54 protein-coding genes and 1 tRNA gene (2 of these 55 only partly in view) are annotated in these 57,252 nt (G+C 68.9%); 17 read left to right on the top strand and 38 right to left on the bottom strand.

The genetic code is table 11. The features are described 5' to 3' along the window. Positions 1-155, top strand: partial view of a PQQ-dependent sugar dehydrogenase gene (locus HQ325_RS19350; RefSeq protein ID WP_222631836.1) — the 3' portion only. It extends 988 nt beyond the left edge of the window; only the last 155 of its 1,143 coding nucleotides appear in the window; its start codon lies beyond the left edge, outside the window; it ends in the stop codon at positions 153-155. Positions 156-260: 105 nt separating this feature from the next. On the opposite strand, the gene gatB is transcribed toward HQ325_RS19350, so the two are convergent. The 4 genes from gatB to gatC form a co-directional block, all read right to left on the bottom strand. Next, positions 261-1,778 carry an Asp-tRNA(Asn)/Glu-tRNA(Gln) amidotransferase subunit GatB gene (gene gatB, locus HQ325_RS19345; protein WP_222631834.1) on the bottom strand — a complete coding sequence of 506 codons (1,518 nt, stop codon included), beginning with the start codon at positions 1,776-1,778 and terminating at the stop codon, positions 261-263. Between the two features lie 44 nt (positions 1,779-1,822). After that, positions 1,823-2,854, bottom strand: a complete 1,032-nt coding sequence (locus HQ325_RS19340) for an ATP-dependent 6-phosphofructokinase (RefSeq protein WP_027507019.1) — start codon at positions 2,852-2,854, stop codon at positions 1,823-1,825. A gap of 97 nt (positions 2,855-2,951) precedes the next feature. Continuing rightward, positions 2,952-4,448 (bottom strand): Asp-tRNA(Asn)/Glu-tRNA(Gln) amidotransferase subunit GatA, encoded by a 1,497-nt coding sequence (gene gatA / locus HQ325_RS19335; protein WP_037187049.1) that lies wholly within the window; start codon positions 4,446-4,448, stop codon positions 2,952-2,954. Continuing rightward, complete coding sequence (gene gatC / locus HQ325_RS19330) at positions 4,448-4,744, bottom strand: Asp-tRNA(Asn)/Glu-tRNA(Gln) amidotransferase subunit GatC (RefSeq protein ID WP_027507021.1); 297 nt, start codon at positions 4,742-4,744, stop codon at positions 4,448-4,450. Before gatC ends, gatA begins: the two co-directional genes overlap by 1 nt. Positions 4,745-4,917: 173 nt before the next feature. Between gatC and HQ325_RS19325 the strand changes: the two genes are divergently transcribed. Continuing rightward, positions 4,918-5,568, top strand: coding sequence for an amino acid-binding protein (locus HQ325_RS19325; protein ID WP_222631832.1), 651 nt, complete (start codon positions 4,918-4,920; stop codon positions 5,566-5,568). On the opposite strand, the gene ligA is transcribed toward HQ325_RS19325, so the two are convergent. The 8 genes from ligA to HQ325_RS19285 form a co-directional block, all read right to left on the bottom strand. After that, positions 5,512-7,662, bottom strand: coding sequence for an NAD-dependent DNA ligase LigA (ligA, locus tag HQ325_RS19320; RefSeq protein WP_222632601.1), 2,151 nt, complete (start codon positions 7,660-7,662; stop codon positions 5,512-5,514). The genes HQ325_RS19325 and ligA overlap by 57 nt on opposite strands. Before the next feature lie 62 nt (positions 7,663-7,724). Beyond that, positions 7,725-8,750, bottom strand: a complete 1,026-nt coding sequence (locus HQ325_RS19315) for a methionine synthase (protein WP_222631830.1) — start codon at positions 8,748-8,750, stop codon at positions 7,725-7,727. Next, positions 8,747-9,856 carry a tRNA 2-thiouridine(34) synthase MnmA gene (gene mnmA, locus HQ325_RS19310; RefSeq protein WP_222631828.1) on the bottom strand — a complete coding sequence of 370 codons (1,110 nt, stop codon included), beginning with the start codon at positions 9,854-9,856 and terminating at the stop codon, positions 8,747-8,749. Before mnmA ends, HQ325_RS19315 begins: the two co-directional genes overlap by 4 nt. Before the next feature lie 30 nt (positions 9,857-9,886). Next, entirely contained in the window at positions 9,887-11,095 is a 1,209-nt protein-coding gene (locus tag HQ325_RS19305) for a cysteine desulfurase family protein (RefSeq protein WP_222631826.1), read from the bottom strand. Positions 11,096-11,165: 70 nt separating this feature from the next. Then, entirely contained in the window at positions 11,166-12,077 is a 912-nt protein-coding gene (locus HQ325_RS19300; protein WP_222631825.1) for a lysophospholipid acyltransferase family protein, read from the bottom strand. Beyond that, positions 12,074-12,913, bottom strand: coding sequence for a GNAT family N-acetyltransferase (locus HQ325_RS19295; protein WP_222631823.1), 840 nt, complete (start codon positions 12,911-12,913; stop codon positions 12,074-12,076). The genes HQ325_RS19300 and HQ325_RS19295 overlap by 4 nt, the downstream gene beginning before the upstream one ends. 124 nt (positions 12,914-13,037) lie before the next feature. Continuing rightward, positions 13,038-13,994 (bottom strand): electron transfer flavoprotein subunit alpha/FixB family protein, encoded by a 957-nt coding sequence (locus HQ325_RS19290; RefSeq protein WP_027507028.1) that lies wholly within the window; start codon positions 13,992-13,994, stop codon positions 13,038-13,040. Positions 13,995-14,044: 50 nt separating this feature from the next. Then, entirely contained in the window at positions 14,045-14,845 is an 801-nt protein-coding gene (locus tag HQ325_RS19285) for an electron transfer flavoprotein subunit beta/FixA family protein (RefSeq protein WP_222631821.1), read from the bottom strand. Between the two features lie 256 nt (positions 14,846-15,101). Between HQ325_RS19285 and HQ325_RS19280 the strand changes: the two genes are divergently transcribed. The 3 genes from HQ325_RS19280 to HQ325_RS19270 are packed head-to-tail and all read left to right on the top strand — an operon-like array spanning position 15,102 to position 18,669. Then, positions 15,102-15,887: a bifunctional 2-polyprenyl-6-hydroxyphenol methylase/3-demethylubiquinol 3-O-methyltransferase UbiG gene (locus HQ325_RS19280; RefSeq protein WP_222631819.1), complete on the top strand. Its 786-nt coding sequence runs from the start codon at positions 15,102-15,104 to the stop codon at positions 15,885-15,887. A gap of 29 nt (positions 15,888-15,916) precedes the next feature. Next, entirely contained in the window at positions 15,917-17,425 is a 1,509-nt protein-coding gene (locus HQ325_RS19275) for a glycoside hydrolase family 57 protein (protein ID WP_222632599.1), read from the top strand. Further along, positions 17,422-18,669: a glycosyltransferase family 4 protein gene (locus tag HQ325_RS19270; protein ID WP_222631817.1), complete on the top strand. Its 1,248-nt coding sequence runs from the start codon at positions 17,422-17,424 to the stop codon at positions 18,667-18,669. Before HQ325_RS19275 ends, HQ325_RS19270 begins: the two co-directional genes overlap by 4 nt. Before the next feature lies 1 nt (position 18,670). Here the strand turns inward: HQ325_RS19270 and HQ325_RS19265 are convergent, their stop codons facing one another. Beyond that, a complete protein-coding gene (locus tag HQ325_RS19265) occupies positions 18,671-19,414 on the bottom strand; it encodes an acyltransferase (protein ID WP_222631815.1) in 744 nt (247 codons plus the stop codon). A 157-nt stretch (positions 19,415-19,571) separates the two neighbouring features. Here HQ325_RS19265 and HQ325_RS19260 point away from each other — a divergent pair, with 157 nt between their 5' ends. Next, a complete protein-coding gene (locus HQ325_RS19260; protein WP_222631813.1) occupies positions 19,572-20,894 on the top strand; it encodes a PQQ-binding-like beta-propeller repeat protein in 1,323 nt (440 codons plus the stop codon). On the opposite strand, the gene HQ325_RS19255 is transcribed toward HQ325_RS19260, so the two are convergent. Genes HQ325_RS19255 through HQ325_RS19235 form a run of 5 tightly spaced genes read right to left on the bottom strand, consistent with a single transcriptional unit; the run spans position 20,879 to position 25,559 of the window. Then, positions 20,879-22,066: a class I SAM-dependent methyltransferase gene (locus HQ325_RS19255; RefSeq protein ID WP_222631811.1), complete on the bottom strand. Its 1,188-nt coding sequence runs from the start codon at positions 22,064-22,066 to the stop codon at positions 20,879-20,881. The two genes, HQ325_RS19260 and HQ325_RS19255, sit on opposite strands and share 16 nt — an antisense overlap. A gap of 7 nt (positions 22,067-22,073) precedes the next feature. After that, entirely contained in the window at positions 22,074-23,084 is a 1,011-nt protein-coding gene (locus tag HQ325_RS19250) for a class I SAM-dependent methyltransferase (RefSeq protein WP_222631809.1), read from the bottom strand. Positions 23,085-23,117: 33 nt separating this feature from the next. Beyond that, complete coding sequence (locus HQ325_RS19245) at positions 23,118-23,897, bottom strand: enoyl-CoA hydratase/isomerase family protein (RefSeq protein ID WP_056446209.1); 780 nt, start codon at positions 23,895-23,897, stop codon at positions 23,118-23,120. 10 nt (positions 23,898-23,907) lie between these two features. Continuing rightward, on the bottom strand, positions 23,908-24,726 hold the full coding sequence (locus HQ325_RS19240) for an NUDIX hydrolase (RefSeq protein WP_222631807.1): 819 nt from the start codon (positions 24,724-24,726) through the stop codon (positions 23,908-23,910). Continuing rightward, on the bottom strand, positions 24,723-25,559 hold the full coding sequence (locus HQ325_RS19235) for an ABC transporter ATP-binding protein (protein ID WP_027507055.1): 837 nt from the start codon (positions 25,557-25,559) through the stop codon (positions 24,723-24,725). The genes HQ325_RS19240 and HQ325_RS19235 overlap by 4 nt, the downstream gene beginning before the upstream one ends. Before the next feature lie 43 nt (positions 25,560-25,602). Between HQ325_RS19235 and glgX the strand changes: the two genes are divergently transcribed. After that, positions 25,603-27,768, top strand: a complete 2,166-nt coding sequence (gene glgX, locus HQ325_RS19230) for a glycogen debranching protein GlgX (protein ID WP_222631805.1) — start codon at positions 25,603-25,605, stop codon at positions 27,766-27,768. Between the two features lies 1 nt (position 27,769). Here glgX and HQ325_RS19225 read toward each other — a convergent pair whose 3' ends face one another. The 3 genes from HQ325_RS19225 to ctaD form a co-directional block, all read right to left on the bottom strand. Continuing rightward, positions 27,770-28,558 carry a peptidyl-tRNA hydrolase gene (locus HQ325_RS19225; protein ID WP_374107244.1) on the bottom strand — a complete coding sequence of 263 codons (789 nt, stop codon included), beginning with the start codon at positions 28,556-28,558 and terminating at the stop codon, positions 27,770-27,772. Continuing rightward, complete coding sequence (gene serB / locus HQ325_RS19220; protein ID WP_222631803.1) at positions 28,555-29,805, bottom strand: phosphoserine phosphatase SerB; 1,251 nt, start codon at positions 29,803-29,805, stop codon at positions 28,555-28,557. The genes HQ325_RS19225 and serB overlap by 4 nt, the downstream gene beginning before the upstream one ends. An 81-nt stretch (positions 29,806-29,886) precedes the next feature. Then, positions 29,887-31,674 (bottom strand): cytochrome c oxidase subunit I, encoded by a 1,788-nt coding sequence (gene ctaD, locus HQ325_RS19215; protein ID WP_027507042.1) that lies wholly within the window; start codon positions 31,672-31,674, stop codon positions 29,887-29,889. A 244-nt stretch (positions 31,675-31,918) separates the two neighbouring features. Here ctaD and HQ325_RS19210 point away from each other — a divergent pair, with 244 nt between their 5' ends. Beyond that, positions 31,919-32,989 carry an ABC transporter substrate-binding protein gene (locus tag HQ325_RS19210; protein WP_222631802.1) on the top strand — a complete coding sequence of 357 codons (1,071 nt, stop codon included), beginning with the start codon at positions 31,919-31,921 and terminating at the stop codon, positions 32,987-32,989. A gap of 24 nt (positions 32,990-33,013) precedes the next feature. Beyond that, entirely contained in the window at positions 33,014-33,487 is a 474-nt protein-coding gene (locus HQ325_RS19205; protein ID WP_222631801.1) for an NUDIX domain-containing protein, read from the top strand. Positions 33,488-33,717: 230 nt separating this feature from the next. On the opposite strand, the gene nrdF is transcribed toward HQ325_RS19205, so the two are convergent. From nrdF to HQ325_RS19175, 6 genes are all read right to left on the bottom strand, one after another. After that, a complete protein-coding gene (gene nrdF / locus HQ325_RS19200; protein WP_056445506.1) occupies positions 33,718-34,683 on the bottom strand; it encodes a class 1b ribonucleoside-diphosphate reductase subunit beta in 966 nt (321 codons plus the stop codon). Between the two features lie 177 nt (positions 34,684-34,860). Beyond that, positions 34,861-35,901, bottom strand: a complete 1,041-nt coding sequence (locus HQ325_RS19195; RefSeq protein ID WP_222631800.1) for a type IV toxin-antitoxin system AbiEi family antitoxin domain-containing protein — start codon at positions 35,899-35,901, stop codon at positions 34,861-34,863. Between the two features lie 89 nt (positions 35,902-35,990). Then, entirely contained in the window at positions 35,991-38,153 is a 2,163-nt protein-coding gene (gene nrdE / locus HQ325_RS19190; RefSeq protein ID WP_222631799.1) for a class 1b ribonucleoside-diphosphate reductase subunit alpha, read from the bottom strand. Between the two features lie 45 nt (positions 38,154-38,198). Further along, on the bottom strand, positions 38,199-38,636 hold the full coding sequence (gene nrdI, locus HQ325_RS19185) for a class Ib ribonucleoside-diphosphate reductase assembly flavoprotein NrdI (protein ID WP_222631798.1): 438 nt from the start codon (positions 38,634-38,636) through the stop codon (positions 38,199-38,201). 135 nt (positions 38,637-38,771) lie between these two features. After that, on the bottom strand, positions 38,772-39,014 hold the full coding sequence (locus HQ325_RS19180) for a redoxin NrdH (RefSeq protein ID WP_222631797.1): 243 nt from the start codon (positions 39,012-39,014) through the stop codon (positions 38,772-38,774). 356 nt (positions 39,015-39,370) lie between these two features. Continuing rightward, positions 39,371-39,931 (bottom strand): NAD(P)H-dependent oxidoreductase, encoded by a 561-nt coding sequence (locus tag HQ325_RS19175; protein WP_222631795.1) that lies wholly within the window; start codon positions 39,929-39,931, stop codon positions 39,371-39,373. An 87-nt stretch (positions 39,932-40,018) separates the two neighbouring features. Between HQ325_RS19175 and HQ325_RS19170 the strand changes: the two genes are divergently transcribed. Then, entirely contained in the window at positions 40,019-40,615 is a 597-nt protein-coding gene (locus HQ325_RS19170) for a TetR/AcrR family transcriptional regulator (RefSeq protein ID WP_222631793.1), read from the top strand. 2 nt (positions 40,616-40,617) lie between these two features. Here HQ325_RS19170 and HQ325_RS19165 read toward each other — a convergent pair whose 3' ends face one another. The 3 genes from HQ325_RS19165 to moaA are packed head-to-tail and all read right to left on the bottom strand — an operon-like array spanning position 40,618 to position 42,714. Then, positions 40,618-41,373 carry a fructosamine kinase family protein gene (locus HQ325_RS19165; protein ID WP_222631791.1) on the bottom strand — a complete coding sequence of 252 codons (756 nt, stop codon included), beginning with the start codon at positions 41,371-41,373 and terminating at the stop codon, positions 40,618-40,620. A gap of 2 nt (positions 41,374-41,375) precedes the next feature. Next, complete coding sequence (locus tag HQ325_RS19160; RefSeq protein ID WP_308014667.1) at positions 41,376-41,633, bottom strand: MoaD/ThiS family protein; 258 nt, start codon at positions 41,631-41,633, stop codon at positions 41,376-41,378. After that, positions 41,626-42,714: a GTP 3',8-cyclase MoaA gene (moaA, locus tag HQ325_RS19155; RefSeq protein WP_222631790.1), complete on the bottom strand. Its 1,089-nt coding sequence runs from the start codon at positions 42,712-42,714 to the stop codon at positions 41,626-41,628. Before moaA ends, HQ325_RS19160 begins: the two co-directional genes overlap by 8 nt. Positions 42,715-42,803: 89 nt before the next feature. Here moaA and glp point away from each other — a divergent pair, with 89 nt between their 5' ends. The 3 genes from glp (at position 42,804) to HQ325_RS19140 (ending at position 45,438) form a co-directional block, all read left to right on the top strand. After that, positions 42,804-44,009, top strand: a complete 1,206-nt coding sequence (glp, locus tag HQ325_RS19150; protein ID WP_222631789.1) for a gephyrin-like molybdotransferase Glp — start codon at positions 42,804-42,806, stop codon at positions 44,007-44,009. A 77-nt stretch (positions 44,010-44,086) separates the two neighbouring features. Beyond that, positions 44,087-45,028 (top strand): bifunctional molybdenum cofactor biosynthesis protein MoaC/MoaB, encoded by a 942-nt coding sequence (moaCB, locus tag HQ325_RS19145; RefSeq protein ID WP_222632594.1) that lies wholly within the window; start codon positions 44,087-44,089, stop codon positions 45,026-45,028. After that, a complete protein-coding gene (locus tag HQ325_RS19140; protein ID WP_222631788.1) occupies positions 45,025-45,438 on the top strand; it encodes a molybdenum cofactor biosynthesis protein MoaE in 414 nt (137 codons plus the stop codon). Before moaCB ends, HQ325_RS19140 begins: the two co-directional genes overlap by 4 nt. Here the strand turns inward: HQ325_RS19140 and HQ325_RS19135 are convergent. Further along, positions 45,435-46,442 carry a GTP-binding protein gene (locus HQ325_RS19135; RefSeq protein WP_222631787.1) on the bottom strand — a complete coding sequence of 336 codons (1,008 nt, stop codon included), beginning with the start codon at positions 46,440-46,442 and terminating at the stop codon, positions 45,435-45,437. The two genes, HQ325_RS19140 and HQ325_RS19135, sit on opposite strands and share 4 nt — an antisense overlap. A 347-nt stretch (positions 46,443-46,789) precedes the next feature. On the opposite strand from HQ325_RS19135, the gene HQ325_RS19130 reads away from it, so the two are divergent. After that, entirely contained in the window at positions 46,790-47,134 is a 345-nt protein-coding gene (locus HQ325_RS19130; RefSeq protein WP_222631786.1) for an Lsr2 family protein, read from the top strand. A gap of 67 nt (positions 47,135-47,201) precedes the next feature. On the opposite strand, the gene HQ325_RS19125 is transcribed toward HQ325_RS19130, so the two are convergent. Next, a tRNA-Ala gene (locus tag HQ325_RS19125) sits at positions 47,202-47,274 on the bottom strand. A 93-nt stretch (positions 47,275-47,367) separates the two neighbouring features. Then, a complete protein-coding gene (locus HQ325_RS19120; protein WP_222631785.1) occupies positions 47,368-48,126 on the bottom strand; it encodes a thioredoxin domain-containing protein in 759 nt (252 codons plus the stop codon). 141 nt (positions 48,127-48,267) lie between these two features. On the opposite strand from HQ325_RS19120, the gene HQ325_RS19115 reads away from it, so the two are divergent. Next, on the top strand, positions 48,268-48,990 hold the full coding sequence (locus HQ325_RS19115; protein ID WP_308014768.1) for a VIT1/CCC1 transporter family protein: 723 nt from the start codon (positions 48,268-48,270) through the stop codon (positions 48,988-48,990). On the opposite strand, the gene HQ325_RS19110 is transcribed toward HQ325_RS19115, so the two are convergent. The 3 genes from HQ325_RS19110 to HQ325_RS19100 form a co-directional block, all read right to left on the bottom strand. Then, a complete protein-coding gene (locus HQ325_RS19110; RefSeq protein ID WP_308014668.1) occupies positions 48,931-50,256 on the bottom strand; it encodes an MFS transporter in 1,326 nt (441 codons plus the stop codon). The genes HQ325_RS19115 and HQ325_RS19110 overlap by 60 nt on opposite strands. After that, entirely contained in the window at positions 50,253-51,893 is a 1,641-nt protein-coding gene (gene pgm / locus HQ325_RS19105; RefSeq protein WP_308014669.1) for a phosphoglucomutase (alpha-D-glucose-1,6-bisphosphate-dependent), read from the bottom strand. Before pgm ends, HQ325_RS19110 begins: the two co-directional genes overlap by 4 nt. Positions 51,894-52,003: 110 nt before the next feature. After that, positions 52,004-52,678 (bottom strand): LON peptidase substrate-binding domain-containing protein, encoded by a 675-nt coding sequence (locus HQ325_RS19100; RefSeq protein WP_222631784.1) that lies wholly within the window; start codon positions 52,676-52,678, stop codon positions 52,004-52,006. A 114-nt stretch (positions 52,679-52,792) separates the two neighbouring features. Here HQ325_RS19100 and treZ point away from each other — a divergent pair, with 114 nt between their 5' ends. After that, positions 52,793-54,571: a malto-oligosyltrehalose trehalohydrolase gene (treZ, locus tag HQ325_RS19095; protein WP_222631783.1), complete on the top strand. Its 1,779-nt coding sequence runs from the start codon at positions 52,793-52,795 to the stop codon at positions 54,569-54,571. On the opposite strand, the gene HQ325_RS19090 is transcribed toward treZ, so the two are convergent. Beyond that, positions 54,547-56,136, bottom strand: coding sequence for an MFS transporter (locus tag HQ325_RS19090; RefSeq protein ID WP_308014670.1), 1,590 nt, complete (start codon positions 56,134-56,136; stop codon positions 54,547-54,549). The two genes, treZ and HQ325_RS19090, sit on opposite strands and share 25 nt — an antisense overlap. Before the next feature lie 89 nt (positions 56,137-56,225). Between HQ325_RS19090 and HQ325_RS19085 the strand changes: the two genes are divergently transcribed. After that, positions 56,226-56,774 (top strand): TetR/AcrR family transcriptional regulator, encoded by a 549-nt coding sequence (locus HQ325_RS19085; protein WP_222631782.1) that lies wholly within the window; start codon positions 56,226-56,228, stop codon positions 56,772-56,774. A 4-nt stretch (positions 56,775-56,778) separates the two neighbouring features. On the opposite strand, the gene ilvA is transcribed toward HQ325_RS19085, so the two are convergent. Beyond that, positions 56,779-57,252 carry the end of a threonine ammonia-lyase IlvA gene (gene ilvA / locus HQ325_RS19080; RefSeq protein WP_222631781.1) on the bottom strand. The gene runs 858 nt beyond the window's last position, so 474 of the gene's 1,332 nt are visible here — the last part of the coding sequence; its start codon lies beyond the right edge, outside the window; the stop codon is at positions 56,779-56,781.

Below are 57,252 nucleotides of genomic sequence, written 5' to 3'. Positions count from 1 at the left end.
CACAGGACCGCTACGGCCGGCTGCGCGGCGCGTCGCTCGGCGCTCAGGGCCAGGTGTGGGTGACCACCGTGAACAAGGACGGTGGCCAGCCCGTTCCGACCGACGACCGGGTGGTCATCGTTCCGGTGCCGGCCGGCGGCGGCGGGAGCGACTAGCGGGAAGGCCGGAGGCCGGTCGGTCGGCGGGAAGGCCGGAGGCCGGTCGGTCGGCGGGAAGGCCGGAGGCCGGTCGGTCGGCGGGAAGGCCGGAGGCCGGTCGTTCTAGCTGCAGGCGGCGATGACGAGTTCCTTGACTCGCGCGGGGTCGGCCTGGCCCTTGGTCGCCTTCATGACGGCACCGACGATGGCACCGGCGGCCTGCACCTTGCCGCCGCGGATCTTCTCCGCGACGGAGGGGTTGGCCGCGAGCGCCTCGGACACGGCTGTCTCGAGCGCCGAATCGTCTTGCACGACAGCGAGTCCGCGTGCCTCGACGACAGCGTCGGGGTCACCCTCACCGTCGAGGACGCCGTCGACCACCTTGCGGGCGTTGGCGTTGGTGAGTGTGCGGTCGGCGACCAGCGCGGCGACGCGGGCCACCTGCACCGGGGTGATCGCCAGGTCCGCGAGGTCGACGCCGCGGGTGTTGGCCTGCTGCGACAGGTACGCCACCCACCAGCTGCGGGCGGCGTCGGGTGTCGCACCGGCGTCGACCGTCGCGGTGATGAGGCCGAGCGCATCGGCGTTGACGACGTCGCGCATGACGAGATCGGACCAGCCCCACTCCTTCTGGATGCGCCCGCGGGTGATCCACGGCGCCTCGGGAATGGTCGCGCGCAGTTCCTCGACCCAGGCGGCGTCCGGGGCGACCGGCTCGAGATCGGGCTCGGGGAAGTAGCGGTAGTCCTCCGCGGTCTCCTTCTTACGACCGGGTGCCGTGCTGCCGTCGGCCTCCTGGAAGTGCCGCGTCTCCTGGACGATCTCGCCGCCGTCGGCGAGAACTGCTGCCTGACGGCGCATCTCGTAGCGGACGGCGACCTCGACGCTCTTGAGCGAGTTGACGTTCTTGGTCTCGGTCCGGGTGCCGAACTCGGTGGCGCCCTTCTCCATCAGCGAGACATTGGCGTCGCACCGCAGCGAGCCCTGATCCATCCGCACGTCGGACACGCCGAGCTCGCGGATCAGTTCCCGCAGCGCGGTGACGTAGGCGCGGGCCACCTCGGGCGCGCGGTCGCCGGCGCCCTCGATGGTCTTGGTGACGATCTCGACGAGAGGCACACCGGCCCGGTTGTAGTCCAGCAGTGAGTGACTCGCTCCGTCGATGCGACCGGTGGCGCCGCCGACGTGCAACGACTTGCCGGTGTCCTCCTCCATGTGGGCGCGCTCGATGTCGACCCGCCACGTGGACCCGTCGTCGAGCACCACGTCGAGGTAGCCCTCGGTGGCGATCGGCTCGTCGTACTGCGAGATCTGGTAGTTCTTCGGCTGGTCCGGGTAGAAGTAGTTCTTCCGCGCGAACCGACCCCACGGCGTGATGGAGCAGTTCAGCGCGAGGCCGATCCGGATGGCGGACTCGACGGCAGCCGCGTTGACCACCGGCAGCGCACCCGGCAGGCCGAGGCACACCGGGCACACCTGGGTGTTGGGCTCGGCACCGAACTCGGTGGGGCACCCACAGAACATCTTGGTGGCGGTACCGAGCTCGACGTGCACCTCCATGCCCAGCACGGGGTCGTACCGGGAGATCACCTCGTCGTAGTCCATCAGGCTCGTCGAGTGCGATGAGGTGGCAGCAGTCATGGTGCCGAGTTTACTGCGGACCGGTGGGCCGAACCCCCTCGGTGTCAGCCGAAGAAGGCGGCCGCGTCCAGGTAGCGACTCTCGGGAACCCGCTTGAGCTGGCGGACGGCCTCCTCGAGGTCCACCAGGCCGATCTCGGCGCCCTGGAGGGAGACCATCTTGCCCTTCTCCCCCGCGTGCACGGCGTCGACGGCGTTGACGCCGAAACGGGTGGCGAGGACGCGGTCGTACGGCGTGGGCTTGCCGCCGCGCTGCACGTGGCCCAGCACCGTGGTGCGGACCTCCTTGTTGATGCGGCGTTCGATCTCGACGCCCAATTGCTGTGCGACACCGGTGAACCGGACGTGGCCGAACTCGTCGATTCCTCCGTCGCGGATCTCCATCGACCCCTCCTTGGGCGTCGCTCCCTCGGCGACGACGCAGATGAAGTGGGAGTCCCCGCGCTGAAACCGCTTCTTCACCAGATCGCACACCTCCTGGACGTCGAAGGGCTGCTCGGGGATCAGTGTCATGTGCGCGCCGGACGCGAGGCCCGAATGCAGCGCGATCCAGCCGGCGTGCCGCCCCATCACCTCGACGAGCATGACGCGCTGGTGCGACTCGGCGGTGCTGTGCAGCCGGTCGATCGCGTCGGTGGCGATGGTGAGGGCGGTGTCGAAACCGAACGTGACGTCGGTGCAGTCGATGTCGTTGTCGATGGTCTTGGGAACCCCGATGACCGGCACGCCCTCCTGGGACAGCCAGTGTCCGGCGGTCAACGTGCCCTCACCCCCGATGGGGATGAGCACGTCGATGCCGTTGTCGTCCATCGTCTGCTTGATCTGGTCGAGCCCCGCCCGCAGCTTCTCGGGATTGACGCGTGCGGTCCCCAGGATGGTGCCGCCCTTGGTGAGCAGTCGATCGTTGCGATCGTCGTTGCGCAGCTGGATACGACGGTCCTCGAGCAGGCCGCGCCACCCGTCGAGGAAGCCGACCACGGAAGATCCGTAGCGGGCGTCGGCCGTGCGTACGACGGCCCTGATGACCGCGTTGAGTCCCGGGCAGTCGCCGCCGCCGGTCAGTACTCCGATACGCATGGGTCGGTGCCTCTCGTTCGCGGGTGTCGACGCGGGGTCGCCGCGCACGATGCTCGTCACCATCTTGCTACCTCCGGCGCGCGGAGGCACGGTCGGATCAGATCGCGGACGGCTGGGGAAACTCTCCCCGTGCGGCTTCGTACGCCGCACCGACCCGGTAGAGGCGATCGTCCGCCATCGCCGGAGCCATGATCTGCAGCCCGACCGGGAGACCGTCCGCAAGACCGGACGGCACCGACATGGCCGGGTGACCGGCCAGGTTGGTCGGCAGAGTGCAGAGGTCGTACAGGTACATGGCGATGGGGTCGTCGACCTTCTCGCCCAGCGCGAACGCCGTCGACGGCGTTGTGGGCGACACCAGGACGTCCACCTTCTCGTAGGCACGATCGAAGTCGCGAGCGATGAGCGTCCGGATTTTCAGAGCCTGGCCGTAGTACGCGTCGTAGTAGCCCGCGGACAGCGCGTACGTCCCGATCATGATGCGCCGCTTGACCTCCGGGCCGAACCCGGCGGCACGCGACATCGCCATGACCTGATCGGCACTGTGCGTTCCGTCGTCACCGACCCGCAGCCCGTAGCGCATGGCATCGAAGCGAGCGAGGTTGGACGACACCTCCGACGGGAGGATGAGGTAGTACGCGGCGAGGGCATGATCGAAGTTGGGGCACGACACCTCCACCACCTCGGCGCCCAGCGAGGTGAGCACCTCGACGGCGGCATCGAAGGAGGAGATGACCCCGGGCTGATAAGCGTCCGAGTGCAGTTCCTTGACGACGCCGACGCGCACACCGGTCAGATCCCCGCCCGCGCCGCGGCGCGCGGCCGCGACGACGTCCGGCACCGCCGCGTCGACCGACGTCGAGTCGCGGGGGTCGTGTCCGGCGATGACCTGGTGCAGCAGCGCGGTGTCGAGCACCGTTCGCCCGCAGGGACCGCCCTGATCCAGGGAGGAGGCGCAGGCGATGAGCCCGTACCGGGACACGCCGCCGTACGTCGGCTTGCACCCGACGGTGCCTGTGACGGCGGCCGGTTGCCGGATCGAGCCACCGGTATCGGTGCCGATGGCCAACGGTGCCTGGAACGACGCGAGCGCCGCGGCCGAACCGCCGCCCGATCCACCCGGCACCCGAGTGGTGTCCCACGGGTTCAGGGTGGGTCCGTACGCACTGTTCTCGGTGGACGAGCCCATCGCGAACTCGTCCATGTTGGTCTTGCCCAGCAACGGAATTCCTGCGGCACGCAGCCGCGCGGTGACCGTGGCGTCGTACGGCGAGACCCATCCCTCGAGGATCTTCGAGCCGGCAGTGGTGGGCATGTCCGTGGTGGTGAACACGTCCTTCAGCGCCAACGGGACGCCGGCCAACTCCGACGCAGGCGTCTCACCCGCGTCCAACGCGTCGTCGACGCGCTGGGCGGCGGCGATCGCCTCGTCCCCCGCGACGTGCAGGAAGGCGTGCAGCGTTCCGTCGACCTCGGCGATGCGATCGAGGTGGGCGCGAGTGACCTCCACGGCGGAGACCTCGCGGGTACGGATCTTCGCGGCCAGGTCGGACGCGGTGGACCGGATCAGATCGGTCTGCTCGGCGGCGGTCATCACTCTTCTCCCAGGATGCGCGGCACCGCGAAGCGGCTCTGTTCGGACGCGGGCGCCTCGGCCAGGGCGCTGTCCGGGCCGAGGCCCGGGACGATGACGTCAGGTCGGGTGACGTTGGTCACAGCAAGCGGACTCGCGGTGGCGTCGACGTCCGAGACGTCGACCTCCGACACCGCCTTCACGTGGCCCAGAATGGCGTCGAGCTGACCGGCGAACGCATCGAGTTCGTGCTCCTCGAGCGCGAGCCGGGACAGTCGTGCGAGGTGGGCGACCTCGTCGCGGGATATGGCAGACACGTCCGTCAGGCCCCCTTCGATTCGTAACGCATGCCGAGCAGCCTAGTTCGTGGCGAGCACCTCACCGTCACGGCCTCGCGTCGCGCCGAGAGGCGACGCGCGCGGCCGTCCTCCGCCTTCCTGCGGGCCGCGTGCGACTCGATGGAGACGGCGTCGAGTGCGAGGATGTCGGCGTGTCGTATCTCCTGCGGGTCCGGTTGCCCGACCGTCCGGGCAGTCTCGGGTCGCTCGCCGTCGCCCTGGGCTCGGTGGGGGCCGACATCCTGTCCCTCGACGTCATCGAACGCGGAGCCGGATTCGCGGTGGACGATCTGGTGGTGGACGTCGCGCCGGGCGCGCTCCCCGACACGCTCATCACCGCTGCCGAGAAACTCGCCGACGTCCGCGTGGACTCGATCCGTCCCTACGCCGGCATCCTCGACACACACCGCGAACTCGAGCTCATCGATCGCGTGGCCACGGCCCACGACGACCGTCTGCAGGTGCTCGTGGACGGTGCGCCGCGAGTGCTGCGTGTCGGGTGGAGCACCGTGGTGGGCATGTCGAATCACGGTCCGGCCGTCATCGTCGGCAGCTCCGGGGCGCCCGAGTCGCGGGCCGACGACATGCCGTGGATGCCCCTCGAGAAGCCGGCCGTCCTCGACCCGACCGGAGCATGGGTTCCGCAGTCGTGGAAGGACATGGACACCACACTGGCCGCGGCGCCGCTCGGATCGTCGGGCACCGTGCTGGTGCTGGGACGACCCGGCGGACCGGACTTCCGACCGTCAGAGATCGCCCGGCTCGGCTACCTGGCCGGCATCGTCGCCACCGTCCTCGGCTGAGTCTGCCCCGGCGACCAGCGCGCGGGCCGCGTCGGGCCCCTCGCCGAGCAGCGTGCGGAACCCGTCCTCGTCGAGCACGGGAACACCCAGTTCGAGCGCCTTGTCGTGCTTCGATCCGGGCGCGTCGCCGACGACCACGAACGCCGTCTTCTTCGACACCGACGAGGCCGCCTTTCCGCCGCGGGCCAGGATCGCCTCCTTCGCGTCGTCACGAGTGAACGTGGCGAGCGATCCGGTGACGACGATCGACAGACCGTCGAGCGTGCGCTCGATGCTCTCGTCGCGCTCGTCCTCCATGCGCACGCCCGCTGCCGACCACTTCTCCACGATGGCACGGTGCCAGCCGACGTCGAACCACTCGACGACTGCGCGGGCGATGGTGGGGCCCACCCCGTCGGCGGCGGCCAGTTCCTCCTCCGTCGCCGCCCGGATGGCCTCGAGCGACCCGAAGCGAGCGGCGAGGGCGCGGGCGGCGGAAGGACCGACGTGGCGAATGGAGAGCGCGACCAGAACACGCCACAGCGGCTTGATCTTCGCGCGTTCGAGGTTGTCGAGCAGACGACGACCATTGGCGGACAGGTGACCAGCTTTGGTCCGGAAGATCTCCGTCTTGGTGAGATCGTCCTCGGTGAGAATGAAGAGGTCACCCTCGTTCTGGATGACGTCAGCTTTGAGAAGCGCCGTCGCCGCTTCGTACCCGAGCGCCTCGATGTCGAACACGTTGCGCCCTGCGATGAAGAAGACCCGCTCACGCCTCTGGGCGGGGCACCATTCCGAATTGGGGCAGCGGATGTCAGCATCCGCTTCCTTGGTCGGTGCGAGTTCGGTTCCGCACTCGGGGCAGTGCGTCGGCATGACGAATTCCCGCTCGTCCCCGGTGCGTGCGTCGACCACCGGACCGAGCACCTCCGGGATCACCTCGCCCGCCTTGCGGATGACCACGGTGTCACCGATCAACACACCCTTGCGCACGACCTCGGACGCGTTGTGCAAGGTCGCACGCGACACCGTCGACCCCGCCACGAGCACCGGCTCCATGAACGCGAACGGTGTCACTCGCCCGGTGCGCCCGACACTCACCTCGATGTTGACCAATGTCGTGGTGGCCTCCTCCGGCGGATACTTGAAGGCGATGGCCCACCGCGGCGCTCGGGACGTGGAACCGAGTCGGCGGTGCAACGCCATCTCGTCGACCTTCACCACGAGGCCGTCGATCTCGTGCTCGACCGAGTGCCGGTTCTCGCCCCAGTACTCCATGCGTTCGACCACCGCGTCGACGCCCTGCACCAGTGCGGTGTGAGTCGAGACCGGCAGACCCCAGGCGGCCAGCGCTTCGTACGCGACGGACTGGGCGGCGGGGGCGAAGCCCTCCATCCGGCCGAACCCGTGACAGATCATGCCGAGCCGCCGCCGCGAGGTGACCGCGGGGTTCTTCTGCCGCAGCGACCCCGCGGCGGAGTTGCGCGGGTTGGCGAACGGCGGCTTGCCCTGCTCGACGAGAGAGGCGTTGAGCGCCTGGAAGTCCTCGAGCCGGAAGAACACCTCGCCCCGCACCTCGAGCAGCGTCGGGACCGGGAACTCGTCCGACGGGGTCAGCACCTCGGGGATGTCGTCGATGGTGCGCGCGTTGAGTGTCACGTCCTCCCCGGTGCGTCCGTCACCGCGGGTGGCGGCGCGCACCAGTCGGCCGTTCTCGTACACGAGATTGAGCGCGACGCCGTCGATCTTGACCTCGCAGAGGTAGTGCAGGTTCTCCCCCGCCTCGGCCTCGACCCTGCGCGCCCAGGCACGCAGCTCGTCCGCGTCGAACACGTTGTCCAGGGACAGCATTCGCTCGAGGTGGTCGACCGCCGTGAAATCCGTCTCGAAGCCGCCACCGACGAGCTGCGTCGGCGAGTCGGGCGTCCGGAGATCCGGATGCTCCTCCTCCATCGCCTGCAGGCGCTTCAACAGGTCGTCGAACTGCCCGTCCGAGATGATCGGCGCGTCCCGGACGTAGTACCGGAACTGGTGACCACGGACCTCCTCGGCCAGCGCGTCCCACTCCTGCTTCTGCTCGGGTGAGGCCGGGACCAGGTCCGGCGGTGTCTCGATCTCGTCCACGATCGCAGACTATCGGAGCGCTCCGACACCGTTCCCGGTGACGAAGGCCGGTGTCACAGCGCGTCGGGATCTTCGGTGAAGGCAGCGCGGACGTCGCGCAGCACCGTCAGAGCGTGCCGGGCCCACGGCAGGCTCGCGCCGGACAACCCACACGTGGGCGAGACGGCGACCCGCTCCGCGAGGTACCGCCGCGGGAAGCCCAGACGGTCCATCAGTTCCACTGCGGGCGCCGCACTCTCGCGCCACGCCGGGTACCTCTCCGGGTCTGTTCCCGGCACCACCCCCAGGACGGCGACACCGCCGCTCTCCAGGTAATCGCCGACGGCGTCGTACCGCGACGTGGACAGCAGGGACAGATCGAACGAGACGCCGTGCACCCCGCTGCGTCCGAAGACCTCGAACGGGACGTCGGCGGAGCACGTGTGCACGATCACGGGTCGGTTCACCCGCTGCACCACCGAGCCCAGCAGGTCGGCCACCTCCGGCGCCGGCACCGCGGCGATCTGCTCGAGGCTCGTCACGCCCTGCAGGCGACCGGCCAGCACGGCCGCGATGCGAGGTTCGTCGAACTGGACGACCACCTCGGCGCCGAGCCGCCTCGCGACCTCGTCGGCGTGCGCGGCCACTCCCTCGGCCAACGACCCGGCGATGTCGCGCACCGCACCGCGGTCGGTCAAGGCGCGGTGACCGAACGCCAGCTCGATGTCCGCGGCCATCGTCAGCGGGCCCGCGGCCTGCACCTTGACGGCGCGGCCGGATCCGCGCAGCCCGGCCAGTTCCCACTGCTCCTCGAGAACGTCGAGGTCCTCCGTCAGGAAGTCGCGGGCCCGGCGGCTCGTCGTACTCGGCCGTCGGCTCACGCGGTATCCGCTGGTGGCCGCATCGATCTCGATGTCGACCAGCAGCACGCCGGTGCGCCCGATCATGTCGGCGCCGAGACCTCGCGCCGGGAGTTCCACGACGTGCGGCAGGTCGGGGAGCTCGCCGATCACCGTCGTGACGGCGTTCGCGATGTCCGTTCCCGGCCACGAGCCGATACCCGTCGCCACGCCTGCCAGAGCGGCAGCAAGATCCGTCACGGGCGAGCGGACGCGGTGAGTGGCGACTCGGCGGAGGTTCCCGCGATGGTGCCGCTGCCGACCACGATGTCGCCTGCCGGGTCGGGGCGGTACAGCACGGCCGCCTGACCACGGGCGACTCCGGTGAGCGGGGACCGCAGACCGATGCGCAGGGTGTCGCCGTCGACACGAGCGACGGCGTCCGCGAGTCCGCCGTGTGCCCGGACCTGGACGACGCAGTCCACGTCACCCTCGGGCGCCGTGCCGGACGTCCAGACGGGTGTGCTCGCATCGATGCCGTACACGTCGAGGCGGCTCGCCGAGCCGACCCGAACGGTCCCGGTCTCGGGCTCGATGGAGGTGACGTACCGCGGCTTGCCGTCGGCGGCCGGTCCCTCGACGCCCAGGCCCTTGCGCTGGCCGACGGTGAACCCGTGCACACCGTCGTGCTCGGCGAGCACCGCGCCGGAGTCCGCGTCGACCACCGATCCGGGGCGCACGCCGATGCGGGCGCCGAGGAACGCCCGGGTGTCGCCGGACGGGATGAAGCAGATGTCGTGACTGTCGGGCTTGTCCGCGACGGCGAGACCGCGGCGGGCGGCCTCGTCACGCACCTCCGCCTTCGGGGTGTCCCCGATCGGGAACAGGGCACGGGACAGCTGGCGCGCGGTGAGGACGCCCAGCACGTACGACTGGTCCTTGTCGGCATCGACCGCACGACGCAGCACGCCGTCCTCGAGCCGGGCGTAGTGGCCGGTGGCGACCGCGTCGAAACCGAGCGCCTCGGCCCGATCGGCGAGCGCCGCGAACTTGATCTTCTCGTTGCAGCGCAGGCACGGGTTCGGGGTCTCGCCTGCGGCGTAGGACGCGACGAAGTCGTCGATCACGTCCTCCTTGAACCGATCCGCGAAATCCCAGACATAGAACGGGATCCCGAGCACGTCCGCGGCGCGGCGCGCGTCCCCGGCGTCCTCCTTGGAGCAGCACCCGCGCGACCCGGTGCGCAGAGCGCCGGGAGCGGTGGACAGCGCCAGGTGCACCCCGACCACCTCGTGGCCGGCATCGACGGCACGCGCCGCCGCCACGGCGGAATCGACGCCGCCGCTCATCGCTGCCAGAACTCTCATGTCACCACTCTTCTCGTCTCGACGTTCTCGTCATCTCGAACTGGACGCCATGCCGGCGGCCCGCGCACGTTCGACGACGCGCGGCAGGACCTCGAGCAGTGCGTCGACATCGGCGTCGGTGCTGGTGTGGCCCAAGGAGAACCGCAGTGATCCGCGGGCATCGGCCGCGTCGACGCCCATCGCCAGCAGCACATGACTCGCCCGCGCGACACCCGCCGTGCACGCGGATCCCGTGGAGCACTCGATCCCGGAGGCGTCGAGCAACATCAACAGTGAATCGCCCTCGCATCCGGGAAACGTGACGTGCACGTTGCCGGGGAGTCTGTCCGCGCCGCGGGCACCGTTGACCGACGCGCCGGGCACCGCGTCGAGGACACCCTCGATGACGCGCTCGCGCAACGCCACGAGCCGCGCCTCGGTGTCGGCCCGTCCGGCGACGGCGACGTCGAGGGCGGCCGCCATGCCCACCGCACCTGCCGTGTCGGGCGTCCCGGACCGGACGTCGCGTTCCTGACCGCCTCCGTGCAGCAGTGATTCGCAGGGCACCGAGCGGCCGAGCAGCAGCGCGCCGACGCCCTGGGGTCCGCCGAACTTGTGTGCCGCGATGGACAGCGCGGAGAGACCACTGGACGCGAAGTCGAGCTCACGGACACCGGCCACCTGGACCGCGTCGCTGTGCATGGGCACATCGAACTCGGCCGCGATGGCAGCGAGTTCGCGGATCGCCATGATGGTGCCCACCTCGTTGTTCGCCCACATGATCGACACGACGGCGACCTCGTCGGCGTGCAGCTCGAGTTCTCGGCGCAGCGTCGACGGGAGGACGCGGCCGTCGGCCTCGACCGGCAACCAGGACACCGCGGCGCCCTCGTGACGTTCCAGCCACTCCACGGCATCGAGCACGGCGTGATGCTCGACCGAGCTGGTGATCACGCGGACGCGACGAGGATCACGCGCTCGGCGTGCCCAGAAGATGCCCTTGACCGCCAGATTGTCGCTCTCGGTGCCGCCGGAGGTGAAGATGACCTCGGACGGACGAGCGCCCAGCGCCGCGGCGATGGACTCCCGCGACTCCTCGATGCGGCGGCGGGCCGTGCGCCCCGATCCGTGCAGGGACGACGCGTTTCCCACGGTCCGATGGATCTCCGTCATCGCCTCGATCGCCGCGGGGACCATCGGAGTGGTCGCGGCATGATCGAGGTACACCGGCGTTCCGGGCACACGTGGGGGCTGTGGCATGACGTGGTCCAGGATAACCGGTCGCGGACCCCGCCTCTCCCCCGCGCGAGCACGCCCGTACTGCCGTGCGTCAGCTCGCCCGCACGACGGTTCCGGCGTACTCACCGGGGCGGACCGGCTGGGCGAGCCGATCCCGGCGCGGCAGTCGCGTGCGGGTGACGCGCAGGGGCGGAATTGCCGTCTCGTCCTGGTGTCGGCGCACGGCCAACTCCGCGCTGCGCGCCAGCAGTCGACGATCGTCGATGGGCGCGATGTCCTCACACACCCGCACGGCGGCACGGACGCCCTTCAGCCGCAGGATCCTCGACATCGACTCGCCGATGGTCTCGTCGCCCACGAAGGCGGTGGCCGTCGTCGGACGGTGGTCGACGTCGCGGTAGGTGACCGCGATCGGCCGCACCACCGCACCAGCGTCGATGGCCGCCTGGAACAGGGCGGGACGGAACGATCCGTAGGCGGTTCCGCACCAGGTGGTGCCCTCGGGGAAGACGACCACCGTGGCTCCCGATCGCAAGGCCTCGGTCACCTCGTCGACGGTGCCGGGCAGTGAGCGGAGCCGCTCACGGGCGATGGGGACGACCCGCACGATGCGTGCGAGCAGACCCAGGACGGGCCAGTCCACGAGGTCCGCGCGGGCGACGAAGCGGCACGGGAAACAGGCTGCCAGCACCAGGACGTCCGTCCAGGACACGTGATTGGCGACGACGAGCGTTCCGACGCCGGTGGGCTCGGCAGTGCGGTCGCCGTCCAGAGCCACCCGGACACCGAGCGCGCCGAGGAGTCCCCTGGCTCCGGCACGTGCGGCGGCGCGTCGACCGCCCGCCGGCAACACCCGGCCCGCCAGCAGGAGCGGGACCACGGCGAGCAGCACCGCCACCAGGACGCAGCGCACCACCACGCGTGCGGTGCCCACGGTCGCCGAGACCGCCGGATGGCACCCCGTCCCGCACGGGCTGGCGGGCATCCAGGCGTGTGTCGTCACGCGTGCGACTCCGCGGTCGCCGCGGCCGAGCGGAGCCGGTCGAGATAGCGGACGTTGGCGTCCTTCATGTGCAGGAGGGTGACGAAGTCCGCGACGCCGAAATCGGGATCGTGGGCCGGCTCCCCGCAGATCGAGGCGCCCATGCGCAGATAGCCGCGCATCAGGGCCGGCACCGAGGTGCGGGCGGGCGCCGTCATGTCGGCGAGGGCGACACCGCCGACGCGCACGGGGGTGCGGGGGTACGCGCGCACCTCGGAGCGGTGCCGCTTCTCGACGAGGTCGTACACGCCCTTGACGTGCGCACCGTCCGGTTCCCCGTCGCCGAGTGCCATGGGGACCGACACACAGCCCATCACCCGGTCGTAGCCACCGAGGTCGATGTACCGGAGGATCCCGGACCACATCAGCGCCAGCACCGAGCCGGATCGATGGCCCTCCAGGACGCACGCACGACCCATCTCGACCGTCCGCAACTCGTGTGCACGCAGTTCGCTGATGTCGAACTCCGTCGCCGTGTAGTACCCGCCGGCGTGCTCCGCACCGTCCGGGGTGAGCATGCGGTAGCAGCCGACACGGTCGCCGGTGCGGTTGTCGACGACGAGCAGGTGATCGCAGTGGTCGTCGAAGCGGTCGGCGTCGAGGCCGCCGTCGAAGGCGGTCGACTCGTACCCCGCTTCCGAGCCGAACACGGTGGCGCGCAACCGCTGCGCCGCGAGCACGTGTTCCGGGGTGGATCCGAGAACGAGTGAGTGGTGCTTGTCGGAGACGAGCACGTGCTCGTCGGCCGAGGACGGGGTGATGACGGTCGGTGCCGAGTCGCACACATCTGATGTCATGGCACATAGATCTATCGAGCCCACTCGACGGCACTCACAACACGACGTGACCGGAAGGTGCACGAACGACGAAAGCCCCGCTACCGACGAACGGTAGCGGGACTCTCGGGTACTGCTGAGGGGATCAGCCCTTGCGCTTCTTCACTGCCTCGGCGAGCTGAGGCGTGACGTCGAAGAGGTCGCCCACGACGCCGAAGTCCGCGATCTCGAAGATCGGTGCTTCCTCGTCCTTGTTGACGGCGACGATGGTCTTGGACGTCTGCATGCCGGCGCGGTGCTGGATCGCACCGGAGATGCCGAGCGCGACGTACAACTGGGGCGAGACGGTCTTGCCCGTCTGACCCACCTGGAACTGGCCCGGGTAGTAGCCCGAGTCGACGGCTGCGCGCGACGCGCCGACGGCCGCACCGAGCGAGTCGGCCAGGTCCTCGACGACGGAGAACTTGTCCGCGCTGCCGACACCGCGACCACCGGAGACGACGACCGACGCCTCGGTGAGCTCGGGGCGGTCGCCGCCGGCGACGGGCTCACGCGAGGTGACCTTGACGACGGCCTCCTCCTGCGCGGGAACCTCGACGTCGACACGCTCACCGGCACCGGCCTGCGGCTCCGCGTCGATGGCACCCGGGCGGAGCGAGATGACCGGGACGTCGCCGTTGGTCTTCGCCTCGACGGTGAACGCGCCACCGAAGATGGAGTACGTGGCGGACTTGTCGGCGTTGATCGCCACGACGTCCTGGTGCAGTCCGGCACCGAGGCGAGCGGCGAGACGACCCGCCACCTCCTTGCCCTCGATGCCACCGGACGTGAGGATCGCGGCGGGCGAGACCGACTCGGCCAGGGACGACAGCACGTCGACCTTGGGCGTGACGAGGAAGCCGTCGACGTCGGCGGACTCCGCGACATAGATCTTCGCGGCGCCGGCCTCGGTGAGTGCGGCGGCGATCGCGTCGGTGGTTCCCGGCGCTCCCGTGACCACCGCGGACGGCTCACCCAGAACGCGGGCGGCCGTGATGAGCTCGCTGGTGACCTTCTTCAGTGCCCCGTCTGCGTGCTCGACGAGTACGAGTACCTCTGCCATGGTGTTTCTCCTGTACTGCAGTGAGACGAATGTGTGCTGGTGACGGGGATCTAGATGATCTTCTGCGCGACGAGGTACTCGGCGACCTTGGTTCCGCCGTCGCCCTCGTCGTTCACGCGCTCACCAGCGGTCTTCGGCGGCTTCGGGGTCACCGTGGTGACGGTGGTGCCCGCGTTCGCGACGCCCACGGTCTCCGGATCGACGCCGATGTCGGCGAGGGTGAGGACCTGCACCGTCTTCTTCTTGGCGGCCATGATGCCCTTGAAGGACGGGAAGCGCGGCTCGTTGATCTTCTCGGTGACGCTGACGATCGCGGGGAGATCCGCCTCGAGGCCGAAGATGCCCTCGTCGGTCTCGCGCTCGCCGCTGACCTTGCCGTCGGCGACGACCAGCTTGCGCATCTGGGTCAGCTGCGGGATGCCGAGGTACTCGGCGATGATGGCGGGGACCGCGCCGATTCGGCCGTCGGTCGCCTCGTTGCCGGCGATGACCAGATCCGCGGCCTCACCGTTCTCGAACTCCACCTGGCCGAGTGCGGCAGCGAGAGCCCACGCGGTCTGGATGGCGTCGGAACCGTGCATGGCCGGATCGTTGACGTGCACAGCGCTGTCCGCGCCCATGGAGAGGGCCTTGCGGATGGCCTCGGTCGCGCGGTCGGGTCCTGCCGAGAGAACCTTGACCTCGCCGCCGTCGCGCTCCTTGATCAGGAGTGCCTCCTCCACGGCGCGCTCGTTGATCTCGTCGAGCACGGCGTCGGCCGCGTCGCGGTCGAGCGTGTGGTCGCCGTCCGAGAGCTTGCGCTCGGACCACGTGTCGGGAACCTGCTTGATCAGTACGACGATGTTCGTCATGGGTCTTCGTCGACCTCCTGTGTCCTGTCTCGGTGAATCAGGTCTTGATCTCGTAGCGCGGGGCCCGAAACGTATTCGGAGTTCACGCTGCGCGCGGTGGGCCGAAGCCCCGGAACCGACGTGTCACGGACGTTACCCCATTCGTGGTTACTGATGGGTAACTTACTCCTGTCGCGCCGATAAATCACCCCCCGGGGCCCCTCGGACCGCCGACCGGCGTCGCTCGACCGGGCAGGTGGGAACTACTGTCGCCCGGATGAACGACGCCGCGACCGACACGACCGTGTCGACCGAGACACCCCTCCCGCTCACCGGCGAGCGCACCGTGCCCGGCATCGCCGAGGAGAACTACTGGTTCCGTCGGCACGAGGTCGTGTACCGCCGTCTCGCACCGGCCTGCGCCGACCGAGTGGTGCTCGAGGCGGGCTCCGGCGAGGGCTACGGCGCCGACATGATCGCGCGGACGGCGACACGGGTGATCGGTCTCGACTACGACCGCAGCGCCGCCGAACACGTCGCTCGCCGGTACCCGTCGGTCGCCATGACCCGAGGCAACCTCGCGATGCTGCCGCTGCGCGGCGAGAGCGTCGACGTCGTCGTCAACTTCCAGGTGATCGAACATCTGTGGGACCAGGCCGAGTTCCTGCGGGAGTGCCTCCGGGTTCTGGTTCCCGGCGGCGTCCTCCTCGTCAGCACTCCCAACCGCATCACGTTCTCCCCCGGCCGCGACACCCCGCTGAACCCTTTCCACACCCGCGAGCTCGCAGCTGCCGAACTGCGGGAACTGCTGTCGGACAACGGATTCGAGATCGATTCGATGACCGGTGTGCATCACGGCGAGCGACTGCGCGAACTCGACGCGGCCCACGGCGGATCGTTCATCGACGCGCAGATCGACCGCGCGCTCGCCGGTGAGCCGTGGCCCGCGACCCTCGTCGCCGACGTCGCCGGCATCACCGTCGACGACTTCGACATCCACGCCGAGGCGATCGACGAGAGCCTGGATCTCGTCGCGGTTGCCCGGAAACCGTCCAGCACGTGACGATCGCGACCTCGGCCGACGAACCGGGCATGTTCGCGCTCGTCCTGCACTCCCATCTCCCGTGGCTCGCCCACCAGGGGCGGTGGCCCGTCGGGGAGGAGTGGCTCTACCAGTCGTGGGCCGATTCGTACCTGCCCGTGGTCCGCGAACTGCGGACCCTTGCCGACGAGGGCCGCACCGATCTGCTGACCCTCGGCGTCACCCCGGTACTCGCCGCCCAACTGGACGATCCGTACAGCCTCGACGGGATGCATCACTGGCTCGGCAACTGGCAGCTCCGCGCCGCCGAAGCCGCCGGCTCCCGTGACCCGGACCGCCGCGCGCTCGGCCACCGCGAACATCGTCGCTCGGCCTATGCGCTGACCGAGTTCGAGACGCGCTGGCGCCACGGCGGCGCCCCCCGACTGCGCGAACTGGCCGACTCCGGCGCCGTCGAACTACTCGGTGGGCCGTCGATGCACCCGTTCCAACCTCTGCTCGACCCACGACTGCGGACGTTCGCGCTCCGCGAGGGACGCGCCGACGCCGTACGCCGGTGGGGCCGCGGCACCGAGGGCATCTGGGCACCCGAGTGCGCCTTCACCGCAGGGATGGAACTCGACTACGCCGCCGCGGGCGTCGGACACTTCATGGTCGACGGCCCGGCTCTGCACGGGGACACGACGTGCGGCCGTCCGGTCGGCGACACCCACGTCGTCGCGTTCGGTCGCGATCTCCCGGTCAGCTATCGCGTGTGGTCACCGAAGTCCGGTTATCCCGGTCATTCCGCGTACCGCGACTTCCACACCTACGACCACGACACCGGGCTGAAGCCGTCCCGGGTCACCGGCAGAAGCGTCGCGGGCCCGGACAAGGCGCCGTACGACCCGGAGCGCGCCGCAGCCGCCGTCCGCACGCACGTCGAGGACTTCGTCGACGTGGTTCGCCGCCGGCTGCGCTCCGAACACGCGCGCACCGGGTCCCCGGCACTGGTGGTCGCCGCCTTCGACACCGAGCTCTTCGGACACTGGTGGCACGAGGGTCCGGCATGGTTGGCCGGCATCCTGCGCGCGCTGCCCGAGGCCGGCATCCGCGTCGGGACACTCGCGGGCGCGAAGCGGGACGGCTATGTCGGCGACCCCGTCGACCTCCCGGACACCTCCTGGGGCAGCGGGAAGGACTGGCGGGTGTGGGCGGGCGATCCCGTCCGCGACCTGGTCGATCTCAACGCCGAGGTCACCGCCACCGCGCTCGACGCCGTCGACGCGGCACCCACCGACGGTCTGCGGGACCGTGTCGCGGACCAGATCCTGCGCGAGACGATGCTCACCGTGTCGAGCGACTGGGCGTTCATGGTGAGCAAGGACTCGGCCGCGCAGTACGCCCGCGACCGCGCCCACAAGCACGCCCACGCGGTACGCGAGATAGCCGACGCACGCGTGCACGGGCACCACGCGCGAGCCGCTGATCTTGCGTCCGGATGGAACCAGGCGGACGATCTGTTCCCGGACCTCGATGCACGGCGTCTGCAGCCGGTGGGTCGGGAGGTGCGCACGTGAAGATTCTCATGATCTCGTGGGAGTACCCGCCGGTGGTGGTCGGTGGCCTCGGTCGCCACGTCCACCATCTCGCGGTGGAACTGGCCGCGGCCGGACACGAGGTGGTGGTCCTCTCTCGCCGCCCCACGGGTTCCGACGCGTCGACCCACCCCACCGTGAGCTCGGTCGCCGAGGGCGTGCTCGTCGTCGCCGTGGCCGAGGATCCGGCGCACTTCACCTTCGGGGTCGACATGCTGGAGTGGACGCTCGCCATGGGTCACGCGATGGTGCGCGCCGGTCTCGCGCTCTCCAAGCCCGGCGTCGGCGAGGGGTGGGTTCCCGATGTCGTCCACGCCCACGACTGGCTGGTGGCGCACCCGGCGGTCGCACTCGCCGAGTACTACGACGTTCCGCTGGTGTCGACGATCCACGCGACGGAGGCCGGACGCCACAGCGGCTGGGTCTCCGGCCGCGTGAACCGTCAGGTGCACTCGGTCGAATGGTGGTTGGCGCACGAATCCGATTCCGTCATCACCTGTTCCGCAGGCATGCAGGACGAGGTGCTCCGCCTCTTCGGACCGCTGCCGTCCCCGGTGCACGTGATCCGCAACGGCATCGACACCCGCACATGGACGTACCGGCCCCGCGCACCCCGCATCGGCGCGCCGTCACTGCTCTTCGTGGGGCGGCTGGAGTACGAGAAGGGCGTGCAGGATCTGATCTCGGCACTCCCCCGCATCCGACGGACGCACCCCGGCACCACGCTCACCGTCGTCGGCGACGGGACCCAGCTCGATCACCTCGTCGAACTGGCGCGTGTGCACCGGGTACGCCGAGCGGTGACGTTCGTCGGATCCCTCGGCCACGACGGCGTTCTCGGGCATCTGCACCGGGCGGACGCGCTGGTGCTGCCGAGTCGATACGAGCCTTTCGGCATCATCGCCCTCGAGGGCGCCGCGGCCGGAACGCCGCTCGTCGCCTCCACCGCGGGGGGTCTGGGCGAGGCCGTCGTCGACGGCGTCACCGGAATGTCCTTCGCCCCCGGCGATGTCGGCTCGCTGGCGACGGCGGTGCGGCGCACGCTCGACGACCCCGCCGCCGCGCGCAGCCGGAGCGATGCTGCCCGTGCGCGACTCACGTCCGACTTCGACTGGCACTCCGTCGCCCGCGAGACCGCCGCGGTCCACTCCACCGCGAAGCGCCGGGTGCGCTTCCCGCTGGGCAGGCCCGCGATCAGCGAACGCCCACTGCCCGAGCGGGACTGAGTCACTCGCTCCCGAGCGACTTCTTGCGGGCGATGTCCTCCAGGGCGGCGACGTACGCCGCGCGGTCCTCCGCGCCGGCCTCCCAGTCGGCGCGACGGTTCCGGACCACTCGTGCGGGTGCGCCGACCGCGATCCCGTAGTCGGGCACGTGTCCCTTGACCACGGCGTGCGCGCCCAGGACACAGCCACGACCGACGACGGTCTCCCGCAGCACGGTCACCTTGGCGGCGATCCACGTGTCGGGTCCGATCCGGACGGGCGACTTCACGATGCCCTGATCCTTGATCGGCATCGTGATGTCCTCGGTCCGATGATCGAAATCGCAGATGTAGCACCAGTCGGCGACCAGAGTGGACGATCCGATCTCGATGTCGAGATAGGTGTTGACGACGTTGTCCTTGCCGAACACCACCTTGTCTCCGATGCGCAGCGACCCTTCGTGACAACGGATGGCATTGCCGTCCCCGATGTGCACCCAGCGGCCGATCTCGAGTCGCGCCAGCTCGGGCGTCGCGTGGATCTCGACGTTCTTGCCGAGGAACACCATGCCGCGCAGCACCACGTGCGGGTTGGCGGCCTTGAAGCGCGCGAGGCGGTAGTACCGCACCAGGTACCAGGGCGTGTACGCCTTGTGGTCGATCACCCAGCGCAGCGACGCGACCGTGAGGAAGCGCGCCTGGTCGGGGTCACGTCGACGCGATCCTCGCCACCGGGTGCGCAACGGCGCGTTCCACATACTGGTCATGGGCGGCACATTACTGTCGGCGCCGCCGCAGGGAACCCGAGGGCCGACCGTAGGGGGTCAGGGGTCAGGGTGGCCAGGGGCCAGGGGGTCGGAACCGTGACGCATCGTTTCAGCCGTTAGTCTCGTGCGAGCCGATCACCCGACATCAGGAGAGTGCATGCACGACGAGAACCCGCGTACCTCGGTGCGCACTCGTCGAGCCGGTGCCGCCCTTCTCGCGGTCGGCGCCCTCGCTCTGGCGTCCTGTGGCAGCGACTCGGGGCCCATCGACATCCTGGGCGACGAGGGATGGCGCGGCGGTCTCGCCGACGCCCACAACTCCGCGTCGGTGACGACAGAAGGCTCACGATCGCTCTCGCTCGACTGGACCCGCCCGCTCGGGGCCCCGACGTACACCCGCCCCTCCGTCGCGCCCAACGGTCAGATCACGGTCACGATGACCGGGGACGCGGGTTGTGCGCTCGGATCGTTCCAGGGCGAGACCGGGCGCAAGCGGTTCTGCAATTCACTCGGGCCGTCGGGCATCTCGTCGACAGCGGTGTCGGACTCGGCGTCCAACCTCTACGCCGGCGATGACGGCGGCATGAGCTCGATCAATCAGAACGGCCAACTGCGCTGGCGCACACCGGTCTACGGGGTACCGCGTACCCCGCAGTTCCTGCCGGACGGCAACGTCCTCGTCGTCACCCAGTTCGGTCAGATCAACGTGCTGAGCAACCAGACCGGAAACGCGGTCGCACCCGTCCTCGACCTGATTCCGAACCCCACCCCGTTGGACGCGCCGAACACGACTCTGCGCCCCGCGGACGACGGTCTGCTGGCCTGCCTCGGCGGTGGGCCGGAGTGCGCTGTCGGTGCAGCCCCGGCCGTCGACCTGACGTCGTCGACCGTCTACCTCGTCCTGTGGCGCGACGGCGCCATCGCTCCCCAGCTCGTTGCGCTGTCCTACACCGGCGGCGACTCCCCCGGCCTCACCGAGGCGTGGTCGTCGCCCCTGCTTCCCGCCGCCGTGACGTCGAGCCCCGTGGTGTCACCCGACGGTGACCGTGTGTACCTCACGGACGTCGAGGGCACCGTCCGGGCGTACTCCACCGAGGACGGTTCCGAGATCTGGTCCTACTTCGTGGGCGACCGCGCAGCGGGCAGTGTGTCCGTCGGCGCGGACGGCACCATCGTCCCCGCGGGCGGCGCGGGCTCGCATCTGCGGGCGATCCGCGACGCCGGCGACCGCCCCGAGACCGTCTGGGAGCGGCCGGATCTCGTGACCCGCGGTTCGTCCGCTCTCACCAGTGGCAGTACGGGGTACACGGTCGCCGGGGGTGACGAACTCTCGCTCGTCACGTTCGACACGGCCACCGGGGAGACGGTCGACACCGACGCACTCCCCGGCGCCGAGGGCTACAGCCCCGGAGTCGTCGTCGGCTCGGACGGCGAGGTGGTCGTCCCGACCGCGCTGGGATCCCTCTACTCGTTCCGCTGAGGCCCGGTGCGCGGCCCGCACACGAAGGCCACCCCCGAGCGCCCGATCCGGGTGATCACGAGCCCCAGCGGCACGGTGCCCCGGAGATCGAGCCGGGGGCGCAGCAACGCAGGATCGACGTCGATGCCGCGGACGAGAATCTCGAGCGACCCGCATCCCAGCTCCGCGAGCCGCTTGCGCAACACCTTCTCGGTGAAGGGCAACCTGTCGAGGATCTCGAAACCCGTCGTCCCCTCCGGTATCGCGTCTCCCGTGAGGTGCGCGATGCGCAAATCCAGTTGCCACAGTCCGTGTCTCGCGGCGTAGTGGCGGACGAGACCGGCCCGCACGACGGCGCCGTCGGGATCGACGATGTACCTGCCCGGGGCGCGATCGTCGTCGATGGCGTCCGAGTCGGCGTCCGTCACCTCCCACGCGGAACCGTCCGACCGGAGCACCGTCGCACGGCGACGCACAGCGGGGTCCGCCACCTCCCCCAGCCAGAGGCACGCCTCGCGGACGGCGCCGTCGAGGGAGACCAGTTCGACCTCGGCCCGCGTGTGTCGGCTCGCGAGGTCGAGACGGTCGACGTCGAGACCTGGTGCGCACTTGACCACCAGATCGCGGCCGGCATAGGCGTCGAGGAGGTCCGGAAGCGGGGGCTCGAGGGCTGCGGGGTCGTGACGGCGGCGGCCGCCGGCGCGGCGGCCGGGGTCGGCGACGACTACGGTGCCGCGCGTGGTGGGGACCACCGCGTCGGCACGCAGCACGGTCACGTCGGGAACGTTGTGTCGTGCCATGGCCAACCGCACCGGATCGAGATCGCTGCCCACCACGATGTCCGCGACCGAGTGCAGGGTGTGCAGTTCGGTGCCGATCGAGCAGGTGACGTCGTGGATTCGACGTCCGCGCAGCCGCTCGGCCCGGTGCCGGGACACCTGTTCGGTGGTGGCCTGCTGCACCGCGTCGTCGGTGACCAACCACGTTCCCGCGAACGGCAGCTTGGTCGCGGCCTTGCGACGCAGGGTGACCGTCTCGATCAGCGCGGCGGCGCGGTCACCGAAGGCGCTGCGGATCCGGCCGATGTCCGAGACCAGCGTGGCCGGCGTCAGCGCACGGTCACCGACGGCGGCCAGCGCGTCGGACGCCCCGGCCAGGTACTCGACGTCGTCGAGGTCGAACGAGTATCCCACCGACGCGTCAGAGCGCGCCGGTGTCCGGCTTCGTGCCCGTGATCATCACGTTGTAGAAGTAGCCCCGGGGCACGACGTGATGCAGCACGTTCTCGTCGAGCCAGGACAGTGACTTCCAGCCGTTGAACGCGAACCTCGCCCAGCCCCAACCCAGCTTCTCCGCCGGCACCGCCGCCTCGAAGGTGCGGACCGGCCAGCCCAGCAGCGCTGCGGCGAACTCCTCGGTCTTGGCCTGCACATCGTCCGCACCCGCGGCGACGGCGATGTTCTCGAGCTCCGTCGGGTCGAAGGTGTGCAGATCGACGACGGCCTCGAGTGCCGCGGCACGGGACGACTCGTCCAGCTCCTGCTGCGGGCGACGCCAGTCCGCGAGGAACGGCAACCGCGTCGTGCGGGTGGTGGCCTCCCACGTGAGACGCCCCAGCCAGCGCGCGTAGAAGTTGCCGACCGTCGTGGGCTCGCCCGCGAACACGAACCGACCGCCGGGCTTGAGCACGCGCAATACCTCGCGCAGCGACTGCTCCACGTCCGGGATGTGGTGCAGCACTGCGTGACCCACGACGAGATCGAACGTGTCGTCCTCGTACGGGATGGTCTCGGCATCGGCGACGCGGCCGTCCACGTCGAGGCCCAGGTTCTCGGCGTTGCGCAGCGCGACCTTGACCATGCCCGGCGACAGGTCCGTGACCGACCCGGTCGCGGCGACGCCGCTCTGCATGAGGTTGAGCAGGAAGAAGCCGGTACCGCAGCCCAGTTCCAGCGCGCGACCGTACGGCAGGGTCTCGGATCCGGCGACCGCGTCGAAACGGCCGCGGGCGTAGTCGATGCAGCGCTGGTCGTAGGAGATCGACCACTTGTCGTCGTAGGTCTCCGCTTCCCAGTCGTGGTAAAGCACCTGGGCCAGCTTGGTGTCCGACCGTGCGGCCTGCACTTCCTCGGCACTCGCGTGCGGGCGCGGCGCCGGATCCGACGGTGCGGTCGAGGCGGCGGTGTCGGTGTGCGGTTCACGAGCGGTCATGGAAGGGAACCCTATCTGAACGAGTGCGGGAGGCTAGTTGCCGGTGAAGTCGGCCTTGCCCGGGCCGTTCTCGAGGAACGACGCCATGCCGATCGCGCGGTCCTCGGTACCGAACAGCGAGGCGAAGACGTGCGCCTCGATCTTCAGGCCAGTCGCGAGGTCGGTGTCCAGACCCTCGTCGATGGCCGCCTTGGCTGCGGCGAGGGCGCGCGAGGCACCGCGGACGAACTGACCCGCCCACGTGCGCGCCGCCTCGTACACGGCATCGGGGGCCACCACCTCGTCCACGAGACCGACGGCGAGCGCCTCCTCGGCCCCGACGAAACGGCCGGTGAACACCATATCCTTCGCGCGGCTCGGGCCGATCAGCCGGGCGAGCCGCTGGGTGCCGCCACCGCCGGGAATGACGCCGAGCAGCACCTCGGGGACGCCGAGCTTCGCGTTGTCGCCCGCGATGCGGCGATCGGCACCGAGGGCCACCTCCAGACCGCCGCCGAGGGCGTATCCGGTGATGGCGGCGACGGTGGGCTTCGGGATGGACGCGATCGCTCCGAGACCGGCCTGCAGAGCGCCGATCGCGTCGGTCATCTGGCCCGCGGACATCTCCGCCATCTCCTTGATGTCCGCGCCGGCGGCGAACACCTTCTCACCGCCGTACACGATGACCGCCTTGACGTCCGGATCCTCGGCGGCGGCCCGCGAGACCTCGAGGAGCTCGCCCTGCACCTGGCGGTTCAGGGCGTTCATCGGCGGCCGGGAGAGCCGGATGGTGCCGATGCCGTCGGTCACGTCGAGAGTCACGAATTCAGCCATGGCCAGCACGCTAGCTGTTCGACGTCCGCTCGGCGCGTGGGGGGAGGTCGGCGCGATACTCGTCGGCGCCGTCGAAGTTCACCCGCACGGATCCACCCGATCCGCTGATGACGGGCTGCACCGGCGCCAGATCGGCCTCTGCGGCCATGGCCTCGGCCACCGACCCGTGACCGGCGAGATGCCGCAGGCACGCCCAGGTGGGCGGCATCAGCATGCGGTCGCCGCGACGGAACTCGTCGAGGGCATCCGCGGGCCGCACCCACGCGGCGTCGACGGCCTCGGACGTCTCGCCGTCGGGACGTTGCCCGGACGGGAGCGCCGCGACGAAGAAGCGGGTGTCGTACCGACGGGTCGTCTCGCCCTCGGGCGTGATCCAACGGGCGTGCGGGCGCAGCAGATCGGAGCGCACCACCAGGCGGGTCTCGGCCAGGAACTCACCGAACGAGATCTCGTGCTTCTCGACGGCACGACGCCGGTCGGCGTGATCGGACGTGTCCGCGACGACGGTGTGCGCGTCGGGCCCGGCGAACAGGACGCCGCACTCCTCGAAGGTCTCGCGCACCGCGGCGAGCACCAGGGCCCGCGCCGCGGCGTCGTCGTCGGTGCCGAACCGTGCCGCCCACCACGCGGGTGACGGGCCGGCCCACCGGTCCTCCCCGTCCGCGGGCGTGCGATCGGTCGGATCCACACCGCCACCCGGGAAGACCGTCATGCCGGCGGCGAACGCCATCCGTCCGACTCGCCGCTGCAGGAAGACCTCGAGCCCTGCCGGCGCATCGCGCAGCAGGATGACGGTGGAGGCGTCCCGCAGCGCGACCGGTTCGGTCACCGCGCTCGCCGATGGGACGACCGCGACCGCTTGCGCCGCGCGAAGAAGCGCCCGTCGGTGCGCTCGAGGGCGATGGCCTGACTGAACGCGGTGGACAAATTCTCCTCCGTGATGACGTCGTCGATGAGACCCTGCGCCACGACTCCGCCCTCCTTGAGCAGCATCGCGTGGGTGAAGCCCGGTGGGATCTCCTCCACGTGGTGCGTGATCAGCACCGTCGCGGGGGCGTCGGGGTCGAGTGCGAGGTCGGTGAGGATGGCGACGAGATCCTCGCGGCCTCCGAGGTCGAGACCCGCGGCCGGCTCGTCGAGCAGCAGCAACTCGGGGTCCGTCATCAGAGCGCGGGCGATCAGGACACGCTTGCGTTCGCCCTCGGACAGCGTCCCGAAGGTCCGGCGAGCGAGATGCTCGATACCGGCCGTCTCGAGCATGTCGACCGCACGCTCGTCGTCCACCTCGTCGTACTTCTCACGCCAGCGACCGAGCACCGCGTACCCCGCCGACACGACCAGATCGGCCACCACCTCGTCGGACGGGATGCGTCCGGCGAGAGCAGAGGACGACAGGCCGATGCGCGGCTTGAGTTCCGAGATGTCGACGTGCCCGAGCGTCTCGCCGAGCACGTGCGCGGTGCCGGAGGTCGGGTAGATCTCCGCCGCGGCGACGCGCAGCAGCGTGGTCTTGCCCGCACCGTTCGGTCCGAGGACCACCCACCGCTCGTCCAGCTCCACGTTCCAGGAGACGGGGCCGACGAGGGTCGTCCCTCCGCGGACGACGGAGACATCGGCGAGTTCGACGAGCAGGTCTGGGTCAGGAGAGGACACGCCTTCCATCTTCCCGCACGCGCGGGGTGCATCCACGGCAGGATCAGCACGCGTGTCGCACGAACAGAACTCACCGAAGTCCGCCGCCGCGTCGGGCAGGCCCTTCCCGCTGGGCGCCCACCCCGTGGAGGGCGGCGTCTGCTTCGCCGTGCACGCACCCGACGCGCACGCCGTCGAGGTGTGTCTGGTGGACGGGTCGGGCCCCGACTCACGGGAGTCGCGTCACCTCCTCACCCAGCGCACGTACGGCATCTGGCACGGTGTGGTCGCCGAGGCCGGCGTCGGATCCGTCTACGGCTACCGCGTCTCCGGACCGTGGAATCCCGAGGCCGGTCACCGGTTCGATCCGCACAAGATCCTTCTCGACCCCTACGCACGGCGCATCGTCGGCAGCCTCGGCGACGCGCGAGCCCTCCTGCCGTATCGCGACGACCCGTTCGGACCGCAGTCGACTGTCGACTCGCTGGGACACGCTCCCCTTGCGGTGGTCACCGCTCCCCTGCCGGCCTCGGACGCACCGCGACTCGAGACCGACTGGGACCGCACCGTCGTGTACGAGGTGCACATCGGGTCGTTCACCGGCGCCCATCCGGACGTCCCCGAGAATCTGCGCGGCACCTACCTCGGACTCGTTCACCCTGCGGTGCTCGAGCACCTTCGTACGCTGGGCGTGACGGCGGTGGAACTGCTTCCGGTGCACGCGTGCCTCACCGAACCCGGTGTGCGCGCCCGAGGGATGCGCAACCACTGGGGCTACAGCACCGGTTCGTACTTCGCCGTCGAACCGTCGTACGCCTCGGTCCCCGGCGCCGAGGTCACCGAGTTCCGCACGATGGTGGACACGCTGCACGAGGCGGGTATCGAGGTGATCCTCGACGTCGTCTACAACCACACCTGCGAGGGCGGTGTCGACGGCCCCTCCCTCTCGTGGCGCGGCCTGGACGCGCGCGGGTACTACCTGCTGGACGCCCGCGGTCACGACATCGATCTGACGGGATGCGGCAACACCGTCGACGCCGCGTCCCCGGCCGTCGTCCGGATGGTCTGCGACTCGTTGCGGTACTGGGTCACCGAACTGGGGGTCGACGGCTTCCGCTTCGATCTCGCCAGCACTCTGGGCAGGCCGGGCGGATGGCGCTTCGATCCGCACGCCCCGATGTTGAGCGCCATCGCGGCCGACCCGATCCTGTGCCGCGCCAAGCTGATCGCCGAGCCGTGGGACGCGACCGGGCCCGGGTACCAGGTCGGCGGGTTCGGCGGCGTGTGGAGCGAGTGGAACGACCGCTACCGAGACACGCTGCGCCGCTTCTTCGCCGGGCACGGCGGTGTGCGTGAGCTGGCGTCCCGCCTCGCGGGATCCGAGGATCTGTTCGCGCCGACCGGACGCAGGCCGTGGGCGTCCGTCAACTTCGTCACCGCTCACGACGGCTTCACCGCGCGAGACCTGGTGTCCTACACCGCCAAGCACAACGAGGCCAACGGCGAGTCCAACCGCGACGGCACCGACAACAACCTCTCGGTGAATCACGGCGTCGAGGGCGAGACCGAGGACCCCGCCGTGCTCGCGGCGCGCGATCGACACGTGCGTGCGCTGCTGTCGACCCTGGCCCTGTCCACCGGGACACCCATGTTCCTGGCCGGCGACGAACTGGGACACACGCAGCACGGCAACAACAATGCCTACTGCGTGCCGCAGGGAACATCGGCCGCGGATGCGCACGCGATCGACTGGTCGAGACGGGACGACGCCCTGACGGCGACTCTGGGACGAGCACTGCGGCTGCGTCGATCGGCACCCGTTCTGCGCCAACAGGAGTTCTTCGCCGGTCGTGACACACCCAGCGGCGAACCGGATCTCATGTGGTTCGACCACGACGGGGCCGAGATCGTCGGCGATCGGTGGAACGACGATCACGCCCGGACCCTGCAGGCCTGGGTCGACGGATCCGACGTGCGCATCCCCGCGCTCCGACACGCAGGGGTCGAGGCGGAGACCTTCGATTCGGCTCTGCTGGTGGTGCACTCGGGAGGCGACGCGAACATCGTCCTCCCCGATCACCGTCGACACGGGCCGAACGAGGCTCCCGGTTACGTTCCCGTCTTCGACTCCGCGACACCCGACGGTCGACCGGTGGACGCGTCGCCCGTCACCGCGGGAAGCACCGTCCGAGTGGCCGGTCCGATCGTGCTCGTCTACATCTCGACGATCCCGTCCTGACTCAGGCGGTGCGCGGGACGTCCAGCTCGGCGATCACGGTCATCGACCCGGGGGCGACCTCCGTGTAGCCCGCGTCCCGCACGCCGACGGCGGTGCCGCGCTCGCACTCGGCCACGAGGCGAGACCAGGTCTCGGCATCGGCATCACGGACGCTGACGGCCCACTGCGCGTCCTGCCACGCCCGGACGTCCTCGACCGTCATGGCACCGGCAGCGAGCATCACGGCGTGTCCCACCTGGGCGGCGGTCTTGCCGACGGTCATCTCGAGCTCCGCGTCCACCCAGAGCCGCACGGCACCCTCGGCGTGCGATCCCGGGTCGTCGGCCGGCAGGTCGGTGCCTCCCACCTGGAGCTTGCGCAGCCTCGGGTCCAGATCACCCACACGGCACGGCACGTAGGCCCGAGCCGACGCCCCGCCCACGTCGACGGTCACGCCGTCCACGTCCTGCGCCGCCGTCCACTGCGTGCCCCGCGCGCGACGGGACACCTTGCGGATCCGCGCACCCAGCCACGCCGTGTACTCCTCGTGCCAGGGACCGCCCGGGGCGATGCGCTCGTCCAGGCACACCTGCAGCGTCGCGGACGCCGCCGCGGCCAGCAGGTCGGACCGGGCCGGCGGATCGACCTTGGGGATGTGGAGCACCAGCGGCATCGCGCGCACGTCGGCCGGATCGGGCGGATCGACTCGCGAGCCGTAGGAACCGGCCGCACTCGTCCCGTCCACGAGCAGCGCGTGGCGCTCCTCGAGGGTGGACGGCCGGACGTCCTCGCCCGGACTCTCGTCGATCACGGGATGGGGATGCGGCGAACCCCACCGTCGAGGGAGTCGGCGGCCTCGATCTCACTGCGAGTGACACCGAGGACGAAGAGCAGTGCGTCGAGGAACGGGTACGAGAGCGCGGCGTCCGCGACCTCGCGCAACGCCGGTTTCGCGTTGAAGGCGATGCCGAGACCCGCCGCGGTGAGCATGTCGATGTCGTTGGCACCGTCGCCGACGGCCACCGTCTGCTCCATCGGCACGCCGACCTGCGAGGCGAACTGGCGCAGCGCCACCGCCTTCGCCGCACGATCGACGACGTCACCGATCACACGGCCGGTGAGCTTGCCGTCGACGATCTCCAAGGTGTTCGCCTTGACGAAATCGAGCTCGAGTTCGTGTGCGAGACCCTCGATCACCTGTCGGAAACCGCCCGACACGACGCCGCAGTGATAGCCGAGCCGTCGCAACGTCCGAATCGTGGTGCGCGCGCCCGGCGTGAGCTCGAGATCCTCGGCGACGTCGTCGATGACCGATGCGTCCAACCCGGCGAGAGTCGCGACTCGACGGTGCAGTGACTCCGCGAAGTCGATCTCGCCTCGCATGGCCGCCTCGGTGACGGCTCGGACCTCGTCCTCGACTCCGGCCCGCGCCGCGAGCATCTCGATGACCTCGCCCTGCACCAGCGTCGAGTCGACGTCGAACACGATGAGACGCTTCGCTCGACGAGCCAGTCCGGACCGTTCGACGGCGACGTCGATACCGACTCCGGCGGCCACGGTCGCGAGCGCCGACCGCAACGCCTCGTCGGCCTCGTCGCTCGACAGCCCGCCCTCCTCCTGCGGACGGGCCGAGACCAACAGCTCGAGTCCCGTCACCGGGTAGTCGGCGATACCGCGGATCGAGTCGATGTTGGCGCCCTGTCGCGCGAGTTCGCTCGACAGCACGCTGATGGCTCGCGCGGTGACGGGCCGTCCCAGCACGACGACGACATGGGTGGAGAGGGGCGAACGACCGTGCGCTCCCCCGACCTCGACGTCGACGTGGACACCCACGGTGCCCATGGCCTCCTCGAGGTGCTCCTGCAGGCTCTCGACGTCCCCGGGGCAACTGCCCAGGACACCGAGCGTCAGGCGACCGCGAATGACCACCTGCTCCACGTCCACGACGCTGACGTCGTGTCGCGCCAGCGAGGCGAAGAGCACGGATGTGACACCGGGCTTGTCACCGCCGGTGACCGTCACGAGCACGGACGTCGGGGCGGGTGGTGTCTCCACCATCGAGGTATCTCCTTGTCACACGAAAAGCCCCTCACCGTGAGGAGAGGGGCTCGTCGCTGGAACGGTCGTGGAACGAGAGGACTACTTGTCGCGGTCGCCCGAACCTTCGTGATCGCTGGTCGCGATCGGCGCGCGGCGTGCCTGCTCGAGCACCTCGGTGGTCTTGCCTCCACCGTGGCCCGGTCCCACATGCGCTTCGTCTCGCATGCGTTCGACCATGTGCGGGTAGTGCAGCTCGAACGCGGGGCGCTCGGAGCGGATGCGCGGGAGCTCCACGAAGTTGTGGCGCGGCGGCGGGCAGCTGGTGGCCCACTCCAAGGAGTTGCCGTAGCCCCACGGATCGTCGACCGTGACGACCTCGCCGTAGCGGTAGCTCTTGAAGACGTTCCAGAGGAACGGCAGCGTCGAGGCGCCGAGGACGAAGGCACCGACCGTCGAGATGGAGTTGAGCACCGTGAAGCCGTCGGACGGGAGGTAGTCCGCATAGCGACGCGGGAATCCCTCGGCGCCGAGCCAGTGCTGCACCAGGAACGTGGCGTGGAAGCCGACGAAGGTGGCCCAGAAGTGCCACTTGCCGAGAGCCTCGTCCATCATCCGGCCCGTCATCTTCGGGAACCAGAAGTAGATACCGGCGTAGGTCGCGAACACGATCGTGCCGAACAGCACGTAGTGGAAGTGCGCCACCACGAAGTAGGAGTCGGTGACGTGGAAGTCGATGGGCGGGCTGGCGAGCAGCACACCGGACAGACCACCGAAGAGGAACGTGACCAGGAAGCCGACCGAGAACAGCATCGGCGTCTCGAACGTCAGCTGGCCCTTCCACATCGTGCCGATCCAGTTGAAGAACTTCACACCCGTCGGGACGGCGATGAGGAACGTCATGAAGGAGAAGAACGGCAGCAGCACCGCACCGGTCGCGTACATGTGGTGAGCCCACACTGCGATGGACAGCGCCGCGATGGCGATGGTGGCGTAGATCAGGCCCGTGTAACCGAACAGCGGCTTACGGGAGAAGACCGGGAAGATCTCCGACACGATGCCGAAGAACGGCAGCGCGATGATGTACACCTCGGGGTGACCGAAGAACCAGAACAGGTGCTGCCACAGCAACACACCGCCCGTGGCCGGATCGAACAGGTGCGCACCCAGGTGTCGGTCGGCCGCCAGTCCCAGCAGTGCCGCGGTGAGCAGCGGGAAGGCGAGCAGCACGAGGATCATCGTCACGAAGATGTTCCAGGTGAAGATCGGCATCCGGAACATGGTCATGCCCGGGGCACGCAGGCAGATGACCGTCGTGATCATGTTCACGCCACCGAGGATGGTGCCGAGGCCCGAGAGCGCGAGGCCCATGATCCAGAAGTCCGCGCCCACGCCCGGGGAGTGCACGGCGTCGGTGAGCGGCGTGTAGGCCGTCCAGCCGAAGTCTGCAGCGCCACCGGGGGTGATGAAGCCCGCCGAGGCGATGAGTGCGCCGAACAGGTACAGCCAGTAGCTGAACGCGTTCAGACGTGGGAACGCCACGTCGGGCGCACCGATCTGCAGCGGGAGGATGTAGTTGGCGAACGCGAACACGATGGGCGTCGCGTACAGCAGCAACATGATCGTGCCGTGCATGGTGAAGAGCTGGTTGTACTGCTCGTTCGACAGGAACTGCATGCCCGGGAGGGCGAGCTCCGCACGCATGAGCAGTGCGAGGACGCCACCGAACAAGAAGAAGCCGAACGACGTGACCATGTACATGATCCCGAGCGTCTTCGGATCGGTGGTCGTCACCATCTTGTGGATGAACGATCCCTTGGGCCCCATACGGGGCGGGTACGGCCGTGAAGCCGTCAGCTCGGGGACTGGCTGGGGCGCTAGGGCAGTCACTGATCCTCCTGAAAGCGCGTCTCCCCGTGCCCGAGGTGGACGCATGAAATTCGTGCGCTCCATGGATCGTAACCCCATGACACACGAACTGCGGCACGGGTCCTACGAAGTGTCGTACTTCCACCCGGGTGTCGCATTTTCCGGCCCGCGGGACGCGCTCTTCCGAAGGCCTCCACGACCGGAGCTCGGCCTGCCCGCCACTCGCCGAGCGACCGGCTTCCGGGCTGCCCGTAAGGTCTCGGCCATGTCGGATCGCTCTCGTCGTCACGCTCGATCGGTCGTCGCCCTCGCGACGATTCCCGCGATGCTCGCCCTCTCTGCCTGCGGCGACACCTCGAGTGACGACGCCTCCACCATCGTCCGGACCACCACGAACGTGGCCGGAGCCGGCGTGGTCGGCATCGAACGTGACACCGCCGGCCTGTGCGCGCTCCCGCAGCCGGTCGACTCGGTCGGTCAGCAGGGTGACACCCGGCTCGTCGTCGGCAGCGGCCGAGCGACCACGGTGCCCGCCGATCCGCAACGTGTCGTGGTTCTCACCATGACGGCACTCGACGCGTCGTGCGCCGTCGGCACCTGGGAGCGCGTCGTCGGCGCACCCACGGCGCCGCTCGCTCCCATCGCTCCCCCGTCCGGCCTGCTGCGCCCGGACTACCTCGGCACCGGCATCGCCGAGATCGCCGGCGTCGGACCCGAGGGCTCCCCCGACGTCGACGCGATCCGAGCACTGGCTCCGGACGTCATCATCGGCGGCGACGCCCTCGACCCCGCCGTCACCGCGCAACTCGACGGCATCGCCCCGACCGTCCTCACGCGCGCGTCGTCGTCATGGCTCGAACGGTCCACGCTCGCCGCCGCGGCCATGGGTCGGCGCGACGCCGCCACCCGTGCGACGGAGCAGTACCGCGCACGCGCCGAGACCGTGGGCCGCGAGCAGAACTCCCGCATCACCGAGGCGTCTCTCGTGCGCTTCGGCGCCGACGGCGCACAGCTGCTCGGCGACGACAGCTTCGCGGGGCAGGTACTCGCGCAGGCGGGCGTGCGACGACCCGGGCCTCAGCTCGGCGAGACCCGCGCACTCCCGCAGGACGATCTGTCCGACGCGGAGGGCGACCTGATCTACGTCATGTTCGACGGACAGGCGGGGCTGGAACGCGGCACCGTGGTCATGGACTCGGACGCGTGGAAGGACCTCGGCGCCGCGACGGACAGTCGCGTGTTCAGCGTCGACGACACGGTGTGGTCGGGCGAGGGCCTCGTGGCCGCGGGCGCGATCCTCACCGACGTGTCCAACACGCTGAACGGCTACGTCTGACGCGTCGGCGGTAGCGTTCCGGGAGTGCCGATACCCGAGTTCATCACCACCCTGCGCGCCAAGATCGGTCACGATCCGCTCTGGCTCTCCGGTGTCAGTGCCGTCGTGCTCGACAGCGACGATCGTCTGCTGCTGACCCGTCGCAAGGACAACGAGCGCTGGGCGGTGGTGTCCGGCGTCCTCGAGCCCGGCGAGGAACCCGGACCGGCCGCCCTCCGGGAGATCCTGGAGGAGACGGGCGTGACGGCCGAGCTCGTGCGGTTGACGAGTGTCGACGTCACCGAGCCCATCGTCTACCCGAACGGCGACCGCACCCAGTACCTCGACGTCTGCTTCCTCGCCCGGTACGTCGCCGGCGAGGCGCGGGTCGCGGACGACGAGAACCTCGACGTGCAGTGGTTCGCGCGCGACGCGCTGCCCGCGGACATCACCGACACCTCGACTCTCCGCATCGCGAAGGCGCTGGACCACGGCCCGGAGGCCTGGTTCCGGCGGTAGGTGGCGCCGGACCGTGCCGTCCGGCCGCGCCGACGCGTCCTGTGGGCACCGCTGGACAGTGTCGGGCGCGCCCGCACACCCTCACCGATTTCGGCCACCTTCACCGGTTACAACCGGTGCAGATTGCTACAACCGTTGCAGGAGGGCGCAACGGCGCACGTGCTCGGCCCTCACCAGACATGACTCGGGGCACCACCCGCAAAGCGGACGGTGCCCCGAGGTGAGGTGGGTCAGAAGTCCCAGTCGTCGTCCTCGGTGTTGACTGCCTTGCCGATGACGTACGAGCTGCCCGAACCCGAGAAGAAGTCGTGGTTCTCGTCGGCGTTGGGTGAGAGCGCCGACAGGATGGCCGGGTTGACGTCGCACTCGTCCTTCGGGAACAGGCCCTCGTAGCCGAGGTTCATGAGCGCCTTGTTCGCGTTGTAGCGCAGGAACTTCTTGACGTCCTCAGTGAGGCCGACCTCGTCGTAGAGGTCCTGCGTGTACTCGGTCTCGTTCTCGTACAGCTCGAAGAGCAGATCGAACGTGTAGTTCTTCAGCTCCTCGCGCTCGGCGGGCGAGCGGGTCTCGAGTCCGCGCTGGTACTTGTAGCCGATGTAGTACCCGTGCACGGCCTCGTCGCGGATGATCAGGCGCACGAGGTCGGCAGTGTTGGTGAGCTTGGCCCGCGAGGACCAGTACATCGGCAGGTAGAAGCCCGAGTAGAAGAGGAACGACTCGAGCAGGGTCGAGGCGACCTTGCGCTTCAGCGGGTCGTCGCCCTTGTAGTAGTCCATGACGATGGACGCCTTGCGCTGCAGATTCGGGTTCTCCTCCGACCAGCGGAACGCATCGTCGATGTCGCGCGTGGAGCACAGCGTCGAGAAGATCGACGAGTAGGACTTGGCGTGCACCGACTCCATGAACGAGATGTTGGTGTACACCGCCTCCTCGTGCGGAGTGATGGCGTCCGGGATGAGCGACACGGCGCCGACGGTGCCCTGAATCGTGTCGAGCAGCGTCAGACCCGTGAAGACGCGCATGGTGAGCTGCTTCTCGTGGTCCGTCAGCGTGTCCCAGGACGGGATGTCGTTCGAGATCGGCACCTTCTCGGGCAGCCAGAAGTTGCTGGTGAGCCGATCCCAGACCTCGGAATCCTTGTCGTCGACGACGCGGTTCCAGTTGATCGCGGAGACGCGATCGATGAGCTTCACCATGGGTACCTACCTGCTGATCGATGACTCTGCTTCACGGCTGCACCTGCGGTGCGCCGGGGACTGCGAGAAATGCGGCCGTGGCCGCGAATTGTCACTGACGGCAACACTACCCGTTGTGGCATGCCCCGGGGGCCAACACAACACCGTGTGTCTCCGACCCGTGCGCCTCATGCGCGTTCAGAGATGCGCACGACGCTCACAACGGGCGCAGCCCGACCACTCGCCTACCCACCCCTCACGACGGAGGACGGTCGTCACCTCACGTGCGACACCGCAGGGATCGTCGACCACCTCGTCGTACCCGAAGACCAGACGCGGGCGGCCGGCAAGTTCCGCGGCGTTATCGCGTCGACGGTCGCGGAAGGCCACGCCGGGCATCGCGTGGAACCGACGGCCGTCCAGTCGAACGATCAGGTCGACGCCGACGTTCGAATAGTCGACATCCTCGAACAATGTCCGCCCGTCGACGCGAACAGGGCTCTGACGTGCACCGACGGGAAATCCATGCGCCTGCTCGACCTCGAGTGCGTACGCGAGTTCGAGAACGGACTGCACCCCGTCGGACATGTACCGCACAGCCTGTTCGAGGGCCACACGGTAGCGGTAGGGGCGACGCTTCTCGAGTCGCTCACGGATGTCGTCGAGGCGCACGATCCGACTGCTCACGTAGGACACCAGACTCGTCATCGCTTCGCGCGCAGTCGATTCGGATGTCGCAAGGTCGATCGCCGTGTCGGCCGCACGGGTTCTCGGTAGCGGCCCGTCGTGCACGATGTGTGCATGAGCGCGGGACCGATGCACCACGACCCCGGGATGTAGAACTGACCCGACGCGGGCCACCGGTCCCGTCGCCGTCACTCGGGAGCGAACCCTGGTGGGACTCTGGCACCGCGCCGAACGGCCGTAGGGAACCGTGACATGGGCGCGTGCACCCGATGAGACTCGCCGCAGACCCCACTCCTCCGCTGCGCTCCGGTGACTGAGCAAGGAGTCCGGGCCGCCGTAGAGCAGGGCGGCGCGCAGAGTCTGTTCCCGATCGAGCGGACCTGCTGCGATGGCGTAGACGCCCCGAAGAACGATCGCCCAGCGGCCCGACTCGACGTGGCGCCGAACTCTGTCTCGGCTGTACCCGAGGCCCGTCACTTGCGATTGAGTGAACAGGCCTGACTGGTCGTCCACTAGCCGATGCGATTCATGTTCGTCCCCCCGGATGCGCATGCGGGGATGGTGCACGACCGGTACGACACCCGTCCGTGCGCCTTTTGCGCATCGTCAGATGCGCAAAAGGCGCACGGGGGCGAAGCCCACTAGAGCATGCACGAGACGCAGTTCTCCACCTCGGTCCCCTCGAGGGCCATCTGGCGCAGCCGGATGTAGTACAGCGTCTTGATTCCCTTGCGCCACGCGTAGATCTGCGCCTTGTTGATGTCGCGGGTGCTCGCGGTGTCCTTGAAGAACAGCGTGAGGGACAGACCCTGGTCGACGTGCTGCGTCGCAGCCGCGTACGTGTCGATGATCTTCTCGTAGCCGATCTCGTACGCGTCCTGGTAGTACTCCAGGTTGTCGTTGGTCAGGTAGGGCGCCGGGTAGTAGACGCGGCCGATCTTGCCTTCCTTGCGGATCTCGATCTTCGACGCCACCGGGTGGATGGAACTGGTGGAGTAGTTGATGTACGAGATGGAGCCGGTCGGCGGGACGGCCTGCAGGTTCTGGTTGTAGATGCCGTGCTGCTGCACCGACGCCTTCAACTCGACCCAGTCGTCCTGCGTCGGGATGCTGATTCCCGACTGGGAGAACAACTCTCGGACACGCGCGGTCTTCGGCTCCCAGGCGCGCTCGGTGTACTTGTCGAAGAACTCGCCCGACGCGTACTTGGACTGCGGGAAGCCTCCGAAGTAGCTGCCGCGCTCCTTCGCCAGACGGTTCGAGGCCCGCAGCGCATGGAACAGCACGGTGTAGAAGTAGATGTCGGTGAAATCGACACCCTCCTCGCTGCCGTAGTGGATGCGCTCACGAGCGAGGTAGCCGTGCAGGTTCATCTGGCCGAGGCCGATGGCGTGCGAGGTGTTGTTGCCCTGCTCGATGGACGGCACCGAGTAGATGTGGGTCTGGTCCGACACGGCCGTCAAGCCGCGGATAGCGACCTCGATGGTCTGCGCGAAGTCGGGTGAGTCCATGGTCTTCGCGATGTTCAGCGAACCCAGGTTGCACGAGATGTCCTTGCCCACATGGCTGTACGAGAGATCCTCGTTGAACGTGGACGGCGTGGAAACCTGCAGGATCTCCGAGCACAGGTTCGAGTGCGTGATCTTGCCCTCGATGGGATTGGCCCGGTTCACCGTGTCCTCGAACATGATGTACGGGTAGCCCGACTCGAACTGCAGCTCGGCGAGGGTCTGGAAGAACTCGCGCGCCTTGATCTTCGTCTTGCGGATGCGCGCGTCGTCGACCATCTCGTGGTACGTCTCGCTGACGTTCACGTCGGCGAAGGGCTTGCCGTAGATGCGCTCGACGTCGTACGGCGAGAACAGGTACATGTCCTCGTTCTTCTTCGCCAGCTCGAACGTGATGTCCGGGATGACGATGCCGAGGGACAGCGTCTTGATGCGGATCTTCTCGTCGGCATTCTCGCGCTTGGTGTCGAGGAACTTGTAGATGTCCGGGTGGTGCGCGTGCAGGTACACCGCGCCGGCACCCTGCCGCGCTCCGAGCTGGTTCGCGTACGAGAACGAGTCCTCGAGCAACTTCATGATCGGGATGACACCCGACGACTGGTTCTCGATGCGCTTGATCGGCGCACCGGACTCACGAATGTTACTGAGCAGCAACGCGACTCCGCCGCCACGCTTGGACAGCTGCAGGGCCGAGTTGATGGAGCGACCGATGGACTCCATGTTGTCCTCGATGCGCAGGAGGAAGCAGGAGACGGGCTCGCCGCGCTGCTTCTTGCCCGAGTTGAGGAACGTGGGGGTGGCCGGCTGGAAGCGGCCGGCGATGATCTCGTCGACCAGATCGGTCGCGAGCATCTCGTTGCCGGCGGCCAGCGTCAACGCGACCATGCAGACCCGGTCCTCGAAGCGCTCCAGGTAGCGCTTCCCGTCGAACGTCTTGAGCGTGTAGGACGTGTAGTACTTGAACGCACCCAGGAAGGTGGGGAACCGGAACTTCTTCGAGTAGGCGTGCTCGATCAGACCCTTGACGAAGGATCGCGAGTACTGGTCGAGAACCTCTGCCTCGTAGTAGTTCTCCTCCACGAGGTAGTCGAGCTTCTCGTCGAGGTTGTGGAAGAAGACCGTGTTCTGGTTGACGTGCTGCAGGAAGTACGCCCGCGCGGCGTCCCGGTCCTTCTCGAACTGGATCTCGCCGTTCGGCCCGTACAGGTTGAGCATCGCGTTCAGAGCGTGATAGTCGAGCTCCGAGTCGTCACGGCGCGACACGGCGGGAGACGAGTCGGTGATGGTCGGTGCCATGTGCGTACTCCTGAGATCGATGATGGGCGGTACTGGTGCGGACGATCAGATGGTGCAGGTCGCGTCGAGCCGGTCCCAGAACTCGGTGAGTCCGGTGCGGACCCGCTCCACGTCCTCCGGGGTACCCATGACTTCGAAGCGATAGAGGAACGGGACCTGACATTTCGCCGAGACCACGTCCCCGGCGAAACAGTACGAATCGCCGAAGTTGGTGTTGCCCGCGGCGATGACGGCGCGGATGAGGGACCGATTGTGCTCGTCGTTGAGGAACCGGATGACGGGCTTGGGGACGTAACTCGTGTCGCGCCCCAGCGCGGTGGCGCCGCCGCCGTAGGTCGGGAGGATCAGGACGTACGGACGGTCGATCTCCACGTCGTCACGGGGATAGCGGACGGGGATGCGCGTCGCGGGGATCTCGAGCTTCTCCACGAACCGGTGGGTGTTCTCCGAGACGCTCGAGAAGTAGACCAGCGATTCGGACACGATGCTCCATCCTCCGCCGACTCTGCGCACTGCTTTCACTGTTGCGACGGCGCGGACCGGGTGGGCCGGCCGTCAGCGGTGAGTCGGGGACTCACCCGGGCCGGCCTCCTCGACGTCAGGCGCGGCGGTCGCGCTTCAGGCAGCGGCGGTGACGAGGGTCTTGATGCGGTCGGGGCGGAAGCCGGACCAGTGGTCGTCGCCTGCGACGACGACGGGTGCCTGCAGGTAACCGAGCGCCATGACGTAGTCACGTGCCTCGGGATCCTGCGAGATGTCGATGACGTCGTACTCGATGCCCTCTTTGTCGAGAGCGCGGTACGTGGCCTTGCACTGCACGCAGGCGGGCTTGGTGTAGACGGTGACGGTGGTGGCGCTCATGAATCCTCTTCTCCGCATCCTGTGTCCGGATGCGCTCGCTGTTCGCCCGAGAGCTGTCCTGCACTGCTGCTGTGGGATCGCACTGGAGAAAGCGAGACCCGCCGACTCTGCTGTGCACACCACTGACAACCTGCCCGAGAGACCTGGCCGGGCCCGGATCCACCCCTCCGAAAAGGGGGTGATGCGGGCCTCGAGCCGTGGTGGCCTCTCGGTGTTCAAGACACTACACCTAGTGTCCGACAGTGCAAGGCAACACCACACTTTGTAATGACACTCGTGGAATTACCTGGTCGGACGCGGATATTCGCGGCGTGTCGCGGTACGTCGGGCGCGTCGCGACACGCCCCCGCTCGCAGTCAGGCGTCGACGAGCTCGGCGCGGGTGAGAGCAGTCACGACCTCGGCGATGTCCGCGGCGATCTGTGAGTTGTCACGGGGATGCCCTCCGTCGATCGCGGCCACCACGCCACCGATGGCGAGGTCGACGTCGTCCAGCACGCTCGCGCCGGCGATGCGTGCCGCCTTGGCCGTGTCCTCCTTGGCCCACCGGGCACCGTTCGCACTCGGTGAGGAACTGATGACGGCGGTGGACTTCGCCGAGATGGCGCCGCTACCGTACGGGCGGGAGAGCCAGTCGATGGCGTTCTTGAGGACTGCCGGGATGGTGCCGTTGTACTCGGGCGTGAGCAGCAGCACGGCGTCGGCGTCCTGCACGGCCGAGCGCAGAGCGGTCACGGTGTCGAGCGAGGCGACCGACTCGGGGGTGTCGATGTCCTCGTTGTAGAACGGAAGGTCTCCGAGACCCTCGTGGATGACGACCTCGACACCCTCGGGTGCGACGGACGCGGCGGTCTCGGCGAGGCGACGGGTGATGGAGGCGGCGCGGAGGCTGCCGACGAGTGCGATGACGCGGCTCATGAAATGAGTCCTTTCGAGGAAGTGTGTGTCTGTGATCTACAACCGGACCGTAGTCCACTTTCTTCCGTGACGCGCTATCCTGGGGGTGTGACACATGCCCCGCTGCCGATGGCAGCCGACGACAGCGAGCGCTGCGACGCCGCGCGCAACCGCCGTCTGCTCCTCGATGCCGCGATCGGGCTGGTCGACGAGCGCGGAGCCGACGCCGTCACCATGGATGCCGTGGCGTCCCGCGCGGGCGTGGGAAAGGGCACGGTGTTCCGCCGGTTCGGAAACCGCGCAGGTCTGATGTTCGCGCTTCTGGACCATACCGAGACCGAACTCCAACAGGCTTTCCTCTTCGGTCCTCCCCCGTTGGGCCCCGGCGCACCACCGCTCGATCGACTCGTCGCGTTCGGCCGTGCCCGCCTCGACCTGGTCGCGGTGCAGGGCGAAGTGCTGCGGGCCGCCGAGAACTCCCCCGTCTCGCGCTTCTCCGCGCCCGCCCACGCGGTCGGCCTGACCCATGTGAGCACACTGCTGCGGCAGACCGGCGTGTCCGGCGACGTCACGCTGCTGGCCTATGCGCTGCTCGCTCCGCTCGAGGCCACTCTCGTGCTGCATCTGCAACGCGACGCAGGAATGACGACCGAGCGCCTCGCCGACGGTTGGGAAGACCTCGCCCGCCGCATCGCCTCCGCCTGACCTCAGGCCAGCGCGAGGGTCCGCGTCGCGGCGTCGGCCAGTGCCACGCCGTAGCTCCGGCCGTGACCGGCCGCGTGCACCGCGAGTGGGTGCAGCTGGTGCAGGGGCACCCGTTCCTCGGCACCCGGAGCGAGCTCGTGCTGCTCCTGATAACCGTCGAGCACATGCTCGAGGTGCGGACAGCCGAAGAGTGACAGCATCGCGAGATCCGTCTCGCGGTGCCCGCCGTGCGCCGCCGGGTCGATGAGCGTCACGCCGCCGGGCGTCCAGAGCACGTTGCCGGTCCACAGGTCGCCGTGCAGACGCGCGGGAGGGTCGGTCGAGTCGAACGACCCGTCCGCGACGACGGAGCAGGCGCGCTCCACGAGGTCGGCCTCGTCCCGCGTGACCGTGCCGGCGTCGACCGCGACACGGAGATAGGGCAGCACCCGTTGCTGTGCGTAGAACTCGCCCCAGCGGTAGTGCTCCACCGACGACATGGTGCGTGATCCGATGAACAGCGTTCCGTCGAAACCCGCAGGCGGCGAGCCGAAGCGGGGAGCACCACTGTCGTGGGTTCGGGCGAGCAGTGCGCCGAACCGGCGAGCGGCGTCGGGTGTGGGCCGGACGGAGTCGAGGCGTTCGAGAACGATGTGGTCGGCAGCGACCTCGAGGACGTCGACCGTCGGCGCTCCCCCGTCGGCGAGCCACCGCAGACCCGCTGCCTCGGCGGCGAAGAAGTCGGGATGCGCATCCTTGCGCCGTTTGACGAACGACACCGCTAGCCGCCGGCGAAGGGCGGCAGGACGTCGACCCGGGAACCGACCGGGTAGGCGTCATCGCGGACCATCTCGTCGCCGATGAGGAACACCGCCACCGCCAGCACACGATCGAGTTTCTCCCCGTGGCGTCCACGCAGCGCCGACTTCACGTCCGCCACGGTCGCACCGACCCTCAGCTCGTACGACTCCTGCGTGGTGCCCGCAGCGTCCGCGGCCCCCGCGAAGTACCGCACGCCCACCGTCACGGACTCAGCCACCGATGGCACCCATCGAACGTTCCGGCGGCACGAAGTCCTCACGTTCCATCCCGTGCCCGGCCCACTTGTTCCACATCGCTCCACGCCAGAGGTCGGCAATGTCTTCGTCGGCCGCACCCCCGCGCAACGCCACCCGCAGATCGGTCTCGGAATCGCTGAACAGGCACGACCGCACGGTCCCCTCCGCCGTCAACCGCGTCCGATCGCAATCGGCGCAGAACGAGCGGGTCACCGAGGCGATGATCCCCACCGTGGCGGGGCCACCGTCGACGGTCCACTCCTCGGCCGGCGCCGACGGGTCGGTGCGCCCGATCTCGGTGAGCGTGAACCGCTCCCCGAGCACGTCCAACAGTTCCGCCGCCGACACCATCGTCGAACGGGCCCACTCCCGGTCCGCGTCGAGCGGCATCTGCTCGATGAACCGCAGATCCACACCCCGGTCCAGGCACCATTGCACCAGGTCGCGGGCGCCGTGCAAAGTCTCGCGCATGAGAACGGCGTTGATCTTGACCGGCGTCAGACCGGCCGCCAGGGCACCGTCGATACCGGCGAGCACCGTGGGCAGCCGGTCCCGCCGGGTCAGCGACGCGAAGTGCTCGCGGTCGATCGTGTCGAGGGAGACGTTGACCCGGGTCAGACCCGCCGCGCGCAGCCGCTCCGCTCGGCGTTCGAGGCCGATGCCGTTGGTGGTCATCGACAACTCGACACCGGGTGCGTGCTCAGCGGTCAGGGCGATGATGTCCACGATGTCCTTGCGGACCAACGGTTCGCCGCCGGTGAAGCGGACCTCGCGCACCCCGAGGAGCTGATCGGCGATGCCGACGAGGCGGGCGATCTCCTGCGCGGTGAGCAGTTGCTCGAACTCCAGGTTCGGCAGCCCCTCCGCCGGCATGCAGTAGGTGCATCGCAGCGAGCACTTCTCGGTCACCGAGATCCGCAGATCCCGCGCGATGCGACCGAAACTGTCCACCAGGTGCGGCACATCGGGACGGCCCACCATCATGTCCTGCGGACCCGATAGGGCGGACGGCGCACGTACGACACCGGGCAGGCTGGGCATTCCCATGCTCACCGTCGTCATCCGATCACCTCCACTAGCCGTTCAGGTCAGTATGCCCGTTCTGGGCAACGGGAACCCGGCCCTCCTCATTCCCGCTCTAGGATGACCGCATGGGCCATGCGCACACGACGTCGGCACGCTCGGTCGAGGATCACGCCGTTCGGATCGACGAGATGATCACCCGCGCGTGGTCCGCTCGCCCCCCGGAGACGGTTCCGCTCACCGATGCGCTCGGCCGCGTGACGCACGCGGACATCGAGGCCCTCATCGACGTCCCCAACTTCCGGAACTCCCAGATGGACGGATACGCGGTCGACGTGGAATCGGTTGCCCGCGTACCGGTCACACTGCCGGTCACCGGTGTTCTCGCCGCCGGCGATGCCGGGAACGAACGGCATCGGTCGGGCACGGCACGCAAGATCATGACCGGGGCTCCGGTACCCGAGGGCGCCGACGCGGTGATCCCCGTCGAGGACACCGAGATGGACGGGGACGGTGTCCGCATCCTCGGCTCACGGCGCTCGGGTGAGTACGTGCGGGAGCAGGGCAGCGACATCGCGGCGGGGTCGGTCGTCGTCCCGGCCGGCACGACGCTCGGCCCCCGTCACCTCGGCGCTCTCACGGCCGTCGGCCGGTTCGACGTCACCGTCCGCCCCCGGCTGCGCGTCGCGGTCATCGCTACCGGCGCCGAACTCGTCGAGGCGGGCAGCGCGCTCGGACCCGGCCAGCTGTACGACTCGAACGGTCTCACGCTCGCGTCCTCGGTGACCGCGGACGGCGCCGTGGTGACGTTCCGCGGCCGCAGTACCGACACCGCCGACGAGTTCTCCGCGATGCTGGCCGACGCGACGGAGGCCGCGGACGTGATTCTCACCTCGGGGGGTGTCTCGATGGGCGACTTCGAGGTGGTCCGAGACGTTCTCGGGCCACGAGGAGGGACGTTCACTCACGTCGCGATGCAACCCGGTGGGCCGCAGGGGTGGACCGACCTCGACGGCACTCCGGTCATCAGTTTCCCCGGCAATCCCGTGAGCACCCTGGTGTCCTACCTCGTCTTCGCCCGTCCGGTGATCCGCAGGCTCGCGGGCCTACCGGGGGCAGCGATCATGGAGCGGATCGCCGACGACGCCGTCCACTCCCTCCCTGGACGGCGGCAATTCCTGCGCGGCCGGCTCACGGAGACGGGCGTCGTGGTGTCGTCCGGACCGGGGTCGCACCTGGTGGTGTCGATGGCCGCGGCGGATGTCCTGGTCGACGTGCCCGCGGACACCGTCGAGGTACCCGCGGGCAACAGTGTGCGAGTGTGGCCGTTGTGAACGATTCCCCCGCTGTGACGTCGTCCGAGGGTGCGTACGGAGCGCTCTCGCACCTGGATTCCGATGGCCGAGCCCGCATGGTCGACGTGAGTGGCAAGAGCGAGACCACGCGCACTGCGGTCGCCGCCGGATCGCTGCGGACGACTCCGGACGTGATCGCCCTGGTGCGTGCCGACGGCATGCCGAAAGCCGACGTCCTGTCGACCGCGCGTATCGCCGGCATCGCCGGAGCGAAGCGGACCTCCGATCTCATTCCGCTGTGCCATCCGCTTCCGCTGTCCTCGGTCGCGGTGTCCTTCGGCTTCACCGACGACACGATCACGATCGAGGCCACCGCCGTCACCACGGGGCGGACGGGTGTCGAGATGGAAGCACTCACGGCGGTGTCGATCGCCGGGCTCACGCTGCACGACATGGTCAAGGCCGTGGATCCGGCAGCGTCCATCGAGTCGGTCCGTCTCATCCGCAAGGAAGGAGGTAAGCGCGGCGTGTGGACGCGCGAGGACCACCACCCCGACACGACCCCTGCGGCAACGTCTCTCGGCGACCGCACGGCGGTCGTCGTCGTCGCGTCCACCGGCAGCGCTGCCGGGACGCGCGAGGACACCACGGGACCACGTATCGTGTCGTGGCTCGGCGACCGAGGTTTCGAGGTCCGCGGGCCTCTCGTCGTGGCCGACGCCGACGTGGCCGCGGGTTTGCGGGATGCCCTCACCGGCGGGCCGGCCCTGGTCGTCAGCACCGGGGGCACGGGTGTCTCCCCCACCGATGCCACTCCCGAGGCCACCCGGCCACTGCTGGATCGCGAACTGCCCGGTGTCGCAGAGGAGATTCGGCGTACGGGACTGGCAGCCACCGTGCACGCCTCCATCAGCCGGGGGCTGGTGGGAGTCGCCGGAAGAACGGTGATCGTGAACCTGCCCGGATCACCGGGTGGAGTGAAGGACGGACTGACGGTGCTGGATCCGATCGTGGACCATCTCGTCGCCCAGGTACGCGGGGGCGGTGCTCACGAATGACGAACATTCTCGCCCGGATCTCGAGCGATCCGATCGATCCGGCGGAGGTCTCCGACGCCGTCTCGGGTCCCGAACATGGCGCTGTGCTGGTGTTCTGGGGAGTTGTGCGCGACCACGACCACGGCGAGTCGGTGTCCGCACTCGAGTACCGAGCCCACCCCGACGCCGAGAAGTTCCTCCGGCGCTGCTGCGAGGACGCGGCCGCGTCGTCCGGTCTGCCGACGGCGGCAGTGCATCGCGTCGGCGACCTCACGATCGGTGACACCGCTCTCGTTGCCGCGGTCGCGTCTCCCCATCGCGCCGAGGCGTTCGCGGCGTTGCAGGCGTTGGTCGATCGCATCAAGACCGAGGTGCCGATCTGGAAGCGCCAGCAGTTCCCCGGCGGGACGAGCGAGTGGGTGGGACTCTAGCGGTCGCCGGTGCGCAAGAACCTGTGCACCACGAGTGATTCTGCGTCGGTGGCACTCTCGGTGCGGATCATCGACTCGATCCGGGCACGCGCCGCCGCGACGTCGAGTCCCGAGCCGATGAAGACCAGTGCGGTGTCTCCGCGGGACGAGGCGGTCTCGACGTCGATGTGGACGCCGACCGTCTGGACGACGAATCGCGCTGCGCCACGGCCGAAGCGGACGAACCCCTTGGATCGATACAGCCCCGGTGGCGGGTTCTCGAGGAACTCGAAGAACGCCCGCGGATCGAGGCAGTCGCCGGTCTCGACGCTGAACGTCTCGTAGCTCGTGTGCAGGTGGTCGTGGGGGTCGTCCTGCTCCCGCAGGAGATCGTCGAGGGCGAGTTGCCGGGGCCCGTCGTCCGGGCGCTCCGGCGGATCGAGAAGGAGCGACACGTCCACGGCGCCGTGCGACGTCACCACCGTGGGGGCAGCGGGAGCCGCGTCGCGCACCAGCGTGAGCACCTCGTCGATGCGTCCGGGATCCACCGCATCCGCCTTGTTCACCACGACCAGGTCGGCGAGACCGAGATGCTGAGCGAGGTGCTGGTGCCGAGCCGTCGACTCGAGCACGTGCAGGGCGTCCACGACCATCACCATGCCGCCGTACCGGATGCGCGAGTCGGTACTCGCGACGACCATCCTGATGAGAGCACGTGGCTCCGCCACACCACTGGCCTCGACGACGATCGCGTCGACGGCGTCACTGGTCGCGGTGAGTGCCCCGAACATCTCGTCCAAGTCCTCCGTGTCGACCGCGCAGCACAGACACCCGTTACCCAGGGTGATCATCGAGTCGACCTGCCCGGCGACCAGCATCGAGTCGATGTCCACGGCGCCGAAATCGTTGACCACCACACCGATTCGAATCCCGTGATTGCGGCGAAGGAGATGGTTGAGCAACGTCGTCTTGCCGGATCCGAGGTACCCGGCCACGAGGACGACCGGAACAGCGCTGCGAGACACCGCGTCAGGGTACGTCAGCCGGCTCCGACTCACCGATGCACGTGCAGTCGAGGATCGCGCACGACCCACTCTCCGCCGTGGCGCGAGCGCGCCGAGTGGATTTCCTCCGCATCACCAAGAATGGCGTGGCAAATTGGTTGAACGTGTGATGATCGGTAGCCGTCCGTGACCCCTTCGTGACCGTTCCGCAGTCCGAACGGCGTGAATCGCGATATCCGTGCACAATGGCTCCGCGCTCCGAGAAAATGACGTGTACCGGCCGCCCCCGACCGAATTGGAAGGGTGTCGCACACGGTATGGTCCCGATAAAGCGTGAGTGACCGAGCACAGCGAGGAAAGCAGAAGACATGGCGAAGAAGGTCGTTGTTCAGCTGGTCGACGACATCGACAGAACACCTCTCGAGGACGACGGCGAGCACATCACGTTCGCCGTCGACGGAACTCATTACGAAATCGATCTCGGACCCGAGAATGCCGCCGAGTTCCGGCGTGTCGTGGGCTATTACATCGAGCACGCGGCGAAGGTGTCGTCCAGAGCGCACAGCGGCCGACGGAGCACGAAGCCGATGGGACGCCGCAGCCCCGAACAGACCAGGGCTGTGCGCGAATGGGCCGTGCAGGCGGGATTCACGGTGTCGACCCGAGGGCGCATTCCGTCCGAGGTGCAGAGCGCGTACAACGCCGCGCACTGACGCCGGACACGAGCATCACACGCGAAAGGCCCCGTACCTGATCGGTACGGGGCCTTTCGTGTTCGGGTGGAGCTAAGGGGACTCGAACCCCTGACCCCCACACTGCCAGTGTGGTGCGCTACCAGCTGCGCCATAGCCCCGTGCTCTTCTCACCGCGAGAAACAGTGTTTCGCACCGCTCGAAGAACGCTCGACCGAAGTTACACCATCGGTTCGACGAGGTCCAAATCCGCGTCAGCCGAGATCGGACACCCAGGCGGAGTTGGTGGTGGTGTCGACGATCGCGCCGTCCACGATCACCGTCGGGGTTCCTCGCGCGCCGGCAGCCGCGAGCGCTGCGCTGCCTGTCGCGGCGTCCGTGGCGGCGTCCGCCACCCGCGTTCCGTCGGTGATGCACTGCGCAGCCTCGGCGGAGGCACCCGCCTCGGTGGCGCGAGCGGCGAGCTCGTCGTTGGTGTGATCTGCGCTGCCGTTCTCCTCCGGCTGGAAGTCCGCAGAGAACAGGGCCGAATGGAAAGCGGAGTAGGCGGGCCCGTCCCCCTCGGCGGCGACGCACTGCGACGCGGCAGCAGCCCGCGTGCTGTAGTCGCCGCTGGCCGACAGCTGATTCAGGAAGTCGAGCATGTGGTAGCGCACCGCGATGGTGCCGTCGTCGATCTTCTGCGCGAGTTCCTGGCCGTAGGTGTTCTCCAATTCGGCGCAGTACGGGCACATCGCGTCCTCGTAGATGTCGACCGTGCGTGTCGCCTCCGGCAGACCCAGCCGCACCACCCCGTCGTCGTCGACCGAGGTGGTGACCGCCGCATTCTGCACGGACCCGTATCCGTCGGCGCGCGGCTCACTCCGGGAGTTCTGCCACAGCACTCCACCGATGACGACGGCCGCGATGACGAGAAGAGCCAGACCACCGAGAACATAGGTCGATGTGCTCGACGACTTCTGCGGCGTGTACTTGCTCGACGATTTCGATGACGACGATTTCGAGGCATTCACGCGAATACTGTGTCACGCGCGACTGACAGTGTGCTGAGAACTGGATGTCAGGTATGCCAATGCTTGCTGGTAGAGACGTTCCGGCGCGCGTACATTCGCCCCGTGACCCACATCGAACCCCGTGATCCGCAGGCGTCCGCCGTGCCCGTCGAGGAAGGCCCCGGCCTGCCCCACGACATCGATCACACGCACGCCGACGTCTCCGGGGGCTGGCTCCGGGCCGCCACGTTCGGGGCCATGGACGGACTGGTGACCAACACCTCGCTCATCGCGGGTGTCGGCGGTGCGGGCGTCTCGACGCACACGCTCGTGCTCAGCGGTATCGCCGGCCTGGTCGCGGGAGCGTTCTCCATGGCACTCGGCGAGTTCACGTCGGTGTCCACTCAGAACGAGCAGATCGACGCCGAGGTGACCACCGAGCGTGCCGCGTTCACGAAGTACCCGGAGGCCGAACAGGCCGAGCTGGTGGGCATGCTCACCGACATGGGCATGTCGACCGAGACGGCCACTGTCGCCGCGCGCGAGATCCACACGGACGCCGATCGTGCGGTGGATCTGCACATCTCGCGGGAGTTGGGTGTCGACCCCACCGAGAAGCCGTCACCGTGGGTCGCGGCCGGATCGTCCTTCGTCCTGTTCTCGATCGGCGCGATCATTCCGATCGTCCCGTTCCTGTTGGGATCGGACGTCCTCGCCCTCGGGCTCGCGTGTGGGGCCGTGGGTCTCATGATCGCGGGCGCACTCGCCGCGCACTTCACCTCACGATCGACCGTCGTCGGGGCGCTCCGCCAACTCCTCTTCGGCTCACTCGCCGTCGCGGCGACCTATGCCGTCGGATCCCTCATCGGTGTCGGCACCACCTGAGTCATCGTCCGGGTCCATCGGCACCGCGGTGGGCTTTCCGGTCAGAGACACCCGCCCGGACCGCGTGTCGGGGACGACCATCCAGCCCACCGCGGCAATCAGCAGGATGGCGCCCGAGGTCCCGAACGCGGCCGCGTAGGAGAGTTCCGTCACGAGAACACCGGCGACCAGCGGCCCGATGACCGAGCCCACGTCCATGGCCATCTGGAACGCCGCGAGAACAGGGCCTCCACGGGCTCGGGAGCCGATCATGTCGGCCACCGCCGCCTGCTGGGTCGGTGTGATGAGCCCCGACCCCAGCCCGGCGACGAAGGTGATCGCCAGGAACACCTCCGTGGACCCCGAGATGCCCATGGTCGCGGTCGACGCGCCGCACAGCAACAGCCCGGTGACGAGGAACGGCTTGCGCCCGTACCGATCGGACCATCGTCCCGCGGGCACCAACACCACCGCGTTGCCCACCGCGAACACCGCGAGAGCCACCGCGGCCATCGAATCGCTGCGTCCGAGTGCGGCGACGACGAACAGGGGCACGATGGCCGTGCGCACGCCGAACACCGCCCACCCGTTGGCGAAGTTGGACAGCAGGGCCGACCGGTACGTCGGCGAGCGCAGGGCGTCGGCGAAGCGCAACACGACTGCCGCGTCGCGGTCGGCCTCGGTCGTCGCGGCGGGGGTGCGCAGGCCCACCGCGACGACGGCGGCGGCCGCGACCAGCGTCACGGCGTAGAAGACGAACGGCGCCCGCAGACCTCCGACACCGAGCACGATGCCACCCACGAACGGCCCGAGGACGGTGCCGGCGAGAAAGCTCGACGCGTACATGCCGGAGACGCGTCCGCGGCGATCGGGCGGGGCGATCCGGATGAGCAGCCCCAGGGCGGACACCGTGAACATGGTGGACCCGATGCCGCCGAGCGAACGGAACAGCAGGAGTTGCCAGTACGTCTGGGCCAGAGCGCACAGCCCGGTCGACACCGCGACGACCACGAGACCGGTGAGGTAGACCCGGCGCTCGCCGATGCGCTGCACCAGCGATCCGCTGGCGGGCGCGAAGATCAGACGAGTCGCCGCGAAGGCGCTGATGATGACGGTGACCGCGAACTCGTCGACCCCGAACGCGAGCGCGAAACCCGGGAGTGCGGGCGCGACGATGCCGAAGCCGAGTGCGATGACGAATGCGGCCGAGACGAGGATCCAGATGTCGCGAGTGGGATCGGGGGCGGTCCCCCGCGTCCCGGCACCGGCCCCTGCTGCGGCGCTCACTCCCCGGTCAGGACGGACGACACGAGATCGCGTGCGGCGCTCTGCACCTCGGCGAGGTGCTCCGCGCCGCGGAAGGACTCGGCGTAGATCTTGTAGACGTCCTCCGTACCCGACGGCCGGGCGGCGAACCAGGCACTGTCCGTGGTGACCTTGAGTCCGCCCAGAGCCGCCCCGTTCCCGGGAGCCGAGGTGAGCGTGGCGGTGATGTCCTCCCCCGCCAGGGTGGTCGCGGTGACCTGCTCCGCCGACAGCTTCGCCAACACGGCCTTCTGCTCGCGCGTCGCGGGCGCATCGGTGCGTGCGTACGACGGGTCACCGAACTGCTCGGTGAGCTCCCGGTAGCGGGTCGACGGTGTCTTCCCGGTCACCGCGGTGATCTCGGAGGCGAGCAGGGCCAGGATGATGCCGTCCTTGTCGGTGGTCCACACGGATCCGTCCGTCCGCAGGAAGGAGGCGCCGGCACTCTCCTCGCCGCCGAACCCGATCTCACCGGAGACGAGACCGGGCACGAACCACTTGAACCCCACGGGCACCTCGAGCAAGGTGCGGCCGAGCGAGGCCACGACGCGGTCGATCATCGAGGAACTGACGAGGGTCTTGCCGACCGCCGCCTCGGCGGGCCATCCCGGCCGGTGCGAGAACAGATAGTCGATCGCCACCGCGAGGTAGTGGTTCGGGTTCATCAGTCCGCCGTCGGGGGTGACGATGCCGTGCCGGTCCGCATCGGCGTCGTTGCCCGTCGAGACGTCGAAGTCGTGCCGAGCCCCGATCAACGACGCCATGGCGTTGGGCGACGAGCAGTCCATCCGGATCTTGCCGTCGGTGTCCAGGGTCATGAACCGCCACGTCGCATCGACGAGCGGATTGACCACGGTCAGATCGAGGCGGTGGCGCTCGGCGATGGCCGCCCAGTAGTCGACGCTCGCACCGCCCAGTGGATCGGCGCCGATGCGGACACCCGCGGACCGGATGGCATCGATGTCGACGACGGACGGGAGATCGTCCACGTAGGTGGTGAGAAAGTCGTACTTCTGCACGGAGCCGGCCAGTGCCGACGCCAGAGTCACGCGCTTCACGGAGGACACACCGGAGCGCAGGATCTCGTTGGCGCGAGCCGCGATCACCGAGGTGGCGTCGCTGTCGGCGGGTCCACCGTTCGGCGGGTTGTACTTGAAACCGCCGTCGCGCGGCGGATTGTGGGACGGCGTGACGACGATGCCGTCCGCGAGCGCCGACGGACCCGAGGCGTTGTGACGCAGGATCGCGTGGCTCACCGCTGGGGTGGGTGTGTAGCGGTCTGCCGAATCCACCAGCACCGCAACGTCGTTGGCCGCGAGGACCTCGACTGCGGTGACCCACGCAGGCTCGGAGAGCGCGTGGGTGTCGCGACCGAGGAAGAGCGGTCCCGTGGTGCCCTGCGCGGACCGGTACTCCACGATGGCCTGTGTCGTGGCCACGATGTGGTCCTCGTTGAAGGCGCCGTCCAGAGACGATCCACGATGTCCGGAGGTACCGAAGACGACCTGCTGATCGGGATTCTCGACGTCCGGCTTCACGCTGTAGTAGGCAGTCACCAGGTGCGACAGATCGACCAGATCCGATGCCTGTGCCCGTTGTCCCGCTCGCTCGTGAGCCACTCGGGTCCTCCTGTGTCGATTGCGTACCCCCGCCCCGAGAAGCCTAGTGGGCGAGCACCGACCGCGGACCACGACTGTCGGATCGAGACCCCGACCGCGTCGTCGGACGGTCAGAGATCGGGCAGCGCGGAGAACTCGGCGATCGCGATGACGTCGTCGAGGGCGGTCGCGAGGACGTGGAGTCGTCGTCCGACCGTCTCCGCCGCGAGCACCTTCGCGCGATCGGACGAGCCGAGCGGCAGGGACGACGCGAACTCCCAGACCTCGGCGACGGAGCGCGTTCCGTCCGCGTCGACACGCGGCGCCTCGGGTGTGGGCAGATCCCGCGAGCGTGCGATCCCGGTCAGGATCTCGAACAGCCGGTCGGTGCGCTCCTGGACGAGGTCGTACACCTCGTCCAGCGACTCGTCGGCCTGCGGGAGATCCGGCCAGGCGGTGACGCGCGCCCGCGGATAGGGATCGTCCGGCAGCCACTCCAGCACTCGGATCCGATCGATGCCGCGGCATTCGAGCACGAAACGCCCGTCGGGTGTGGGGAGGGCCCGATCGATTCGGGTCGACACCGCGGCCGCGCCGCGGACGTCCCCGCCGCCGACCTCGTGGCCCCGCTCGATCAGCGCCACCCCGAAGTGCGACTCGGTGTCCAGGCAGTGCTGCACCATCGCGCGGTACCGGGGCTCGAACACGTGCAACGGCACGTCGTCTCCCGGGAGTACCACCGAACCGAGCGGGAACATGGGTAGCTCGTAGATGTCGTCGGACCGGGCGTGCATGTCGTCGTCCACACCACCAGCATGCACTCACCGCGACCACAGCGGCAGAACCTGCCGACCAGGGTGTGGTGCAACTCCCCCGCCTGTCCGGTGTCGGTGGCCCGGCTACTGGGTAAGGATGCGTCCATGAGCACTCCGGTTCGCGCCGCTTCCCGCACCACTGGACCCCGGACGTTCGCGGTCTGGGCACCCACACCCGAGCGGGTCCGACTGCACCTCGACGGTGACCTGCACCCGATGACCGAGAAGGACGGGTGGTGGACCACCGAGGTGCCCGCCGCCGACGGTGCCCGGTACGGCTTCGTCCTGGACGACGACGATGCGGTGATCCCGGATCCGCGCTCGCCGCGGCAGCCGGACGGCGTGCACGAGGCGTCGGCGCTGTACTCCGCGGACGCCTTCGCGTGGACCGACGACGCGTGGACGGGTCGCCCGCTGGCGGGCGGCGTGCTGTACGAGCTGCACATCGGCACCTTCACTGCGGAGGGGACCTTCGACGCCGCGATCGACCGGCTCGATCACCTCGTCGACCTGGGCGTGACCTTCGTGGAGGTCATGCCCGTCAACGGTTTCAACGGGACACACAACTGGGGCTACGACGGCGTCCTCTGGTACACCGTCCACGAGGGCTACGGCGGTCCGGAGGGTTTCCAGCGGTTCGTCGACGCCTGCCACGCCCGGGGGCTGGCCGTCACGCTCGACGTGGTCTACAACCACCTGGGGCCGTCGGGCAACTACCTCGAGAAGTTCGGCCCGTACATGTCGGAGGGTGCGAACTCCTGGGGACAGACGGTCAACGTGGCCGGCGCGGAGTCGGACACGGTGCGGCGTTACATCATCGACAACGCGTTGCGGTGGTTCGAGCAGTTCCACGTGGACGCGCTGCGCCTCGACGCGGTGCACGCCCTGGCCGACACCACCGCCACCCACATCCTCGAGCAGCTCGCCGTGGAGACCGAGGCCCTGTCGGCGCACGTCGGACGCCCCCTGAGTCTCGTCGCGGAGAGCGACCTCAACGACCCGACGCTCATCACTCCCCGTGCGGGCGGCGGATACGGCCTCACTGCTCAGTGGGATGACGACGTCCACCACGCCGTGCACGCAGCGGTGTCCGGCGAACGCCAGGGCTACTTCGGTGACTTCGGCTCGATGCAGTGCCTCGCGACCACCATCACGCAGGGCTTCTTCCACGCCGGGACGTACTCCACCTTCCGTGGCCGCGTGCACGGTCGACCCCTGGACCGACGGGTGCTGCCCGCGAGCTCGCTCGTCGCGTACACCACGACGCACGATCAGGTGGGCAACCGCGCCATCGGCGATCGTCCCGGGTTCTCACTCACGCCGGGGCAGCTGGCGGTCAAGGCGGCGCTGATCCTGTTGTCCCCCTTCACCCCGATGCTCTTCATGGGTGAGGAGTTCGACGCCTCCACCCCGTTCCAGTTCTTCACCTCCCATCCCGAACCCGAGCTGGGTGAGGCGACCGCGAAGGGGCGCAAGGCCGAGTTCGCGTCCCACGGATGGGACAGCGAGGACATCCCGGACCCGCAGGATCCTGCGACGTTCGAGAACTCGAAGCTGAACTGGGACGAGGTCACCGAGGGCGATCACGCCCGCGTACTCGACTGCTACCGAGCACTTCTCGCGCTGCGCGCCGAACGCACCGAGATCACGAACCCGTGGTTGACCGGCGTGCACGTCGACTACGACGAGGACGCCCGATGGATCGTGATCCACCGGGCGCACCCCACCGCGGGCCGTGGCCTGAGCATCGCGTGCAACCTGACCGAGTCACCGGTGACCGTGCCGGTGGGCGGCGCACCGCTGCTGTGGTGGGACGAGCCGACACCGAACGCGACGGCGTCGGCGACGACCGTCCCGGGTCACTCCTTCGTCGTACTGGAGTGACCCGCCGCGTCGGCACCGGTGTCGCCGGTGTCGGAGCCCCGAAGCGACAGAGCGACCAGAAGAGCGTTGCCGGCCAGCACGATCGCGGTGGCCACCGCTGCGACGTGCATGCCGTCGACGAAGGCGGCGCCGGCCGAGGTGGTCAGAGCGTCACCGAGGTCGGCAGGTAGCGTCCGCGCGAGCGAGACAGCCTCACCGATGGTCTCGCGGGCGCCCGACGCGGTCTCCGGATCGAGGGCCGACGTGTCGATGCCGCCGCGGAACACGGCCATGACCACCGAGCCGAGCAATGCGACGCCGAGGGCGATACCGAGTTCGTACGCCGTCTCCGAGATGGCGGACGCCGCGCCGGCCCGTGGTGCGGGAACCGAGGCGATCACCAGATCCGACGTCAGCGTCAACGCGAGGCCCGCGCCGACGCCGACCAGGACGAACGACGCCATGAACACGGCGATCCCGTCCGTCTGACCCAGACGTGTCAGCAGCAGTGCCCCCACCGACGAGATCGTGAGTCCGACGGCGAGCACGGTGCCCGCCTCCCACCGACGCACGAGATGCGCCGCGGCCAGAGACGCGATGATGCTCGACGCCGTTCCCGGCAACATGATCAGGCCGGCCTCCAACGGAGACGTTCCGAGAACCGACTGCAGATATTGCGACCCGAAGAACAGCACGCCCGCCAACGCGAAGACGGACAGCAGGTTCGTCGCGACGGCCGTCGAGAACCGTCGCTGCGCGAACAGCGTCAGATCGATCATCGGGGCGGCGAGTCGGCCCTGCCGGCGGACGAAGACTGTGCCCGCGGCGAGGCCGATCAGCGCGACCGGAATCATAGAGGGGTGCGGCCCGTGGGCCGCCGTCTCCTTGATCGCGTAGACGACGGGAACGATCGCGAGAATGGACAATGCAGCACTGAGTACGTCGAATCGGCCGGGCTCCGGGTCCTTGGACTCCGGAATGGTGAACGGACCGACGACGACCAGCGCGATCATGATCGGCACGTTGATCAGAAAGACCGAACCCCACCAGAAGTGCTCGAGAAGCCAACCACCGACCAGTGGTCCCGCCGCCGCACCGCCGCCGGCCATCGCGCCCCAGACACCGATCGCGAGGGTGCGTTGACGCCGTACCTGGAACCCCGCGCGGATCAGGCCCAGGGTGGCGGGCATCAACGTCGCACCCGAAATGCCCTGCAGCACACGGGCGGCGATCAACATCGCGGGGTCCACAGCGAAGGCGGCGAGCACCGAGGACAGACCGAAGCCGACCGCTCCGATCAGGAGCAGTCTGCGCCGCCCGATGCGGTCGCCGAGCGTACCCATGGTGACCAGCAGACCGGCGAGGACGAACGAGTAGACGTCGATGATCCACAGCAACTCGGTGCTGCTGGGGCGGAGATCGGCACTGAGGAACGGCAGCGCGATGTCGAGCACGGTGCCGTCGACGGCGATGAGCATCACGGCACCCGCCAGCACCACCAGGCCGAGCCAGTCGCGGCGCGTCGCGCCGGTCGGCTCGAGACCATCGGGGTTCGGCTGAACGGACGCCGCCGGGGACACGGACACGACACACCTCTTTCATTTACCGTCTGGACGGTACAGTCGACGGACTCCCACAGCGTAGCAACAACCGTCCGGCCGGTACAGTGCATGTCATGGCAGCCGGCACACGCGACCGCATCCTGGACGCCCTCGAGTCGCTGCTCCTCGGCGACGGAGCGGACAAGGCCACCCTCGAAGCCGTGGCCTCGCGCGCCGGCGTCTCGAAAGGCGGTCTGCTGTACCACTTTCCGAGCAAGGACGCAATGGTGGCCGCGCTGGTGCGGCGCCTCGGTGAACGCTCCGACGCCCAGCGCATCGAGGCGGAGGCCGCCGGCACCTCACTGGCGCAGTTCTATCTGCAACCACCCGACGCCTCGTCCGACGAGGAGATCGCGCTCTACCGCTCCACCCTCGCCGCACTGCGCAGCATCGACGGGCGGCCCGGCGAGGTGCAGCAGGCCGTCATCGAGGTGATGGGCATGTGGGACCGCGCGCTGCAGCGCGAGGTGACCGATCCGGTGCAGGCCGAGATCGTCCGTCTGGTGGGTGACGGCATCTACCTCGCCGCGCTGCTCGGTCTTCCGCACACACCGCCCGACCTGCACCGCGAGGTGGTCGACCGGCTCCTCGGTGCCGATACTGGGAGCACCGGTCCCGCCTGACGACTCAGGTGAGATAGCGGTACGCGGGTGACCCGGGCTCGAGGTGCTCGACGTGCATCGGCGACGTCTCCATGCGCTCGAGGAGCGACGACAGTCCGGTGGCCGAGCCGAGCTCGATACCGACCAGCGCGGCACCCGTCTCACGGTTGTTGCGCTTGACGTACTCGAACAACGTCACGTCGTCGTCCGGACCGAGCACGACGTCGAGGAACGTTCGCAGGGCGCCCGGCTCCTGCGGGAAGTCGACGAGGAAGTAGTGCTTGAGCCCCTTGTGCACGAGCGAACGCTCGAGAATCTCTCCGTAGCGCGAGACGTCGTTGTTGCCGCCCGAGATCAGGCACACGACGGAGGATCCGGCCGGGATGTCGATCTGCGACAGCGCGGCGACCGACAGTGCGCCGGCGGGTTCCGCGATGATGCCCTCGCTCTGGTAGAGATCCAGCATGGCCGTGCAGATGGCACCCTCGTCCACCTGCGT

This window comes from Rhodococcus sp. BP-349, from assembly GCF_019835845.1.
In the GTDB taxonomy this organism is placed as follows: Bacteria; Actinomycetota; Actinomycetes; order Mycobacteriales; family Mycobacteriaceae; genus Rhodococcoides.
The sequence above is the reverse complement of the archived record's forward strand: the minus strand, read 5'-3'. Positions and strand labels throughout refer to the sequence as shown.

What these genes read in the sequence shown, in the direction of transcription:
- gatB (WP_222631834.1), bottom strand. Translation starts at nt 1,778, where the DNA reads ATGACTGCTGCCACCTCATCGCACTCGACGAGCCTGATGGACTACGAC.
- HQ325_RS19340 (WP_027507019.1), bottom strand. Translation starts at nt 2,854, where the DNA reads ATGCGTATCGGAGTACTGACCGGCGGCGGCGACTGCCCGGGACTCAAC.
- gatA (WP_037187049.1), bottom strand. Translation starts at nt 4,448, where the DNA reads ATGACCGCCGCCGAGCAGACCGATCTGATCCGGTCCACCGCGTCCGAC.
- mnmA (WP_222631828.1), bottom strand. Translation starts at nt 9,856, where the DNA reads ATGAGAGTTCTGGCAGCGATGAGCGGCGGCGTCGATTCCGCCGTGGCG.
- HQ325_RS19305 (WP_222631826.1), bottom strand. Translation starts at nt 11,095, where the DNA reads ATGCCACAGCCCCCACGTGTGCCCGGAACGCCGGTGTACCTCGATCAT.
- HQ325_RS19295 (WP_222631823.1), bottom strand. Translation starts at nt 12,913, where the DNA reads ATGACATCAGATGTGTGCGACTCGGCACCGACCGTCATCACCCCGTCC.
- HQ325_RS19290 (WP_027507028.1), bottom strand. Translation starts at nt 13,994, where the DNA reads ATGGCAGAGGTACTCGTACTCGTCGAGCACGCAGACGGGGCACTGAAG.
- HQ325_RS19285 (WP_222631821.1), bottom strand. Translation starts at nt 14,845, where the DNA reads ATGACGAACATCGTCGTACTGATCAAGCAGGTTCCCGACACGTGGTCC.
- HQ325_RS19280 (WP_222631819.1), top strand. Translation starts at nt 15,102, where the DNA reads ATGAACGACGCCGCGACCGACACGACCGTGTCGACCGAGACACCCCTC.
- HQ325_RS19275 (WP_222632599.1), top strand. Translation starts at nt 15,917, where the DNA reads ATGTTCGCGCTCGTCCTGCACTCCCATCTCCCGTGGCTCGCCCACCAG.
- HQ325_RS19265 (WP_222631815.1), bottom strand. Translation starts at nt 19,414, where the DNA reads ATGACCAGTATGTGGAACGCGCCGTTGCGCACCCGGTGGCGAGGATCG.
- HQ325_RS19260 (WP_222631813.1), top strand. Translation starts at nt 19,572, where the DNA reads ATGCACGACGAGAACCCGCGTACCTCGGTGCGCACTCGTCGAGCCGGT.
- HQ325_RS19250 (WP_222631809.1), bottom strand. Translation starts at nt 23,084, where the DNA reads ATGACCGCTCGTGAACCGCACACCGACACCGCCGCCTCGACCGCACCG.
- HQ325_RS19245 (WP_056446209.1), bottom strand. Translation starts at nt 23,897, where the DNA reads ATGGCTGAATTCGTGACTCTCGACGTGACCGACGGCATCGGCACCATC.
- HQ325_RS19235 (WP_027507055.1), bottom strand. Translation starts at nt 25,559, where the DNA reads ATGGAAGGCGTGTCCTCTCCTGACCCAGACCTGCTCGTCGAACTCGCC.
- serB (WP_222631803.1), bottom strand. Translation starts at nt 29,805, where the DNA reads ATGGTGGAGACACCACCCGCCCCGACGTCCGTGCTCGTGACGGTCACC.
- HQ325_RS19210 (WP_222631802.1), top strand. Translation starts at nt 31,919, where the DNA reads ATGTCGGATCGCTCTCGTCGTCACGCTCGATCGGTCGTCGCCCTCGCG.
- nrdF (WP_056445506.1), bottom strand. Translation starts at nt 34,683, where the DNA reads ATGGTGAAGCTCATCGATCGCGTCTCCGCGATCAACTGGAACCGCGTC.
- HQ325_RS19195 (WP_222631800.1), bottom strand. Translation starts at nt 35,901, where the DNA reads ATGCGCATCCGGGGGGACGAACATGAATCGCATCGGCTAGTGGACGAC.
- nrdE (WP_222631799.1), bottom strand. Translation starts at nt 38,153, where the DNA reads ATGGCACCGACCATCACCGACTCGTCTCCCGCCGTGTCGCGCCGTGAC.
- HQ325_RS19180 (WP_222631797.1), bottom strand. Translation starts at nt 39,014, where the DNA reads ATGAGCGCCACCACCGTCACCGTCTACACCAAGCCCGCCTGCGTGCAG.
- HQ325_RS19175 (WP_222631795.1), bottom strand. Translation starts at nt 39,931, where the DNA reads ATGAGCCGCGTCATCGCACTCGTCGGCAGCCTCCGCGCCGCCTCCATC.
- moaA (WP_222631790.1), bottom strand. Translation starts at nt 42,714, where the DNA reads ATGACGACGGTGAGCATGGGAATGCCCAGCCTGCCCGGTGTCGTACGT.
- glp (WP_222631789.1), top strand. Translation starts at nt 42,804, where the DNA reads ATGGGCCATGCGCACACGACGTCGGCACGCTCGGTCGAGGATCACGCC.
- moaCB (WP_222632594.1), top strand. Translation starts at nt 44,087, where the DNA reads ATGGTCGACGTGAGTGGCAAGAGCGAGACCACGCGCACTGCGGTCGCC.
- HQ325_RS19140 (WP_222631788.1), top strand. Translation starts at nt 45,025, where the DNA reads ATGACGAACATTCTCGCCCGGATCTCGAGCGATCCGATCGATCCGGCG.
- HQ325_RS19130 (WP_222631786.1), top strand. Translation starts at nt 46,790, where the DNA reads ATGGCGAAGAAGGTCGTTGTTCAGCTGGTCGACGACATCGACAGAACA.
- treZ (WP_222631783.1), top strand. Translation starts at nt 52,793, where the DNA reads ATGAGCACTCCGGTTCGCGCCGCTTCCCGCACCACTGGACCCCGGACG.
- HQ325_RS19085 (WP_222631782.1), top strand. Translation starts at nt 56,226, where the DNA reads ATGGCAGCCGGCACACGCGACCGCATCCTGGACGCCCTCGAGTCGCTG.